The sequence below is a fragment of the Paenibacillus sp. MSJ-34 genome (assembly GCF_018918005.1).
Classification (GTDB): Bacteria; Bacillota; Bacilli; order Paenibacillales; family Paenibacillaceae; genus MSJ-34.
Map to the genome: position 1 here is coordinate 1 of NZ_JAHLPR010000045.1, position 57,671 is coordinate 57,671.

Sequence of the window (57,671 nt, forward strand, 5' to 3'; positions counted from 1 at the left end):
AACTTCATAGTAAGCGCCTCCTGATAGGTTTTTAGGGCTCTAGACCCGTCACACCCCTATCATACGAGGCGCTCCTGTTTTTTTCAAAGGCCATTTCTTAGCCTACACAGGAATGTTTAGCGTTAACAAGAAGCAGAGGTTCTCGCGGATCTCTCTGCGGCGCGTGCTTTGCTTTTGCTTACCAGTTGTTTCCCGAAACTCTTGTAATATGGAAGTTAGGACTCTTGCTCTCGCCGTATATGGCCGCAACGCCCGGGTTATTCACCAACACGTTCGTAAAGCTTGCTTCGCCGACAACCGGCCCTTGCCCCTGCTCCGCGCTTGCGACAAGCTTAATGCCATAGCGTGCAGGATTGTTAATGTTGACATTTTCGATTCGAATGTTCCGCATAGCGAGGTTTTCAGGCGATTTCGTTTGGAACATTAAGCCGAAGTATACAGGATGATTAATGTCGACATTTTTTAACGCGATATTCTTGAAGGCTCGATCTCCTCCAAAGAACCATACCGCTCCGAAATTTTGATAATCGTTAATCTTATCGTCTGCCCCTACGCTGGTCCAGAAATCCCCGCCGGTGCGATCCAAGGTGACACCGTCGATGACGGTATCCTGATCGCCAAAGCCCAACGTATTGTAGCCGAAGCTTAAGCTGCTTATCGTAAGTCCGGGATAAGTGAGCGTATCCGCTCCGTACAGATTTTGATACAAATTATCCGAACCGCCGTAAATGGCAAAGGCAGCGGCCCGCCTTACATTGGTTGCGGTAAGATTGGTATATTGATTGCCGACATTATAGGAGCCGCCGGAATCAATGGCGCTGAACAATGCAAAAGCGTCGTCTCCCGCCCCTCTGGAGTAATTGTTGTCAATGACGTTATAGGATGAGCCGTTGGTCATATTGATTCCGTCTGCAAAGGTGTTTTTAATGCGGTTATCCTTAAACGTATTGTAGGAGGAATTGACGCCCCAATACAAGCAGACAAAATGCTCGACCCATAGATTTTGGATCGTTACGTTCTGCATGGCGTTGCCATCGATGAATTTGCCCGGTCCGTCGACGCGGTATACGTAATTGCCCCATGCGGAAAGGTCTTTAATCGTGGAGCCGTTAGCTGTAGAGCCAATATTGAATCCGACATCGGTATTGGTTTGATTTTGCGGCGCTACCAGCTTGGTATGCCAAGGCCCGGCGCCGATAATTTCAGTGGCGCGCCCGTACAAATAGATTTTGCCATTGATCGTCCACTCTCCCGCGGGAATAAAGATTCCTTTTTTGTCGGGATCTTGCCTAAACTCGTTTAGCGCTTGCTCAATCGATTTGGAGGATGAAACCTCGACGTATTTACCGGGATCGGGATTGGAAGCGGGCGGAGCGACAAGTTCTGTCTCAATCATATCTATATAAATCCAAGGCACGTCTCCGGCATCTTTTTGAATTCTGATTTTCGTTCCCGCCTGATAGACCTGGTCAAGCATAAGCTGGGAATCCTCATAGAGCCAGTAAGCGGTTCGGCCTGCGCCAGGCTGATTATTATAACCCAACTCTCCCAGCGTGCTTGGCGTTGCGTATACGTAGGAGAATTTGGACGATACATTGAATTTTCCCTTGTTCACTCCATCCGCATAAATGCTAATGGTGCCGGTTGTATTTTCCGCGACTGCATTGCGGAGCACAAAGGCGTTTGCAGGCGCGGGAAGCGTAAATTCTACGTATTGGCCGGCATTATTCAAATAGACGGCGGAACGTCCGGAGGCTTCGCCGGCAAAGTCGCCAAGCTTGAAGTTTGGCGTCAGTCTTGTGCCGTTCGTTGTGTTGGAAGGATCCTCCGCTTCTATAATCGTAAACGGCATATTCGCGCCGCGTCCTGAATACAGGCTTGCCGAGCTTGAATTGTTGGCTTGCTTGATGGCTTCTTCATTGCTATCGGCGGCGACGGTTGCCGTTACCGTATAGCTGCCGTTGACCGCAGTCCAGGTACCCATCGTAATATTGGCTGACGCGCCGGCTGCTAGCTCGCCGTTATAGTTGCCGTTCCAGGTTTGAATGGTAGCGCCTGCGGCACTTTTGAGCACAAGCGTAATCGGATGGTCTCCGCCGCCGGAAGCAATATTGCCCTGATTCTTAAGGCTGACGGTGAAGGTTACCGTATGGCCGGCGCTTGGATTGCTTGGATTCCATGAGGGAGTTACAATCAAGTCCGAACTGGTTACGGGTGCGATTGTTAAAGGCGACGGACTCGTATAGCTGTTGTTGCTCTCGTTCCGTTCGATAATGGCGTTGCTCTCGTCTACCTTGGAGCTGACGGTATAGGATCCGGCATTTCTCTCACCGATATTCGCAGATACGGTTGTTGATGCGCCGGCAGTCAGTTCGTTTACCGGAGCGGAGCCGACAAACTCGGTTCCTAAATAGAAATTGACCGATGTTGCGGGTGAGTCGGCATCGCCGATATTTTGCACGGTGGCGTTAAGGGTAATGGCGCTCGTCTCGACCGGAGCGGTTGGGGTCCACGATAGATCGGTAACGGTCAAGTCCGGGTTTGGAGCGGGTGTGCCGTATACTTCAAACTCGGCAACTTGGCCGGCAGGCGCTCCGGAGTTCGTCGTAATATTCAGACGCACTTCCTTCGCTGTTGCTGTAACGGGAATCGTTACCGAGTTGCCTGTAGCCGGATCAAACGTATATGATTGGGCCGAAACAAGATTGTTGAAGGCGGCCGAGTTCTGATGATTGCCAAGCACTTGAATCGTTTGCGTGCGCGTACTCCATTCGTTGGCCGGGTTAAGCTTGACGACGATGGAACTTATATGATGGTCGGCGCCAAGATCGACAGTCAGTTGGCTCGGATTGCCGTTTCCTTCCCAATAAGTAGCGATATTGCCGTCATTGGCATTGGCTGCTACAAACGTATGGACGGAGGAGGAAGCGGTAATCGGTTTGTTCAAGGCGATATTCGTGCCGTCAGGAGGCTCTGGCGTTTCGCTTTCGCCGTAAATTTCCAATTCGGAAACCTGTCCTGCAGGCCACCCGGTGTTAGCGGTAAAATGAAGCCGCACATAACGGGTGCTCGTTGCATCAAAGTTGATCGTCACGGTATTGTTGTTGATCGAGGGATGAAAGGTATAGCTTGCCGAGTCCACAATATTGGCAAAGCTTGAGCCGTTCGTGCTGCCCTGTACAGTCAAAGTTTGTGTGCGCTCCTCCCAGCCGGCAGGCAGCTTAAGCACGATCCGATCAATGGTAGCGCTTGCGCCAAGATCCACTTGAAGCCATTGCGGGAAAGCGTTGTTTACACTCTCCCAATACGTACTTTGATTGCCGTCGGTCACATTGCCGGCAACATACACATCGGCGTATCCGGCAGCCGTTGCCGTCTTGCCTAGAGCCAGATTAGCCCTGTCTGCAGCGGATGATGGGGAAGGGTACAGCGTAATTTGCGACAACAATACAACAAGTACAATGAGCCTGATGAATAGTGGGGTTTGCTTTAACTTTTTTGTCAAAATAAACACCTCCTAATCAGATCAAATTTCAAAAGACGGTCGTCCTCTGTTTGCGAATAAAGCCCCTACAAACACCTCCTTATAAAAAAAATGGATACTTTTTCCTTTTTATCATAGTGCAGATGTCTTGCTTTCTGAAGTGGCAATCCTACGATGATTGTATGCATTTCTATGAAATAGTAAAAAGAGGAATAATATGGGTCTCTATTTGCTTTACCGATCGCATTTCGAAAACAGAAATCGCGATTGGAGCCCTGATCCTGTAATGATAAGACAAAAAATCACACACAATGAGCGGCCCACGGTATCGATCCGACGATTCTATTCGAAATTTCGTACATAAATCGCCGATTTGAGTCCTGATTCCATAAATGTGTACGAAAAATCACACACAAGGGGCTTCGCAGGCGTTGAATCCGACGATTCTATTCGAAATTTCATACCCAAATCGCGATTGGATGAAATGTCATTGCAAATTGGAGTCGAATCGATTATTATGGATATGGTAGGTCCATAATTAAATCGTGTTGGGAAGGGAGGGGGAAACATGCAGTTCTCCAAAAGTACGGATTACGCGCTGCACGCCTTGATTCATTTGGGTCACTCGGAGCGTGGCAACAACATCGGAATCAAGGAATTATCCGCGACGCTTGGCGTTTCGGAAAGCTATTTATCCAAAATCATGTCCAAGCTGAGGCAGGATGGCATCGTACGCGCCGTGCCGGGGGTGAACGGCGGTTACGAGCTTGCACGGCCGGCCGATCAGATTGCGTTTCTTGATGTGATTCAAGTGATTGAAGGAAGGCAGCAGTTGTTCGAATGCTCGAATACGAATTCGCAGCAGCATCGGTTGTTAGCGGAAGAGGGGGCTGCACAGCGGGATCACGAATGTTCAGGAAAGAGCGAATGCTTGGTTGAGAAGGTGATGAACGGTGCGGAACAGCATCTGTACCAATATTTGCGGGGACACACAATCCAGTCGGTACTGGATGAGGCTTTCAAGCGTTGCAATCATGAGGCCAACAAGAAGTGAACCGCTTCTTGCGCTTTAATTACGGATATTGTAGATCTATGGAGGTGCGATTGATAATGAACGATTTTTTCAACGCGGACATTTGGGAAAAAGCGTGGAAAGAAGATGCCGATACCGGCGTAAAAAAGATGAAAAAGGCCGGAATCGATCCGGCCAGAGCCTTTGACCATAAGGCCAAGACTTTCAACGAACAATCGTTTAACGAAGAGGGAAGAAAACGAACCAAACGAATCATGAACTGGATTGAAGGACAAGGAGTTCGATTCGAAAACGCTTCTGTTCTGGATATTGGCGCCGCTTCGGGAGTGTTCTCAGTGCCATTCGCGGAGCGAGGGGCCCGTGTAACCGCCGTAGAGACCTCTCCCCCGTTGGTCGAATTGTTGGAAGCAAACATCGCAAACTTCGCCGAAGGCCAGGTGAAGATTGTGCCCGAACCGTTCGAAGAGATTGACGTGCAGGCCAAAGGCTGGAGCCAGGCGTTCGATCTCGTCTTTGTCTCGATGTGCCCGGTCATTCACAATTGGGAAAGCGTGGAAAAGGTACTCCATTGCGCCCGGAAGTTTTGTTATATCAGTATGCCGGCGAGTCCTGCAGAGCACAGTCTGGTGAATGAAATCTGGCCGCTCGTCACCGGTCGGCCCTTCCATACGAAACAGATGGAAATCGGATATTTGCTGCATCTGCTGTATCTTAAAGGCTATGCATACGAGTCGCTTATTACGCGGGAAACGAAAACGACGGAAGTTTCTCGAGAAGAGGCGTTGCAGGAAGCGATGATCTGGCTTCGCCATCACGGTCTGCCTGCGGATGAGCGGAATCGTAAAACGGTAGCGGACTATTTGGAGCAAACGTATCCGTCCGGCAAAGTGGCCATCCGGCAGGGCGGACGCTTTGGCAAGGTGCTGATTCGATTGCAGGATCAGAACATGTACACGAGGGAGATTTGAGTCCGGCGCGGCGGGCCAGACATTAGGAAACGATCCGCAAATGGCGGGAGGCGAAGGGGAATTTCCTTATGGCTTCCCCGCCTCCCGATGTCTTATTATATTGCCGAACTCTCGTTGCGAAGAAACTGTTTTTCAAGATCGTCCGAATAGGAGGCGGTTACATTTTAGTAAGTAAGATTTTTCGATACATACCGTTAAGTAAGGCTGGCACATCTTCCTCCACTTGAACATGGTTCTCGTAGGGTTTTACGATCTGCTCAAAATGACGGCCAATGTCTGTTCCCATCATTGCTGCGATGGGACGAAGGATTTTCTTCATGGCAGGCAATTCCCGAGAGGGAGGAGCGAATTTATCGAAAATAAGGATATGTCCCCCACTTCGAGTAACCCGTAACATTCCCTGAAAGCATTGATCCGGATTGGGGACGACAGATAAGATCAGGTTCGCAATAACCATATCGAACGATTCCGGTGAAAAGGTCAAATCTTGCGCGTCCATCTCCATAAACTTAAAGTTAGGTACATCATACTTTTTCTTGGCTTTGTCCAGCATTTCGGGTGACAAGTCGATTGCCGTTACAGAGACATCGTTCCCCATAATGAACTGCAAGTCTGCACCTGTCCCTACGCCCACAAAAAGAATTTGGCTGTTAGCTTTAATGTCGAGGTCCTCAAAAATCTTTTTCCGAGCCTTTAGAAAAGGACCGGAATTAAAGAAATAATCGTAGAAGGGGGCCCATACCCGATAAATCACTTTATTCCAAGGGTTATTCATACGCGATCATTTTCCTTTCACTCTTTACAAACGAAGGATGTTCAAGGTATATACGTTTTTATCTTCAATATGTTCCGTTTTATTTTTCATTTGTTGCGTACTGTTTTTGCCTGTGGTAGTATTTGGATTAATTCTAATGAAAGTAGGCGATTTTCATGACAGTCAGCTCTTTCCAATCAAACGCTATATTAGAGGTACGGAAGGTATAATATCGATTATTAATCTTCCGTGTCTTATAAAACGGAGGAGAAAACGAATGTTCAGTTATTACAGTAATCTGTGTACGGAAGTATATAATCTTACCAAACCTGTCGGGCACTCGCTCGGAGGCGATATCGAGTATTATCTAGATAGACTTAAATCTTGCCGAGGTCGAATTCTGGAAGCGGCCGTAGGCTCCGGTCGTATGCTCATTCCGCTTCTCGAGTCAGGACTGCTTGTAGACGGGATTGATTATTCCCCTGAAATGTTGGCTTCTTGCCGTAAGCGCTGCGAAGAGCGAAACTTAAAGCCGGTATTGTATGAAGGAGAATTACAAAATTTTTCGTTGTCTCATCAATACGAGGCTATCATTATCCCGACCGGGTCTTTCTGCTTGATTGAGAATCGTAAAGACTCGATTAGCGCCCTGCAATGTTTTTATAAGCATCTGGTTCCTGGAGGACGGGTTATTATTGATCTTATTTTTCCCGAAAACTGGGAAGCAGGAAAGATCTCTACGTCAACCTATACGTTCCCTTCAGGGGATGTCATTACATTAGAAAACAAGCCGGTAGAATTTAATATGCTCCATCAATCTACGGTTTCCTACCTAAAATATGAGAAATGGCGCAACGGAAAACTCATTCAATCCGAGTTGCAGCGTTTTGCGCTGCGCTGGTACGGTATTGAGGAATTCAAGCTTGTATTGGAAAACATCGGATTCTCAGATATTGTATGCTCTGCCGACTATCTATACGGTAAACAACCGACAAACGGGAATCAGGTATTCACATTTGAAGCGGTTCGAAAGTAAAATTGCACATTCATGAGGGGCTGTCCAAAAAAGTCAGTGAAAACTGACTGCTGGACGCCCCGTTTTTGTTGAATATGAAAAATGTACACAAAAAAACCGTCTTTTCCTGTAAAATGAAAGTTACCACTCAATCATTCAAAAAAGGACGGTTTTTATGCGTAATCTGACGACTACTACTGAACAGTATACCATGCAATTGACACTTCCTCTAGGGGATGTGGAAGAAAAAACGGTTTCCAAACGAAATCTTGCTCCCACCTTTAAAGCCTACGATAACAAACAGATGCACATGATTTTGGATCTGGGGGCACTTATCCCCGACCATCATGTGGCCCGCGTCATTGATGAGATGATTGAAGCCATCCCCGACGAGTTGTTGTTCGCTCATTATGTGGGCGGGGGCCGAAGCCCTTACCATCCCAAAATGATGCTCAAAGTCATCCTGTACGGTTATTCGCAAAAGGTCTACTCTTGTCGCGGTATTGAAAAGCAGACAATTACATCACGATGGAGAACTACTTTTTAGACGGCACGAAGATCGAACCTGATGCGAACAAGTATTCTTTTGTGTGGGAAAATTGTACTTTTTGATATCAAAAGAAAAATAGATTCGTAAAGCCTGCAACTGCGCAGGCCTTTGGCCGTTATGATTGGCTGCTGCAGCAAGCCTGCGAACATGTCTCATTCTGTTGAGAAACTTGGGTCATTCAGCGCCTTTAATTGGGCGATCAGCTGTTCCGGCGATTGGTCGGCGCCGCCGGCGTTGATCCGGCGGCCAAAGCGGTCCGATCTGGTATTGATACCCGGCTGGATCGTAAATGCGAGTTCGATGTCCAACTTCTGCATAATCTTCAATGTGTGTTCTTGATCGTACTGCCCATAAGGGAAGGCAATAATTCCCATTTCATTAGACAACTCTTCTCGCAACCTCCGTTCCGCCGCCTCCAAATCGTTCGAGACGCGGCGGATATACTCCGTTGTCGTTTCCATTCGACCGTGGTCTTCCAGATAGAGCGGATGCGACAAAACGGCGCCTTTATGCCCGCTTGAATCGACGCGGCCGTAACGGTGAGAATCGAAGGTGTGGTTATAGAAGCTCATACCGGACTTTTGCATTTCCCTCATCTGCTCCCAGGTCAACTTCGGAATACCTTGGCGGTTCCGGTCATCAATCGACGATACGATAACGAAATTCGTGGCGGGATAATGGTACTTGCGCAAAATCGGATAAGCATGCGAATAGAAGCTTTCGTAACCGTCGTCGAACGTCAGAAGCACTGCATTATCGGGAACCGGTGCGCTTTCCATCATGTAACGGGCGTATTGCTCCATACTGATGACGTGGAATCCGTTCTCCTTCAGCAGATGCATTTGCTTCTGAAAGTCCCGAACCGCAAGGGAGGACAAACCGGGGGTAGTTTCCGTCTCTAGGTGATGATACATCAGAACCGCGACTTGGTCGGAATAATAAACGGGCTCTGACTGTGCGACCGAAGCTTCGCGTTTCGGAAAAGACGAGTCGCCCGCTAACAGAAAGAAAAGGATAATCAGAAACAGGATGGTAATCCACAACAGGGACAAGCTGCGAGTCATGGTGTCCTCCTCTGTGATATCGTTTGATATAGGAAGAATAGGGGAGACATCTTATCGATTCATCTCGGAATCGCTTAACAAAGCATTAACTTTTGCTTAAAATGAAATGATGGGACCCTTTGATAAGGAGCGAATAACCGCGTTAAGAAAAAGACTATAACATTAGTCTTTTTAGCAGCCGATATATATTGAAAGAGGGGGTCGCACACGGTTTCGCTTCGCCGCTGCCGGCGCAAAATTTCATATGAACGGAAAGGAGAATGGCAATGCCGGACAGGAAACTTCATATAACAACCTCGGAGCTTTCCGTTATGAAGGTGCTTTGGAAGGAGCAACGTTGTACCGCTTCGGTCATTGTGGAGCAAATTGAACGGCATAAGCGATGGCACTTCCGCACGATAAAATCTTTGCTTCGAAATTTGGTGAAAAGAGGGCTCGTCGGTTTTGAGGCAGACCGTCGAGACAGTCGGATTTATCATTACTTTCCACTGATAAGCGAGGAAGCGTATTTGGCGCAGGAACGGGAACATTTCCTGGAATTATATTATGACGGCAACATCGGAGCCATGCTAAACGGCTTCCTGAAGGATCGGCAAAACTCGCCGGAAGATCTGGAAGATATGCAGAAACTGCTACTGCAAGCCGCCGAACGGATTCGCTCCAAATGATCGCTTTGCAGATCGCTTTTGTCAAAGTGTTCGAGCTGTCAATGTCGGCCGCGGCGGTTGCGGCGATTGTTCTCTTATTCAGACGTGTCGTCCGGAGAAGGATTCACCCTTCATGGCTGATATGGCTTTGGATGATCTTGCTCGTCAAGCTGCTCTTTCCGTTGTCCGTTCCCGGCCTGGCAGGCATCGAGGACTGGACAGACCGTTACATTTATCAACAACGCTACGGTGTGGGTTGGGTGATGAATGCCGCCGCCGATTATTGGAACGAAGTCCGCTTTCAGGGACATTCGCGGCAGTCCGAAGCTTCCGCATTGCCAGGCTATGAGAACGGGAACGAAAAGCGAATCGGAGGTTTTCATTTCGATGAGGAAGCGAACTCGAACCGGCGTACGGGAGAAGCGCATACGCAGCTGTTGACGGCAATCTCTGCGGTTTGGCTGATCGGTTGTTTGGTCCGCGCAGGTGTAGGATGGCGGAATGCGAGGGGAATGAAGCTCCGCATTCGTCGTGCATTGCCTTGCCGGGACGCGGTCGCCATACGTCTGCTCCGGGAGTGCAAAACAGAAGTCGGCATTTCTTCTCCCGTCGAACTGCTGTTGGGGGGGACGGTTTTTCCGTTTCTTTACGGTCTGTTTAAGCCGCGGATCATCCTTCCATACGACTTTAAGGAACATTACACGGAGACGGAACTGCGCTTTATTTTACTGCATGAACTGCAGCATTGGAAGATGAAGGACGGCTGCCTTCAACTTGCGGCCAATCTGGTTCGACTCTTGCACTGGTTTAATCCGCTTGTCCATATGGCGTTCAATCGGCTTGGCGACGATGTGGAACTGCGCTGCGACAGGCGAGTGACGCGCACGCTGTCCGGTCCGGAGAAGGCCGCATATGGGCAGCTTCTGCTTAAACAGGGCGAGTTAAATTGTCGTCTGGCTCCGCGTCGACGGATCGGTTCCGCCGTTCATTGGTTGGAACGTCAATCTGTTCTGGCAGAGCGCGTTCGTGCCGTTGCTCTTTCGATTTGCGAGGTTAAGGCGACACGGCGCCAAAGAGCGGCGATCGGCATCCTGGCGTTCATCGTCGGGTTGTGCATGCTGCCCGGAGGAAGCGATTTCGCTCAGCGAACCGCAGCGGCGAACCCGCAACCGACCTTGTATGCCTTTTGGCTGGATGAATCGGTCAATCCGAGGAGCATGCGGACCGTTAGGGAGATGAGCGTATTAATGGCCGGACAGGCCGGTACAGCTAGCGATATTGTCTTGCTTCTTCGGCAACCGCAACAGAAGGACCGGCTTGCACAATGGCTTGCCTCGATACGAATGCTGCTTGTCGACGAACGTCATCCCGTCTCGATTGAAACCAGGCCGATTTTGCAAGGGATCGGGAGACGAGAGATGCGGCAAGGCAAAATTTTGGTGTTTCTCTATTACCCATACTACAATGGCAAATGGATGGGGATTAGCGGGGGGAAACGGAGTATCACCGATTTATCCACTTTGGAGCTCGTACAGCGAATCAATCTATATTAAGCGAGGAAGTGCCGGGAATAACGAGGCAACGTTACCGCATACTCGGTTTGCTTGTTAACGGCATAAAAGACTATAGTTATAGTCTGTTTGGGAAGGCTAACTCGTTACACTGAACGGAATGCGAGAAAAGCGAAGGGAAAGGAGGTGAAAGATATGATCGATTATAGCGTTTTGGATCCGGTCTGCCGATGCTCGATCAGACAAGCGGAGACAGGTGGGAAACAGAAAGAGTACCAAGCTCTTTCCTCTTTCCGCTCCTTTGCCGATTGGCTGGCGGTATCCGTCATGAGACAAGCCGTGAGCGACACGACGACGGGCGTCATGTCCAATGCAATACCCCATTCTGCTATAGATGCCGCTTTGTATCCATCGCCGTACATAGGTCAGTCCTTCGGCGCTCTCGCATCTCCATTGGCGTTTTCTGCGGCTGGGGGAAGCAGTCTGTTGAACGGTCCGCTACTTCTGTCAAGCTTCATGCGCGGCCCGAAGTTGTCCAATTATGCGATGCCGCTCGAAATGAACAGATTACTGGGCTACTCCAATTTTAATCGCTATATGTAATTTATTTGCATGCAATTTACCGAATGAATCACAAAAGTCCGCTCGGCAATTTCCTGACCCGGGCGGACTTTTGCGATTTCAGTCGTTGAAAGCGGGAGACGTCTCTGCAAAACAGACTAGATGTCCCGCTGCCTTACCTGTTCGATAATATAATCGGCGGTTCGAGCGGCAAGCGCCATGACCGTATTCGTTGGATTCCCTCCTCCGGAAGTCACAAAGAGGCTGGCGCTGCAAATAAACAAATTCCGCACATCATGCGTTTGCCCGTAACGATTCGCAACCGACATTTCGGGGTTATTCCCCATGCGGCATCCACCCATTAAATGGGCTGTATCGTCCGTGACAAATTCCGGAGATCCCCCGGCGGCACGGATAATATCCTTCATACGGCGTGGGCAATTAATTTATTGTCGTTGTCACCATACGAAAAAGCAACGTTTGGAACAGGCATGCCGTACTCATCCGTCTCGTCGGAAAGGGTGACGCAGTTATTCGGCTCAGGCAGAACTTCGCCAACGAGCGTAACTCTTCCGTAATAATTGTAGTCCAGCATCGTTTCGCGAAGCTGCTGTCCCCATAGCTTGGCCGTCTTTGAAATTCCTTTTGCCATAGCCACAGGCCGAGCCCCATGCGCATGCAACGTGTATCCCCGCGCAAAACCGCGGCTTGGATCGGTTTCATAGAAATCTTGCGTTGTGGCTAGAACGGGCGTACCTTTATACAGGCGAATTTCTTCCGGAAATTTTCCATAAACGTCGTTGCTGCTATGAACCATAATCGCCTTGCCTACCCAACCGCTGGAATTGGCAAGTCCGTTCGGGAACTGTGCGCTCGTCGAGTGAAAGAGCAAGCGGGGGTACAACGCTTCGAATGCCAAGTTTTTCGCAGCCTTTGCGAAAGATCTCGGCATTCCCGCTTAGAGGTTCGCGTTCCGGATACGGATACGGGCCATGAAAAGAACCCCAGGGAAAGTTCTTCGGTCCCGAGACGGCAATATCTCTTTCGATTTTATCGTAATAAGGCGCCAGGTCTTGGTAGGTTATCGGCCATTCTTCCCCGACGCCATCTTCCGTTTTCGTCCGAAAGTCGCTTTCGTGAAAACGCAAAAATACCCCGGTGAAATGGGTTGTCCCTCCGCTCACCCCTCTGCCCGAGTTGTTATGGCCAAGTTGCAACGGATTTGCGCCGATGGTAAAACGAGTGTCTTGCCATGCAAGACGGGTCGTGGATAATTCATCGCTGGCAAAATCGGTTTGCGGGTTCCAGAATGGCCCCGCTTCAATGACAACGACCTTTAGCCCGGCTTTACTAAGTTCATAGGCTAATACGCCTCCGGCCGCACCGGCCCCTACAATGCATACGTCAGCATCTTCTTTATATTTTCGCCGGCTCAAATTCTCGAATCGATGTTCCTTGATATGATCAACATGATGTACAACCGGATTGGGACTATTCATCTCGTCTTGCCATTTGTTACAAACTCCGCGAACCGGGTCGATACCGGTTTTGCTGGAAGTTCCTACAGATCGGGTTCCTTATCCGAACTATCCGAAATCATAATAAAGGAGAAGACAATTGATGACAACCATAACGCAAACCGGCTATCCGACGCCCTTTCCCCCCCAGCATCAGAGCCGGCAACCCGGTATAGAGTCGCAGATGCATCCAAGGCCCGCATTCGATAACCCGAATTATATCGGCAGCGGAAAACTGAAAGATAAAGTTGCGATTATTACGGGAGGGGATAGCGGACAGGGGCGGGCAATCGCCGTCGCCTTCGCAAAAGAAGGGGCGGATGTCGCCATCGTCTATCTAAACGAGCATAGCGACGCGGAAGAAACGAAGCGAATCGTGGAACAAAAGGGGCGCCGCTGCCTTTCCATCGCCGGAGACATCGGAGATGAATTATTTTGCGGGAATGTCGTGGAGCAAACCGTGAACGAATTCGGCAAGCTGAACATCCTGGTCAATAATGCGGCGGAACAGTCAGTCCAAAACTCGCTGGAAGATATTACGTCCGCGCAGATGGAGAAAACGTTTCGCACCAATTTCTTTTCTGTCTTCTATCTAACCAAGGCCGCATTGAAGCATTTGAGGCCAGGGGGCGCTATTATTAACGCTGCCTCTCTAACCGCTTATGAAGGGAATGAACAGTTGATCGATTATTCCGCCACGAAGGGAGCCATTGTCGCTTTTACGCGATCGCTATCCAAGTCATTGCACAGCCGGGGAATCCGAGTGAACGGCGTTTGCCCCGGTACGATTTGGACGCCGTTGATTTCGGCCTCGTTTCCTGCCGAACAAGTGGCCAACTGGGGGGCAAAGACGCCGATGAAACGGGCGGGGCAGCCCCAGGAAATCGCGCCGGCTTATGTTTTTTTGGCTTCGGATGATTCTTCCTATATGTCGGGGCAATTCTTGCATATTAACGGAGGCGTCGTCATCAACGGGTAAAATAGGGGTTAGGATAAAAGGAGTTCTTTACACTCAAAAAATTTTGTGCTATTATCAGGTTAAACGTTTTCGTTAAACGTTTTCGTTCGCTCCAAATGCTTTGGATTATTATCAAATAATATGTTATAGGAGTTAATCGGAATGAGTACGATAACGGATGTTGCCAAAAAAGCCGGTGTTTCGATCGCGACGGTCTCCCGTTACGTGAATGGGAAAGCGGATGGGAACATGAATGAAGAAACGAAAAGGAAAATTGACGAAGCAATCAGAGAGCTGAATTACGAGCCCAATAGCATCGCCAGAAGTTTAAAGAGTAAGGAAACAAAAACGATCGGGCTGGTTGTTCCTGACATTGTAAACCCTTTCTTCCCGCTGATGGTCAGAGGCGTTGAAGATTTTTTGAGAGAAAACGGTTACTCCGTATTTTTGTGCAATACGGATCAAAATTCGCAGGAAGAACTGGCTTACTTGAAGCTTTTGCAGGCCCGAAAAGTGGATGGAATCATACTTGTGGGCGTAGATCTGCCATCGGATGTTGTATTGGAATATATCGCTGATACACCGTTCGTATGTTTAGAAAGACATGAGAATACGGCGGAATTTGACGTGATCTATTCGGATAATTACCAGGGCGCATATGACGCGACGAAGTATTTGATCGACCTTGGCGCTAAGGAGATTGTACATATCGCGGGTCGTGAGAATTCGAAAGTCGCGAATTTACGGAAACAAGCGTTTATTCAATGTCTGGCTGACCATGAGATCACGAGCGACCCTTCCATTTTGAATGGGAGTTTTCGCTTGGAAGACGGTTACCGATTAACGATGGAACTTATCGAACAAAGAAAAAATATCCCGGATGCGATATTTTATGCGAATGATTTTATGGCATTTGGCGGAATTCGCGCCCTCGTTGAAAAGGAGGTGAGGATCCCGCAGGATATTTCAGTCATCGGTTACGATGATGTTATCGTTGCTTCTTTAATCACCCCGGCTCTAACGACGGTCAGGCAGCCTGTATATGAAATGGGGAAAAATGCGGCAGAGCTTTTGCTTAAACGTATCCAAGGGACAGTTGAACCCGGGAAGCAGCACGTTTTACTTAAACCTGAGTTAGTCATAAGGAATTCTACTTCGATGAAGGTGGTGCAATAAAGTATGGCCGTATTATTAGACGAAGACATGCAGTGTATGAAAAAGGATTGGGAGTACTTGGTATCTGTGGCCCCTAGGTTTATGGGAACAGCCGGGGAAAGGGACTCGATTCATTACATTGTAGATCAAATAAAGAAGGCGGATCTTACCCCGGTCTTGCAAACCTTTTCTTACGAAGGTTGGCAAATGAACGGACCTGCCGAATTGTTTGTTGAAACGCCGGAGCAATTGAAAATCGAAACCTCGGTTCTTCTGGGCAGCGGCACGACACAAAATGCTGCTGTGCAAGGGACTTTGCTATTTATTGGTGAAACGATTATTTGGAACATGTACGAATGGCTGCGCTTTGGCATCGTAGACGGAAACGGGGAATTAGTCGGGTATATATCGGGAAGGCCGGACGGGCAAGCGATTTCTCAAACGTTAGCAGAAGGCAACAGCGATCTTCCTCATTTTGCAATTGGGATGAAAGAGTCTCAACTTCTTCTCAACTATATAAAAGAGAAAAAGAATGTTACCGTTCGAGGAGCCCTGGATACAACAAAAACAGGGGAAAAGGAAGGAAACAACATTAGAGTTCTTTACAATACAAAAAATACTGCTGCGGGAAAAATTCTCATTTGCGCACATTACGATACGATGTTCAATACCCCAGGCGCTTACGATAATGCTAGCGGTGTTGCGGTTTTATTGAATCTCGCTGCTTTGTTGAAAAAATATAATATTCGGAAGAACGTCGAATTGGTATTCATGGGAGCAGAGGAATGGAATTTAGCCGGAAGCGATGCGTATGCACAGCATTTAGTAGCTACCGGGAAGGAAAAAATCGACTTTGTTATTAATATTGACGGGCTAGGCCGCGGAAATGTATTAGAAGCCTGGGTTGGACCGGAAAAAGTTGAGCGTGAACTGTTACATTTCTTTAATCAGGTATATAAGCGGGATATTTACGTTAAGACACCGCCGCCGCCGGGATCGGATCATACACCTTTCTATAACTTAGGAATTCCTGTGTGTATGTTCACAATAAACGATCAGGAAATTATACATTCTTCTAATGACATCCTTCATGAAAACACATTTACAAATATGAGGGAATTCATTCATATACTTGTGGAATTGTTAAAACACATGGGTGTTATTAGCGAAAGTTAAATCGGGAGAAAGGAGGGGCAGGAAGGAGCAAGGAGAGGCAAGGTGAAAGATTCAACTATACCTTTAAAAAGGAAAGGGAAGCATCATGAGAAAAATTGTTCATTTGCTATTGGTTGGACTGTTATCTTTATCTGTTATTGCATGTGCGAATCAAAACGAAGCGGGTTCGGGAAGTCCGAATGCCGCCAATCAGGGTGAAAAAAAGAAGACGCTTAAAATAGGGGTTTCCCTGATGACGTTGCAATATCCGTTCTTCCAGGATATTCGTAAAGGGATCGAGATGCAGGCTCTTGCGTCGGATGTTGAAATCGTTAACGTTAACGACGCTGGATTAAATCTTCAAACCCAAGTATCCGCGCTCGAAAATTTCGTCGCACAGGGTGTCGATGCCATTATCCTGAATGCAGTAGACCCTAAGGGGATCAGCCAAGGTTTACAGGCTGCCGAGGAACGAAACATACCGGTAATTACGATCGATATGAAGCCTTCCTCAGGCACATTTGCAACATATATCGGTTCGGATAACTCATTGGGCGGCGAATTAGCCGGCAAGGCTGCTATTGACTATTTATCGCAATTTAGCGGTACGAAAGAAGTCGTTATTATGAGCAACCCGCTCTCCAGTTCGTCTAAAGAAAGAGTCGACGGGTTTAAGAAAGCGGTTTCGACTGTGGCCGATATCAACATTGTTCAAGAATTCGGCGGTGCCACAAGGGAAGATTTCATGAGGGGCATGGAGGATATATTGACCGCACATCCGAATGTCAAACTTGTATATGCTTATAGCGGACAAGGCGGACTTGGCTCTTACGATGCGATTAAAGCGGCTAATAAATCCGATAGCGTTGCTGTGATTGGTTTCGATGCCACTGCTGAAGAACAGGAGCTAGTCTACAATGGGGTAAACTACATCGGAAGTGTGATTCAATTCCCTGAGAAACTTGGAAATATCGCTGTTCAGTCTGCGGTTGATATTGTGAATGGGGAACAGGTCCCTTCAGATATCCCCGTTGAAGTAGGGTTATTTACAAAAGACGGGATTAAAAAAGCACAAGATTTCGACAATTGAACATTGAAAATGGGAGTTTCATGTTCAATAAGGGACAAACTTTACATGGAAATGTTGTGACGATATCTGAAGGGAGAAAACAAACCAATACCTATGATAACACAATAAAATTCCATGTAAAGTCCCTTGATACGTCATTTGGAGGGATAGGTGTGAAAAAACAAGGCGTACTTCATAATGAGTTGGCTCAAGTCATTGCTCAAGCCGGCCATGAAGATTTAATCGTGATTGGCGATGCGGGTTTGCCGATTCCTAAGGGGGTCAAATGTATCGATTTAGCATTGGCCGAAGGGATTCCAAGCTTCATCGACACGTTGCGGATCATTCTTTCCGAATTAAAAGTGCAAGAGGCTATAATCGATATTGAAATGAATCAAGTTAGCCCGCATATACAGGATCAATTGAACCATGTCATTCAAGGGCAATTTGCGTTGAGAGCGATACCTCATAAAGAACTGCAAGAACTGGCCAAGAATGCAAAGGTTATCGTTAGAACAGGAGAATTTACACCTTACAGTAACATCATTCTCGTTGCGGGAGTTATGTTTTGACTTCATTCGAAAAGGTAGGAATTGCTATGTCTTCTACGAGTATATTGGAAATTAAAAACGTAAGCAAAACCTTTTCTGGAGTAAAGGCGCTTTCAGATATCTCCTTTGACGTACGCAAGGGGGAGATCCTGGGTTTAATCGGCGAGAATGGCGCCGGCAAATCAACCTTAATCAAAATTTTGGCCGGCGCGCACCAAAAAGATTCCGGCGAAATACTGCTAAACGGAGAACCTTTTGAAGTCAGGCATCCAATAGAAGCTCAAAATTTGGGACTATCCGTGATTTATCAAGAATTTAATTTAATTCCTAGCCTATCCGTGGTAGAGAATATTTATTTAGGAAAGCTCCCGCTAAAGAACGGTTTGGTAAATTGGAAAAAATTAAAGGAAGATGCCATACAAGTACTGGAGCAGCTTAACTTGGATATTAACGTGATGGAGAAGGTATCCAATCTGTCTGTCGCCAAGCAGCAAATGGTTGAAATCTCCAAAGCTCTGGCCACCAAAGCCAATGTGCTGATTATGGATGAACCTACGGCCACATTAACCGGAGAAGAAACCGAGATTTTGTTGCGTCAGGTGCGTGAGCTGAAAGCAAAAGGAATCACGATTATTTTCGTCAGTCATCGGTTGGAGGAATTATTTAGCGTTTGCGACAGGATCGCGGTATTACGGGACGGTACTTATGTTGGCACGAAAGATACCTGCGATCTTACCAAAGATTCTTTAATTGAAATGATGGTGGGACGACCGTTAGATCAGACTTTTCCGGAGAAAGAGGTTAAGGAATTTAAAGAAGAGGTCCTTGCCGTAAAGGGATTGTGTCGCGGAAAATACGTTAAGAATGTAAGCTTTACCCTTCATAAAGGCGAAATATTAGGTGTTGCCGGATTGGTGGGGGCAGGCAGAACGGAACTGGCGCGCTTAATTTTTGGCGCGGATCGTCCCGATGCCGGTGAAATCTTCCTAAGGTCTAAGGCGGTTACATTTAAATCGCCTCATCAAGCGATTAAGAACGGGATTGGACTTGTTCCGGAGGATAGGAAGAATCAAGGATTAGTTATCGAACTTAGCGTACGCGAAAACGCGATGATGGCAAACTTGGGAAACGCTATTGTCAATGGATTGGTTCATCCGAAGAAAGAAATTGAAATTACGGAAAAGTACATTCAAGAGCTTCAGATCAAAACATCGAATGTGAATCAAATCGTGAAGAGGCTTAGTGGAGGCAATCAGCAGAAGGTAGTGCTAGGCAAATGGATGAACGCCGACACCGATGTCCTCATATTTGACGAGCCGACGCGCGGGATCGACGTCGGAGCGAAGGCGGAAATTTATAAGTTAATTATTAGCATGGCAGGGCAAGGAAAATCAATTATTTTGATCTCATCCGAATTGTCCGAGATTATTGGGTTAAGCGATAATGTGTTGGTGATGTACGAAGGGGAAATAACGGGTACATTATCAAAACATGAGGTAACCCAGGAGCGAATTATGTACCATGCTACAGGAGGACGATAATGGTGGGTGTCGACGCGAAGATCAAGGCAGGATCCGAAGGAGTTTTTCTAAGCCAATTACGAAAAAACATGGGAATTGTCATTGTTTTTATCCTACTTTTCATTACGATGAGTTTATTATCGGATAGTTTTTTAACAGCTTACAACTTATTGAACGTTGCTAGACAAATTACGATTGTTGCGATTTTAGGCATAGGAATGACGTTCGTTATTTTATCCGGAGAAATCGACTTAAGTGTCGGTTCAATTGTTGCCCTGATCGGATGTCTGACCACCGGCTTCATGATCTCAGGCTTGCCGGTAACGGTTTCCATAATTATTGGCTTACTGCTCGGAGTAGCGCTTGGTTTTATTAACGGGTTCGTTACGACCTATGGAAGAATCCCTTCATTTATTGTAACTCTCGGTATGATGACGATTGCAAGAGGACTTTCCTTGGTGTATACCGACGGATATCCGATCAGCAATTTGCCGGAAAGCTTTTCTTTCATTGGAAGAGGCTATATCGGCCCGATTCCCTTTCCGGTTGTCGTGATGGCCGTTTGTTTTATTGTAGGATTTATCGTCTTGAAATACACTAGGTTTGGAAGAAATGTATATGCTCTTGGCGGAAATGAAGAGGCTGCGCGGCTTTCGGGCATCAAAACCAAATCTACGAAAGTTTCCGTATTTGTTATTAGCGGGCTTGCCGCTGCCATCGCGGGAATTATTCTGGCCTCAAGATTAAACTCCGGCCAACCAAGCGCCGGTACATCGATGGAGCTTGATGCGATTGCTGCCGTTGTCATTGGCGGGACAAGCTTCTCCGGAGGGAAAGGGAGTATTATCGGCACGCTGATCGGAGCCCTTATTACCGGGGTGATAAGCAACGGACTGAATTTACTTGGCGTCTCCTCCTATTGGCAAATGATTACGCTTGGTTTAATTATTGTCGGCGCCGTTTGGATTGATCAATTCCGAAAAGAATAAATAGATAACGAACATGTGGAGGGAATCACAATGAAAATATTAGTGGCTGGCGAATCTTGGGTGAAACATATTATTCATATTAAAGGTTTCGATACATTTACAAATTCGGAGTACGCGGAAGGAATTGAGTGGTTTCGCTCTGCTATGGAAGAAGCGGGGATTGAGATGGATTTTATTCCAAATCATGACGCCCCGGAAAAGTTCCCAACAACTTTAGAGGAGCTCAATCGCTATCATGTTGTCATATTAAGCGACATTGGCTCGAACACTTTACTTTTATCCAACAGCACATTCTCAAAGTCTGAATTGGCTGTGAACCGTCTTAACTTAATCAAGGAGTATGTAAGCCTTGGAGGGGGATTTGCGATGGTTGGGGGCTACATGTCCTTCCAAGGGATTGATGCAAAGGCCAAATACAAAGACACAGCCATAGAAGAAATATTGCCGGTTACCATGCATCCGTTTGACGATCGCTTTGAAGCTCCGGAAGGACTGCATATCCATATTGTTTCCCCCGAACATCCGATATTGGAAGGGATTCATGGAGCATGGCCGCATTTCTTGGGATATAATCGCATTCAAGCTAAGGATTCGGGAACGGTTCTAGCGGAACATAACGGAAACGCATTTCTTGCGGTAGGAGAGTTTGGAACAGGCAGAACGCTAGCATTTGCAAGTGATTTTGCACCGCACTGGGGTCCGAAAGAGTTTGTCGAATGGCAGCATTATAACCGTTTATGGACCAATAGCGTGAAATGGCTGGCGGCCAAGGAATCGTGAAACCAAATAGGCCGATGAAAAAATTGCTTGTAGTAGGAAGCTATAACGTTGATCTCATTTCTATGACGGACCGCCTTCCGGCTCCGGGTGAAACCGTTTTGGGTTCCTCCTTCTTCACATGTCCGGGCGGAAAAGGGGCCAATCAAGCCGTAGCGGCGGCCAAAATGGGGCAAGATACGACTTTTTTGGCCAAAGTAGGCGCTGACTCTTTTGGAGCGGAAGCTGTTCAGTTTCTCAAAAAACAACATATCAACGCAAATTTGGTTCAACAAGAACAGGGATGCAAAACAGGTACAGCTCAGATTATTGTAAACAGCCAAGGGGAAAATATCATCGTTGTCTCGCCTGGAGCGAATAATTTATTTTCATCCAACGATATTGTGAGCAATGAAGCCGTCATCTCTGAGGTCGACGCCATTTTGGTACAGTTTGAAATACCGAAAGAAACGATAGAAACAGCGATACAACTAGCGAAAAAGCATAACAAAACAGTTATCGTTAATCCGGCGCCTGTATTAGATATGGACAAATCCGCTTTGAGGGGAATCGATTACTTAACACCTAACGAGCATGAGTTGAAATTACTTTCGAAATGTGCAAGTCTAGCTTCCATCCAAGAAATAAAAGAAGCCGGAATGAAAGTAATCAGGGAATACAGTGTCAAGAACCTGATTGTCACGTTAGGCAGCAAAGGAGTTTTATACCAAAACGAGGAAAAGTCGGTTCTGTATCCTTCTTTTAAGGTGAATGCAATTGACACGTCCGGAGCCGGCGATTGTTTCAATGGCGCGTTCTCTTATTTCCTGCTTCAAGGTTTATCTATGGATGACGTCGTTTTTTATGCCTCTGCCGCTGCCGCGCTCTCGGTAACGAGATTAGGGACGTCAAGCTCATACCCCGATTTAGAGGAAGTCATGACTTTCGCTTCGGAACATCAGATCGAAGAATCGAGACTCCTGTAAGCGGACATACTGATTTTGATCCATGCATGAATAGATACCCCTGCAGCTTGTTGCAGGGGTATTCTGATGCGCCAACTAAGTTTGGAACTGGCCATGAAGTTACTTCTGCATAATCTGAATAAGGTTGCCGCATGTATCGTCGAAGATAGCTATTGTGACTTCGCCCATTTTGGTCGGCTCCATAGTAAACTTCACGCCGTTTTCCACTAATCGTTTATACTCTTGATTAATATCTGCGACGCCAAACATGGTTGCTGGGATGCCATCGGCAAATATCTTCTTTTGATACTCTTTGGCGGCAGGATGGTCATTGGGTTCGAGAAAAAGTTCGGTACCGTCCTGATCGTCGGGAGAAACAAGCGTTATCCACCGAAATTCTCCGGCGGGAACGTCCTCCTTTTTTACAAACCCCAGCTTTTCCGAATAAAACTCCAGTGCCTTGTCTTGATCTTGAACTAATATACTGGTAACAAAGATTTTCATACTGTTTTTTCCTCCTTTGATATTTGCGGCGTTGGTGCTCTGCTAACAATCCGGCTCCAATCAGAAGAACCCATACATTCGTCTGAAGTTTTTACTTCAAATTACTCCCCCCATCCTTTCAGCAAAGCGGCCGAGTCGAGTTGCCAAGAGCATTGAATATAGCGTCTTTGTCTCAATTCATAAATTAAGTATATGCGCTGATGAACGGAAAATCCGTCCCAGCTTCTAAGATTACCTCTGGAGATTTGGCTAAAGTATGGGGTTTGGAAGACGTTCGGATCGGAGATATCATCGGTGAGCAGTCAAGTCTGATCAAGCATTTCGGCTTTGCCGTTCCCCAGACGGAGACACGGATTGAAGCGGCATTAAAGGAAAATTACGATGTGGATGTCCGCTTTACGGAGACGGGAACCATCTGCATGGAGAAACCGGAAGGAACGGGTCAGGCGGTGGAGTTCAAATGGGAGGCGGGTACGGCTGTTTATGAGCCTATTTACAGATTCGAATTGACGGTGCCCGAAGCGATGATGAGCAAAGCGGTATTCAAATTATCCGCCATCCGGGCAGCGGAGCTTGCATTCCTTCACACAGGGCGAAGGTTTTATATGGTTGAACCGGCCGGATTCGTTAGGGTGAATGACGGCGTGCCGACAAGAGCTCGAACAGATTATAATCCGTTACGCTTATTGAGGCCATGTAGCTATCTTGGCTGCAGTGGAGTGTGATGACGGAAAAAAGATTCATAACTACGGTAGCAGGAAACAATTTGGGAAGCTAATATTCATAAACTTACCAGTATTACCGATTATTATAGCATATGAATATCGGAGGTATGCTCGATGAATATTACGTTACCTGCTATGTATAATGTTTCTTTAGTAACACGTTCGCAATAACAAAAAAACAAGACAACGGTCGGTGCTCCTGAGAATGCTTTCGACAAGGCTTTGACTTCCGCCACTGAAAAAGAGACACAAGCCATTTCGGAAAAATACGGCCTTTCGGTTGGGATCGAGAACGTTCCCAAGCATGAAAAAGAGATCGTCAGACGCGGAACAAGCGGAAGTTTGCAGGATGTGGTCATCGCACCTGGTATCTTGCAAAGAATGAAGACGGATATTGCCCTGAGAGAGAAAGTCTATGGGTATATGAACTATTACACCAATGAGGATCGAAGAGCGTTCATGCAAATGGAACAAATGTATGGTGTAAACGTAGTTGGTCGCAGTTTGATTATACATGAAGACGGTACCTACACCATCTGGTCGGCCAGCGTAACCTCTCCATAGGAAGTAGAGAAGGGCAAAAAAATCGAGGCCGAGAAGCAAAAAGAAAAAGCGGAACAAGAACGTAGAACATCTCGGAATGCTCTGGAAGATTCACCTGCGTTTCCACTTCATTTTACAGGCTTATTGCCTGCTCAAACCCTCAGTTCTTTGAATTCTTCATCCATGGGCATCATGTCGACTCGGGATTGGGGACGACAAAATTTGCTATTAAAAATGAATAAGCTGATGTCTACCGTGGATGAAGTGTAAGAACGGGCGATGTACATACATAAGAAAATCCAACTTCCTAGCGTTAAGGAAATTGGATTTTTTCGCAAGTGCTACTTTTCGTGGCTTCAAAAACGGTCTCATGTCCTCTTGTTTGCTCTTGGCCAATAATGACGCGGTACCATTTGAACCATTGTTTGAAAAACCGTCCCCCATTGTTTTTCATTGAGTGTTCCGATAGGCTGTTCATGGTTCATTTTTAGATTCCTTCTCAAATGCTTCATTTGGGGCGGAGTAAAGATCCCTCGTAAAGCCAAATCGATAGGGGCTTGCGGTTCTTTTAGCGCGTATTCGGCAAGCCCTGCAAAAGCAATGCAATCTTTGGACGCTATAACCGCTTCTTTTTTGCGTGTGATCGTCACCATGGCCGAGTCCACCTTGGGAGGAGGGGAGAAATGATCTCGGGAAATGGTTTTCACCAAGCGAATGTCGAACCGCATTCTCCAAACTAAAACATAAGCATTTTTAATGAAGTTTTGCGTGAATCGTCTGGCCGCTCCTTTTTCCATGACGATGACGCCTCTTTGAAAGCTGCTTGAAGGATGGTTCAGAAGCTTCTTCATAATTGGCGTTGTGATGGCGTACGGAATATTGGAGACAACAACAAACTTTTCTTTGGGCAAACGGATTTTCATCATGTCTTGATGAATAATGATTGTATTTGGATGTTGCGCGGTTTTCCGTTTGAGTATGTCGACAAATTTGGCATCGTATTCCACCGCTAATACCTTTCCGGCTCTTTGATTCAACACAGTTGTCAAGGCGCCCTTTCCAGCTCCCAACTCTAAAACGGTATCTTCGATGCTTATATTCGCTCGATCGACAATTTCATGAATCAACTTCTTGTTATGCATCAAATGCTGGCCGGAAAAATTGGGAGGCTCCCCGCGGCTTAACTTTTTCCCGCTGTACTTATGAATTTTTTTGGTCATATTATCTCCGCCTTTCGCAATTAAAAAAATCACAGGCGATCTGCCTGCGATTCAGAGTAAAGGGAAGAAGACCCATCTTTAATTAAGGGGTTTGCCAAGGTAGCCGTCACCTAATAAACCTTCCTTTTGTCTTGCAAAAGAAGGTAAACAATCCATAAAAAAAGAAAGGCAGAACGATCCGCCTTTCTACACATTACATATTTGCTATGCGAACATGAAGATTATTAAAAAAGGACAGACTGATCCCGTTTACTCCGCCTACGCAAGCAGAGCCTTTGAACGTATTCAATTACCGGTTCAAAGTAGGGAAACGCAGTCTCATTGAATGTGTCACTTTTTAATAATCCTCCTTGAATTTTAAAAAATATAACTATCAATATAAATGGTTTTGCGGAAAAAGTCAACGATTCCATCTTCGATTCAGCTTCGGCGTACGAACACAGCATCTGAATGGCGCTAACGAACTTGAGAAACGCTATAGCCGTAAAATCGATGCCATTTCAAATTCAACGAAACTCCAAGACGTTATTAGAGCGAAATACCGCCGCATTACCTACTATTTTGATGAATAACAATTTCTAGTTTCGTAAGAAAATATAGAAGCTCCATTTCCTTCGAATAACGATGCTAGGTTTCGTAAGCTGTATTTGCGGTATCGCTTGTTCCCGCTCGCTACTTCCCAATATTCCAGTTCCGCCAACTTATGCGGCCCGCCGGGCATATTGGTCCGATATTCGCAGGTAATCTGTTAATTACAAGCGTCAAACAGTGATTTTTTGCATTTCAATCGCTCCTTTTTCATTGATATGGCCTTTTGTTACCCATTTTTCCCAATTCTATACTAAAGCGATAGATTTTAAATGATAGATATGATAGAATATGAGCAACAAAGCGAATTCACGATAATGGCAAACCTGTTGAAAGGCAGGGACGCAAAGCTACAGGGCCTTCTCTTATGATAAGATGGCAGCCAGTTACCGAAGGGACAAGCTTTTTTTGTTTTTCTTCCCCAAAATAAAGCTTTACACGATAATGGCAAACCTGTCGAAAGGCAGGGACGCAAAGCTATAGGGCCTTCTTAACTATAAGATGGCAGCCTGGCCGCCGAAGGGAGTTTTATAGAGTGTGCAAGTTCGTACTGTTTCTATCAGCAGTTTTTATTTTTTGTTCCATGTTGCAAGCAATGCCGGTTCACGCCGAAGAAGGAAGCGCCTGGTTGAATAAAGCCAATGTGAAGGATGGAATTGTAAGCGTTGCATATGATGTGAAAACGGGTGTGAAAACCAAACTCCAGATTGCCAAAGGCGAGGAGAAGTACACCTATACTTTGAAGCCCGGCAAGGTAGACGCCTTTCCTCTTCAATCGGGCAACGGCGAGTACACCGTTAGCGTATTGGAGCATGTCAGCGACAATAAATATCGAGTGATGAAGAAGGATACGATCAAGCTTGAACTGGCCGATAACGCGAAAGTATATCTGAATTCCATTCAGAATGTAAGTTGGAAAGAGGCGAATCAAGCCGTTCGCAAGGCGAAGGAGTTAACCGAAGATCTGACCGCGGATACGGATAAAGTGAAGGCGATCTACAATTATATTATCAACCATATTAAATACGATGATAGTTTGGCAGTTTCCGGGGAGTATGTGCCTCAGATCGATCCGATCTTGACGTCGAACAAAGCGATTTGTTACGGATACGCTTCCTTATTTGCCGCAATGTTGAGAAGCGTCGATATTCCGACGCAATTGGTTATGGGCAAGAGCGAGTATGTCGATACGTACCATGCCTGGAACAAAGTGTATTTGGACCATCAATGGGTGACTATCGATACAACGGTGGATGCGGGTTGGAATGGCAGCAGCACCGCTTTCGACATGATCAAAGACGCATCCAAATATACTGCGACGAAACATTATTAAGATAGGCATGGAAGCCTTGAGTGTGCACTCGGGGCTTCTTTTTTACGTTGATTCATTTCTTTTGTGAAATGTACTTATCCAAGAAAAACGAAGGTATGCTTTATCCTTGACGTAATGAAACATAATAGTTATTATAGAGTTTTTAAGTCCGTGTTTGAATCAGAAAATGTCGGATCTTGTGCGGAAACTCAATATAGTTATATGACACTTCTTTTTTTATTCAATTAAAGATAACTAATACCTTTAAAATCTATAATACCGAATCGACGACATATCGCATGAACCATGTTTAGAATTTGTTAAGAGGCGGGGTTTACAATGGGTATGGGTCCATCAATCATGGAGGGAGTTGGTCGTGGAAAGGTTTGGAACAGCCGGACTGACGCTTCAAGGATATTTAAAATAAGATTAGGAGAAATGTTATCAAAATGGGAAAAAAGGCAAGTGTAGTTATCATTGGTTTGTTGCTTATTTTACAAAGTATGTTTGTCGGAGGTGTTGTGCAAGCGGATGAATCGGCAACACCCGAAAGTTTGTTGCTCGTCGAGGCCGGGGAAAATGAAACCGGTACGGTAACGGACGCCGTATACAATCCATCGCCGGAGGAATCGGGCAGCATTTTAACGAAAGTGACCCTTACGGACGAGCAGGGAAATGTTGTTGATACGGTTCTGAATCCGGACAGCCGCTTGGAAATCGGCTCGGCGGTCAACTTATATTACGAATGGGAATTGCCGGATCCACACGGCTACAAAGCGGGAGACAAATTCACGTTCCAATTGCCGCGTCAATTTGAAATTTTCACGGATATCGATGCGCCTCTGACCACGGCCGACGGCGGAACGGTGGGCAACTTTACGGTAGATCGCAGCGGACAGGTAGTGATGACTTTCAACGATTACGTGGAGAATCATTCCCGCGTGAGCGGTACGTTGCAAATCCGCACGGAATTCACCAAAGAGGTTGTCAATGGCAATACGGAAGTTACCATCGTATTCCCGGTGAAGGGCGGGGAGCAAACCGTTACGGTGCAAATCAAGCCCGAGTCCGGAACCGCGTTGGAGAAACGCGGCGATTTGGTCGAGAGCGGCGACATTCAGTGGACGATTGATATCAATAAACAATTAGAAGCGATCAAACATGCGGTTGTGACGGACCCGACACCGGATGGATTGGAATTGATCGCGGATTCCATTAAAGTGTACCGCCTTCAAGTGAACGGCGACGGTTCGACGGCGACGGGAGCCGAGCTCGATCCGCAAGCGTATGCGATCGAAATCGATTCTTCGGGCGCGGGTTTCAAGCTTTCTTTCCGCGACGAAACGATTAATAAAGCTTATCGTGTGCAATATGCGACGCGCGTTGTGGGAGAAGAGACCAAGTTTGCCAACACGGCTACGCTGTCGGGAGAGGACTTGAAAGACGTCTCCGCGACAGCTACCGTTACCGTGAAACGCGGAGAATTATTGGCCAAGAAAGCGGCGAAATACGATCCTGCGACACAAACGATTGCCTGGGAAATAAGATACAACTTCGGCAACAAAAAAATTGATAAAGAAGACGCGTGGTTGCAAGACCGGTTCGACGGCAGGCTGCAATGGATCGACGGTTCGTTCAAGATCTATAAGGGACAAACGAAAGAAGAACTGGACAATGATGCGTACGAATTGAATGTATTGGGAAAACCGGATCAAGATGGGAAGTTGGGTTTCGATCTGCAGTTCAACTCCGACATCGATTCGGCGTACACCATCGTGTATGAAACCAAAGTTACGGATCGGGTAGACGAGAATAAGACAGTCAAGAATCTGGTAACGACGGAAGGCGGCAGCAAGGAGGCCGGCCAACCTCTTGAGCGCGTCATTCTGAACAAATTCAATACGAATGAAAAATACGAACACAAAACCGATTATAACGCAAAAACGACAACATGGACGATTCGGGTCAATTTGGACAAATACCCGATGGACAATGTCGTCGTGAAGGACGTATTTCCGAACGGCGGGCTCGAATTTTTGCCGGAGACGTTGAGAATTGTAACGGCTGACGGGAAAGACGTTTCCGACAATGATTACACGGTTGTCTCCGAGGATCCGCGCGCAGGTTTCGAAGTTCATTTTAACGGGATCATCACGGATACTTATCTGATCGTGTATGAAACCAAGTTTAATAACGAATGGAAACCGGACAAAACGAAGGCTCCATTTTTGAACAGAGCGATTCTTACTTGGACGGAAAACGGCGAATCCAAAGGGCCGATCGAGAGCGACGCCGAATTTTGGCCTGACACTCTGACGCAACATAACGGCGCCAAAGACGGATCTTACGATGCCGTCGAGAAGAAGATTACATGGAACATCAAGGTCAACTACAACAAAAATACAATCAACCCGGCCAAAGTTATTGACCGGTTGGCCAAAGGGCAAACCTACGTTGAGGGATCCCTCAAAGTGCATGAAATGACTTTGCTGGGCTGGTGGAACGGCGTACAAAAAGGAAAAGAGGTTCCCGCCGACCGCTATACCGCAACGTTGCCCGACAGTCGGAACGATAATACGTTGAGCGTAGAGTTTAAGGATGGCATCGATTCTCCGTATTGGATCACGTTTGAAACATCGCTTCAGGGAGAATTGGTTCCGGCTGCAGTAAACAATAAGGCTGTCCTTCAGAGCGGAAACGAAACGGCCGCCGAGTGGGACGCGAAAGTGCGGATTCCCCACGGCGGCGAATATGTGACCAAGAACGGTAAGCAGAACGGAAACAAAATCGATTGGACCATTCGCATCAACGAAGGGCAATCGCATGTTTCCAATGCCAAAATCGTCGATAAGCCGAGCGATAACCAAATTTTAATCGAGGATTCCTTCCGTTTGTACGCCACAACGGTAAACGAGAAGGGCGACATCGCCAAGGCCGAAGAGTTAATCCGAGACACGGATTATACGCTGAAGATTACAAGAGAGGATAACGACGAAGAAAGATTTGAGTTGGCCTTCTTGAAGGATATCGATTCGGCTTACATTTTGGAGTACCAGTCCTTTATTAACGCTCCGGACAAATCCAAGGTCAGCAATACGGTTTCCTTCGAAGGGGAACAAATCACGACCGAAACAAGAGAAACGACGGAGGAAATTATCGTCCGCACATCTTCCGGCTCGGGTTCAGGCGGCGGCGTTACGGGAAGCTTGGAAGTAACGAAGACGGATAAAGCGGATTCGTCCAAAACGTTGGCGGGAGCCAAATTCGCTTTATATGATGCAAAAGGCGAACGGACGCCTATCGTTCGAACGACGAATGAAGAAGGAAAGATCCTGTTCTCCAAGTTGTTGTACGGCGAGTATATTTTGGAGGAGTTGGCCGCTCCGGACGGTTACGTCATCGACGATGCCAAGATCAACATCACCATTGATTCGAGCATTGCGCAAGACGCATTCGTCAAGAAAATTACGGTAACGAACAGCAAAAAGAGAACGCCGGTCGATCCTGGCAATCCTTCGAATCCGGGAAATCCAGGCAACCCGCAAGAACCTGGCGGATCTACAACGCCGCCGGGAACGAGCACGCCGGCCGATCCGGATCCGGTGAATCCTCCGGCAGAGACGGAAGAGATTGACGACGAAGAAACGCCGCTCGGAGGAGTAGACCCGGAAGAGCCGCCGGCAGATCGGCCGGAAGACCCGTTGGTCGAAGTAGACGATGAGAACATACCGCGCGGCGGTGTCGACGAAACTCCCAAGGGCGACAAGCCAGGGCCTCTGCTCCCGAAAACGGGAGAGGACAGTCATTGGCCTTTCTATGCGACAGGTCTGGCATTGATCGTTCTGGGCGGTTTCATGGGACGAAAACGTACGAAACAGCAATAAAGGTTGAATTTCCCCTTTCCCGGCGGAAGCCGGGGGAGGGGGTTTTTTTTATGATCTCTCCCCTGTGGCCAATGATTTGAGAAACCCGAGCGCGGCTTGTTCTATGATTGGGAACGAAAGTGCCTCTGCCCCGTAAAACCGCACCAATCGCAGACAATAAGGAATTTTCGCTCCCTTATAAGGCACTTTGATAGTCGATCCGCATCACAACGATTTTCGCAGACACGCCATTTTCAACCACCTGCGAAAAGACATCTTTTTCTCGCTTCGGTGGGGGGACGGCACGAAAATTTCCGGATGATCGCGGGCTTTTTTTCCTAACCGTTCGCGATGACGGACACAGGATCCCTTATTTTTGCCCAAATACCCCTTTTTCGGCATGTTGCGGACACAGGATCTGTTATCTGTGACAAAACGCCCGATTTGGACCCGTTTCGGGGCAATTAGCGGAAGGTGTGTCCGTCAATCACCGCAATAACGCTCATTTAGCCAATATAAGGGAACTAGGGTCCGCCGGAAGTGCAAGACGACGCAGCTTTTTCGCAGAAACCATTCGCGATACGAACAGAGAATAATCAGCTCAATTCAGTAAGATCGCACATAAACTCGTTAGACCTGGACATTCGTGTAATGCTTTCTTTTGGCTAATCTGAATGGGTAGACATAACGGCGTTTTGCTTTGATTGGAACAGAACACCAATACAAGAGGGAGAGATCGGATATGCCGAAGATTGCGGACAAATATTTAGCAGTTGATCCATGGAAGATTATAGAGGAGGGATTCGATCCGGAACGAAACCGGGTGTCGGAATCTATTTTCTCGTTAGGCAATGAATATATGGGGGTTCGCGGCTATGTCGAGGAAGGCTATAGCGGGGATACATTATTAGGAAGCTATTTCAACGGGTTATTCGAGGAGAGCGAAGTTGGAGCGCATTATAAGGGGATCATCCGGTCGCTGCGTTTCATGGTTAACGGAGTAGACTGGCTGTATACGCGCATTACAATCGACGATGAAACCTTTGATATGGGAACCGCCGCGTTCTCCGATTTCCGCAGGGAGCTGGATTTCAAGCGGGGAATCTATTCGCGGCAACTCGTCTGGCATCTGCGGAACGGGAAGAGCGTACAGCTTACATTCGAACGGCTGATCAGTATGCGAGTATCGAATTTGGGCTGCCAACGGATCGTGCTGAAGCCGTTGAACTTCTCCGGTGCGGCTCGCATTATCGCCGGATTGGATTTCTCGACCATCCATGAGGATCGGAATTTCAGGTACTGGGAGAGCGTGAAGCAAGGCAGTAAGCAGGGAATTTCCGCCATGCTCGGACAAACGGCCAACACCCGCAACCGCCTGTTCTCAAGCTATAGGCTGGATTTGCCGAAGACAGCCGAGAGCGTGCCGGTAAGCGAATATAATTTCACGGGCCATGATATTTTGTTGGAGCTAAAGAAAGGCGAACCGGCTGTTCTCGATAAGCTGGTGATCAATGTTGCGAATAAAGAGCCGGAGCGGAGCCACGAGGACGTCTGGGACGAAGGGATGAAGCTGGCCGAGCGGTATGCCGGGGTGAATTACGAGTCTGCGGCAGAGGAGCAGGAGCGGTATTGGGCGCAAGTGTGGGAGCATTCCGACATCGTCATCGACGGGGATCCGGACAATCAGCAAGGGATTCGCTTTTGTATCTTCCAATTGTATCAAACCTATCATGGCGATAATCCGGGCTTCAACATCGGAGCGAAGGGGCTGACCGGGGAAGCCTACCGCGGTCTGGCCTTCTGGGATACGGAATCGTATTGCCTGCCTTTCTATATTTTCAACAATCCGAAGGCGGCGCGCAGCTTGCTGGAATTCCGCTACAAGACGCTGCCGCATGCGTTGGAACGGGCGAAGGAGCTTGACTGCGAGGGGGCGTTCTATCCGATCGCGACGATCGACGGAACGGAGAGCTGCGATCTGTGGCAGCATTCCAATTTGCAGCTTCATGTAGGTACGGCAGTGGCATACGGGCTCCGCCATTATGTGAATATGACGGGTGACAAGGCGTTTCTATATGAGAAGGGGCTGGAAATGCTCATTCAGATTAGCCGTTTCTATGCGTCCCGGGGACAGTGGGGCCAGAAGAGCGGGAAGTATGGCTATTTCGGAGTCATGGGGCCGGATGAGTTCCAGCTCATGGTGAACAACAATTGCTACATCAATCTGATGGCGAAGAAGATGTTCGAGTTTACGCTTCAGACCATTGCCGAGATGGAGGAAGCGGATCGGCCCGCCTTTGCCGGTCTGTCGGACCGTCTCGGATTGACGGTACAGGAACGGCTGGATTGGAAGAACAAGGCCGACAACATGAAGATTCCGTATGATGAGGAGACGGGAATTTATGAGGAGCATGACGGGTTTTTCGATATGCCGCATCTCGACATTCATTCGATTCCGGTTACGGAATTTCCGCTCTATTCGCATTGGTCGTATGATCGGCTCTATCGCTATGACATGATCAAGCAGCCGGACGTGCTAATGTTTATGTTCCTGTACAGCGGGGAGTTCTCTCTTGAAGCCAAGCGGGCCAATTACGATTATTACGAGGCGAGGTGTATCCACGAATCGTCCTTATCGCCGTCGATTCACTCTATTCTGGCCGCAGAGATCGGCAGGCAGGAGGAGGCCTACAAGTTCTTCGAGTTTGCGACAAGGCTTGATCTGGACAATTACAACCGCAATACGAGAGAGGGGCTGCATACGACTTCGATTGCGGCTGCCTGGATGAATATCGTGTACGGATTCGGCGGTATGCGCTCCGACGGGGATAAGCTGCTCTTCAACCCGAGCATTCCGGAGCGGTGGAATCAATATTCCTTCCCGATCACGTACGGGGGCACGCAACTTGCGGTTGAAGTGGACCGGCAGCAGGTGAAAATTAGCGTGCGCAGCGGCGATCCCGTCGAGATCAACGTTTATGGCCAGGATTATATTGTGGGTCCGGCAGGCATCGAGCTGAGTCTGGAGAAGGTGGGGTAAGCGATGAACTGGATTATTCGGGAGAACGGCTTCGATAAGGAACGGATAGCGGCGAACGGCAATAAATTTATGATCGGCAACGGTTATATGGGGTACCGCGGGACGCTGGATGAGTTCGCTCGCTCGGAGTTGACGGCAACGATTCCGGCCGGTCTATATGACAAAGTAGGCGATCAATGGCGCGAGCCGATCAATGCTCCTAACGGGCTGTCGACCAGAATCGTATGCGACGGCAAGCCGCTAAGCGTACTTGAGCTTGAGCCGCTTGCGCATGAGCAGGAGCTGGATATACGCCATGGCGTACATCGCCGCAAGACGGTCTATCCGGCAGCGGACGGCCGGACCGTTACGGTCGAATCCGAACGCTTCTGCAGCATGGAACGCCTTCACCTGCTCGCAAACCGCGTGTCGGTCACTTGCAGCAAGCCGAGCGAGCTCATCATCACAACCGGAATTGACGGTCAGGTATGGGATATTAACGGCCCTCATTTGGAGCGGATGGAAAGTGCGGAGCAAGAAGATACGCTGACTTTGACCGGATGGACGCATGAGCTGAACATGCCGGTGTCGGTTGGCCATACGCTTGCCTGTTTGTTCGGGGAGCGTCGCAGCCTCGCCCTCGATCATTTTCTTGGCAGGGAGATTCGTCTGGCGGCACAAGCCGGAGAGACTTATACTTTCGTTACCTATGTTTCCGTATTTACCGGGTTGGATGGGGAAGCGGATTGCGCCGCCGCAGCGGCAGAGGCCAGCCGGGAGGCCGCTGCGGCAGGGTACGAAAGTCTGCTTGCAGAGCATGCAGCCCGGTGGGAGCGGAAATGGAAGCTCTCCGATGTGCGAATCGAAGGGGACGACGAAGCGCAGCTCGCTTTGCGTTATAGCCTCTATCAGTTGCATATTATCGCTCCCGGCCATTCGGAGAAGCTGTCTATTCCGGCGCGGGGCTTATCGGGTCAAGTATATAAAGGGGCTGTTTTCTGGGATACCGAAATGTTCATGCTGCCTTTCTTCTTGTACACCCAGCCGAGCATCGCCCGCAATCTGATGATGTACCGCGTCCATACGCTGGATGGAGCGCGCAGGAAGGCGGCGGAATACGGCTATGCCGGAGCTTTCTATGCTTGGGAGAGCCAGGAGACCGGCGATGATGCCTGTACGTTGTTCAATGTGAACGATGTATTCACCGGACGTCCGATGCGTACCTATTTCCGCGATAAACAGGTGCATATTAGCGCGGATGTAGCTTATGGCATATGGCAGTATTTCATCTTTACCGGAGATGACAGCATCCTGCTGGACGGAGGGGCGGAAGCGGTTCTGGAGTGCGCCCGCTTCTTCTATTCATACGCTTACTATAACCCTTATCGATCGCGATACGAAATTTTGGATGTTACCGGGCCGGACGAATATCACGAGCGGGTCAACAATAACGCGTTTACGAATGCGATGGCGAAACGCTGCCTGAATATCGCGCTGGAGGTCCTGGCTTATCTGCAGGACAAATATCCGGGCCTTGCCAAGTCTCTTACGGCAGGCGGCAGGATCGCGACGGAGCAGCTTCGCGACATGCATGATCGTTTATATATTCCGCAGCCTGCGGAAGGGAGCGGAGTGATCGAGCAGTTCGACCGGTATTTTGCCTTGGAGGACGTTACGCTTGCGCAATTGAAGTCCAGAATATTGAACCGGCACGAGTATCTGGGCGGGGGGAACGGACTGGCTACGACGACGCAAATTTTGAAGCAGGCGGACGTTGTCCTCATGCTGCATCTGTTCAAGGATGAGTATAGCAGGGGGATGAAACGGAGCAACTGGGAGTATTACGAACCCCGTACCGAACACGGCTCAAGCCTTAGCTATTGCATTTACGCCCTTGTCGCTGCGGATATCGGCTTATCGGACTGGGCCTACCCTTACTTCAAACGCACGGCAACGATCGATTTGACCGGCGATTCCAAACAGTACGTCGGCGATTTGTATATCGGAGGAACGCATCCTGCGGCGAACGGAGGCGCATGGATGGCTGCCGTGCTAGGTTTCGCCGGTTTGCGCTTCGACGGGCAGGCCGTTACGATTGCACCGTCATTGCCGGCGGCGTGGAGGGCGGTAAGCTTCCCGCTTCAGCTTAGGGGAGCCGGTTTCATCGTTACGATCGAAACGGGTCAAGTGAGGGTGGAAGCTTCGGAAGATAACCAGGCGGCGATGGAATTCCGCATTGAACGCCGGAACGATGCGGGGGATAGGGAGAGCGCCATGGTGGCACCCGGGCAGCATATGTCTTTTTCCTACAAATGATGCGTTAACAAGTGGACGCAAAGGACCGTAGTCATTGATGATTTCTTGATAGAGGAGAGAACGGCATGTTGGAAACGATGAAAGGCGCTATCTTTGATTTGGACGGAGTGATCGTGGATACGGCGAAATACCATTATCTGGCCTGGCGCTCGCTGGCTAACCGGCTTGGCTTTGAATTTACCGAAAGGGACAACGAGCGGCTCAAAGGGGTTAGCCGGATGGAGTCGCTGCAAATTTTGCTTGAGGTGGGCGGCGTGGAAGCGGATGAGGCCGAGCGTCAGCAAATGGCCGATATGAAGAATAAGGAATATGTCGGGTATATTTCCCGGTTGGAGCCTTCGGAAATATTGCCGGGCGCGAAGGAGTATTTGCAGCAGCTGCGCAGGCAGGGCGTGAAGATTGCGCTCGGCTCCGCCAGCAAGAATGCGGCTTTCATTCTTGAGCGGCTGGGCATCGCGACGTTGTTCGACGCGGTGATAGACGGCACGAAGGTGTCCAAGGCGAAGCCGGACCCGGAGGTGTTCCTGGCGGCCAGCGCGGCGCTTGGACTGGCTCCGGCCGACTGCGTCGTGTTCGAGGACGCGGCGGCGGGAGTTGAAGCCGGTAAAGCGGCAGGCTGCGGCGCGATCGGCATCGGCAGCCCCGATATTTTATCGGCGGCGGATTGGGTGATCGGCGGCCTCGATGAGTTGGTCCGTGAATAGCAGGTATAGGCACAGAGCGGATTGATAAGATTGAGAAATATGTCAAATTCATATGAGTGATTAAAGATAAGCAGCTTCGGACATAAATGCCGGAGCTGCTTTTGACCGATACTTTCGGATTACGTTATTTATAGGCAAAAAGAATCATTTTTCCGGGAAATGCTTGTACGCCGTGTGTTGTTATAATACGATCAGACCAAGTCGATTGTTCGTTAAAACGAACGAAAAGATCTAAAAAACGAACAAGATCAAATCACAACGATAACGGAGGGAAGTGCAATGAAATTATCGAAGGCGATGATGGTATCGGTTCTGTTGGGGAGCGTCTGCTTGCTGGGCATCGGCTGTACGGATCAGAAACAGGGCGCGGCCGGAACGTTGGGACAAGCCGAAAAGACCGGTGGCGAAATCCGCATTCCACACAATGAGCATTTGCATCTGTCCACCGACAAAAAGTGGATCAACCGGGAGGGGCATCAATCCGACCTGATCAGGCTGCAATGGACGGCGGATCGAGCCAAGCCGGCGATCGTCTGGGCCGACGAGAACGACCATGATAAAACGGCGATTATTTCCCATGACAAGGCCAACAATCCGGAGCAGCACGACCATAAACATCTCTCGTTCGAGACGACAATGTCGCCAAACGGACAATATGCGAACCAGCTCTTCACCCGGTTTGAAATTCCCTATGACACCGACGTGAGCGAGATCCGCACCCATTCGTCAAACTTCAATGTGATGAGCGGCATTTTGCGGGTAGCGGGGGAAACAGGGACGAACCGTGACCTTCAGTTCAGCGTAGCCGGCAAGGATAATGAGACGAAGCCGAGATGGGCCGTCCGGGCGAACAGCTCGAAGGAAGCGGGGAGCAATACGGGGGCCGACCTGCAGTTCGTCCGTTACGGCGATGACGGCAACCCGGTCGAGTCCGTGATCACCCTGCAGCGTGGCGAGGGCAATGTCGGGATAGGTGTGAATGACCCTGACACCAAGCTTGACGTAAACGGAGACAAGCTGCGCATCCGCGACAAACATACGCCCGCTTCGTCGACCGAACCCTGCAGTCAGGGGCAGATGGCTTGGGACGACCAATATGTATATGTTTGCGTTGCGCAAAACAGTTGGAAAAGGACGGCTCTATCGACCTGGTAGCATTAGCTCATAAAAAGAAAAAAATAAGTCATCCGTCGTGCGTCCCACTATGTGGGGCTTTTTGTCGTTTTTAAAGGCATACTTATCGGGAGAATGATTCACCTCGAAGATCGTCTGCTCTAGTGCAGATGATCTTCTTGCTTCTTCAAAGGTCGATGCATGTTGAAACGAAAACAAACTTTTTAGATGCCTCGCACGTCTTGCAGAATGTAAGGCTAGCAAGCAAGGAGGAATTTAGAATGGATGCCAAGTTAGAGAGATTACTCATTCGTTTTATTATGCAAAACAAGGAGAATGTGTATCGATTAGCTTTCAGTTATGTAAAAAATGAAAAAAATGCATTGAATATTGTTCAAGAGTCTATCCATAAGGCTTTGGCATCGTTAATCACCTTAAACCCGGAAGGTTCGATGAAAGGGTGGTTTTACAGGATCGTGGTCAATACATCCCTCGATTTCCTGAGAAAACAAAACCCGCCGTTCGCACAACAAACGCTGGATGATATAGATGAGGAGGGCGGAAGGTATGCCTAAACCGTTGAACGGCAATGGCCGCTATATGCCCGGACTCGACGGATTGAGGGCGCTCGCCGTGTTTGCCGTGATCGCCTATCACCTCAATGTCGGCTGGGCACCCGGGGGATTGCTAGGTGTCGGCGTGTTTTTCGTTTTGTCCGGGTATCTTATCACGGATATCCTCGTTAATCAATGGAAAACAAACGGGCAGATTGATTGGAAAGACTTCTGGATAAGAAGGATACGGCGGCTAATGCCGGCGCTGCTCGTCATGATGGCGGCCGTCATGATATGGATCGCGTTATTTGATCGTTCTCAACTTTTGGTTTTGCGCGGGGAGGTGTTGTCGGCGCTGCTGTACGTCAACAACTGGTGGCGCATCTACCACGAGGTTTCGTATTTTTCGAGCTTCGGTCCGCCTTCCCCGTTCGGCCATTTATGGTCGCTCGCGGTGGAAGAGCAGTTCTACCTGCTCTGGCCGCTGTTTCTGGTTATCGGATTTCGCCTCGCGCCGAGGCGATGGCAGCTTCTCGGGCTGACTCTCGCACTTGCGCTTGTTTCGGCGCTAGCGATGGCGCTGATGTACGAGCCGGGTACGGATCCGAGTCGGGTATACTACGGTACGGACACGAGAGCGTTCGCTCTGCTGATCGGCGCCGCGCTCGCCATGGTTTGGCCGAGCCGCAAGCTTTCCGTTAAGGCTGGGCCCCAAGCGCGCCTAGTCCTGGATTGCATTGGGGGGGCCGCTCTGGCGGCGATTGTGATCATGATCGGGCTGACCGATCAGTACGACAGCTTTCTTTACCGAGGCGGATTTGTGTTGCTGGCTGTCGCCACAGCCTTGACGGTGGCGGTGCTCGCCCATCCGGTCAGCCGGCTGGGCAAAGCATTGGGCTGTAAACCGCTGCGGTGGCTTGGCGTTCGTTCTTACGGCATCTATCTGTGGCATTACCCGGTTATCGTCCTGACATCTCCCGTCAATCCGAACGAACAACCCGGTCTTGTTCTTCCATTCGTCCAACTGGCGGCAAGTATCGTACTGGCGGCATTGTCCTACAAATTCGTGGAAGAGCCTATTCGAAGCGGAAAGTGGAAACTAAGGAAAAGGCAGTTTCGGCATGGTGTGAAATCTCAATTTTTCCTTTACAAAAGATTTTCTGTGTTACTTTCGGTCGGTTGGATCTTTTTCATTTGCATATCATGTGTGCAAGGAGCTAACGATCATCCAGAGGTTGTTACCGAAACGAATGCCTCGATCAAACCGGAAGCATCAGACAAAACCACCGAACCAATCCCGGAGTCGTCGTCTGTCGATAACAATTTGGCGGCGGATTCATACGAAGGGATTACGGCTATAGGCGATTCGGTTATACTCGGTGTGAAGCCCCAACTGAAAGAGTTTCTACCCGGCATCGTTATTGACGGTAAAGTGGGTCGGCAAATGTCCGATGCGCTTGAAGATACAAAGCAACTCGAATCGGATCGGAAATTGGGAAAGGTGGTTATCATTGAACTTGGAACGAATGGACCGTTCTCGTCCAAAACATTGAACGCTCTTCTGGACAGCCTGGGGGACGAAAGACAGATCATGCTGGTCAACACTCGTGTGCCGCGAAAGTGGCAAGATACTGTGAACGAAATGCTGGCACAAGCGGCCGAAGAGCGTGCCAACGTCACGCTGATTGACTGGTATTCCTACAGTGCGGATAAAGCGGATTGGTTTGCCAGGGACGGTGTCCATCTGAAAACGGAGGGAGCCGAGGCCTACGTTTCGCTGATTGCTGACTCAATCGAGAGCATCTCAATGAATACATCCGAACAAAGACCGGAAAACAAACTTTTTAGTTGTCTCGCACGTCTTGCATAATGTAAGGCTAGCAAAATAGGAGATGGAGGATTAGAAAATGAAAAATCAACACGTAAAGAAAGTTTCTGTTTTGGCATTGGCAGGTTTCATCTGTGCGGCAGGAGTCGTAATGCCTCAAGTTAGTTTAGCGAAACAGACAACTTCATCTACAAAAGTGGTAACGAAACAAACTCCAAAAACATTGCCGGAAGTGAAAATTGGTCAGAAATTGATCGTACCCGAGCTTGAATTGAAGGAAAATACGTATGTGCTTGATTACAAAAAATCCGATGTTAACGGCGATTCAGTGAAAGACAACGTAATATTGGCAGGCACGAAAGAAATGATTGATGGAAAACTGGATGCGTATGCCAGCGATTTGTCCATCATCGTGCAGGATGGGAAAACCCGGAAGTACGTACAATATGATTGGAAGACCAAAGGGATAGATGGAACATGGAATGGAGCATTCGGGAGAGAGCCCAATTTGATTATTGGCGACTATACGGGTAACAAGGTGGACGATATGATTGTAACAGCCCCTCAAGGAGGAAACGGCGGATACGTGAATCATCTTGTCGTGGCTTGGGAAGAGAATAAACTCAAAGCTGTTTTTGACGATCATCAGGAATTCAGCGCCAATCCTGGGGCAAACTTCAGCTTTACGCCGCCCGCGTCCTGGAGCGGACATTATAAGATGAAGCAATTTGGAGGCGCGGATGCGGATAAAATGATGCCGTCGGCCAAGCATGTCGTGCAATTCGATTATATGACAAAGGGCGGTAAAGATACTGAAACGCTGCTGATGATCTCCGTTTTTGCCAAAAACGATTGGACTCGTCTTTCCAGTGAAGAAGGGACGCCTGCGGGGAGCGTCATTGCGGAAGCGAACGGCTTGGTATATGTATATACAACGCCGCAGTCCAATCCGTTTGATCCCCAGTCGGAAGACGGTAAATGGTTTGATCAACTATATAGCGATTTGGACATGAAAAAGTCTTTCGCACTGCTAAAATAAAGTAAGTTTTTTTCGGTTAACCGACAAAATTTGATACGCGTATTAAAGGGAGTTTTTTAAATGGATTCCACGTTAGAGAAATTACTCGTTTGTTTTATAACGGAAAACAAGGAGAATGTGTATCGATTGGCCTTCAGTTATGTGAAAAATGCGGAAAATGCTTTGGATATTGTTCAGGAATCTATCCATAAGGCTCTGGCATCGTCAACAACCTTAAAATCGGAAGGTTCGATGAAAAGCTGGTTTTACAAGATCGTGGTGAATACATCGCTCGATTTCCTAAGAAAACAGAAGAGGGTTCAGCTTGTAGACGATAAGACATTGGAATTGCATAGTCCGGCAAGGGAAGATGCCTACCCGGACATTGATCTCGAGAAGGCTATGGATGAATTGCCCCATCCTTATCGGACTGTGATTGTTCTTCGATATTTTGAAGATTTAAAAATTGAAGAAATTGCGGAAGTGATGAATGAAAACGTCAGTACTGTAAAAACGCGATTGTATCAAGCGCTTCGCAAACTTCGCATTCAAATGAACAGCGAAATGTTGGAGGAGGTAAAGTAAGATGAGCGAACAACTGGAACAATTGAAAAGAAAATACAAGAATACGCCTATTCCCGATGAATTGGATTTCGTCGTGAAGAAAGCCCTGCAGCAAAGAAAGAAAAGACGTGTGAGCATGATGAAACCTCTTGTTGGGGTCGGAGCGGCGGCTGTGATCTTGATAGCAGGAATTAATGCCAGTCCCGCTCTTGCAAATGCCTTATCGGAAGTGCCGTTGGTCGGCTCGCTTGTTAAGGTGCTCACTTTTACAGAATTTCAAGTAGATGAGGAGACCGCCAAAGCCGATATTAAAGTGCCTGCCGTTACGAACATGGAAAATAAAACGTTAGAAGCCGCCTTAAACAACAAATATCTGGAAGAAAGCAAAAAACTGTATAACGATTTCACGGCTGAGATGGAGGAGTTAAAGAATAACGGCGGAGGTCATGTAGGTGTAGAAAGCGATTATGTAATCAAAACCGACAATGATCAGATCCTCGTCGTAGGAAGATATGTCGTCAATACGGTTGGTTCATCCTCGACAATATTTTCATACGACACGGTAGACAAGAAAAATCAACTTTTGATCACCTTGCCGAGTTTATTTAAAGACGATAGCTATATCAGCTTAATTACCGAAAATATTAAGGAACAGATGAGAGAGCAGATGAAGGCGGACCCCGAAAAGGTTTATTGGGTAGAAGGTCCAATGAGTTTTGAAACCATTGCAAAAGATCAAAGTTTTTACATTAACGATCAAGGCAAACTGGTCATCTCCTTTGATAAATACGAAGTCGCCCCAGGGTATATGGGCGTGTTGGAATTTGTCATACCGACCGATGCGATTGCCGATGCATTAGTAAGCAATGAGTATATCAAATAAAAAATATCGATATTGTATAGCGAACGACCGTTCCTTTTCTTGGGGACGGTCGTTTTGCGGCGGCTTTGCCGCATTTGTAATGCTCCGTTCATCGTCCGTTCATATTCCTGTCCTACAATCATGGCAGACTCAGAACAGGAGGTTATAAGTCGGAATGGATCGTTTTTTTCACCGTTGGGCCCGGATGGTCAGCAGCCCAAGAGGCGCCAAAATCGTTATCGCTTGTTGGCTGATCGTTATTCTCGCTCTAAGCGCTCTCGCTCCGGGGTCAAAGCCTTATGCGGTCAGCAGCGGGGAAGGAAGCGTGCGCGACAATACCCCATCAGCCGCTGCGCAAGCGATTATGGACGAGTATTTTCCGTCCAATGACGGATTGGTGGCTCTGCTCGTATTTCATAGTCAAGAGAAGATGCCGACCGAAGATCGTGACAAGATCAAGCAGATTAGCGAGTGGCTGGCTTCGGAAGACAAGCCGCGGCATGTCGCGAGCGCCCTGCCGTTTCACCGGTTTCCCGAAGCCGTTCAAGACAAGATGTTCTCGGAAGACCAGTCAACTCTGCTGCTGAATGTGGCTTTGGAAAAAGATCTGGAATCCAGTCAAATCTACGATACTTTGAAGGAAATCAGAAGCCACGTTGAGCAAATTAAGGGGACAGGTCTGCAATTTGAAATTACAGGCCCGGCCGGAATTGCGTCCGATACGATTACCCTCTTTAAAAATGCGGATTTCGTATTGATGCTGGCCACGATCGGGCTGATTCTCGTTATCCTGATCTTGATTTACCGTTCCCCGCTTCTTGCGTTGCTCCCGTTACTCATTGCGGTCATGGTCTATCAGGTCGTGGATCGTGTGTTGGGAATCGCAGCCATGAACGGATGGTTTGTCATTGACAAACAAGCATTGTCCATCATGATGATTCTGCTCTTCGCCGTCTTGACCGATTATTGCTTATTCGTGATTTCCCGATACCGGGAGGAACTCAAGAAAATCGGTTCCAAGTATGATGCCATGAAGGTCGCTATGGCTCAGGTGGCGGAGCCGATTCTGTTCAGCGGAGCTACGGTTTTTATAGCCATGCTCACATTGTTTACTGCGGTCTTCAAGCCTTATCATCATTTTGCCCCGGTTTTTTCGGTCGCGGTGTTCGTCATGCTGATTGGAGGTTTAACGCTGATCCCCGCCTTATTTGCTCTGATCGGGAGAAAAGTGTTCTGGCCTTTCGTTCCCAAACTGCAGGATGAGGCGGTCAAGCCGAAAGGCTTCTGGACCGGCATGGGTGCATTTGTCACTAAAAAACCGGCGGCGACAGCAATCGTATTGCTGCTGCTGCTCGGCGCATCTTCCTTCAACATCGGCAATATGAGCTATTCGTTTAATTTGATGAAATCCTTCCCCGAAGATATTTCTTCACGGCAAGGCTTTGAAATATTGGAGGACCGTTTTCCTCCGGGGAAACTCGCACCGATTTCCGTCGTGCTGCATTCGGACAAGGAGATAGAACTGACGGAGTCCTTTGTCAACAAACTGGCGGCTCTCACAGAATCGCTTCAAAGCGAGGATGGTATTTATGAGATCAAACCGGAGATAACATCTGATTTGGCCAAACCGGATGCGTCTCTGCCCAGAAACTTTATGGCGGAATCCCGAACGGCCGTCAAACTGCAAGTAACCTTGAAGGATAATCCTTACGACCCGGCCGCTTTGGATTTGATAGAAGGGCTTAGGGGGAAGAGCGCCGCATTATTGAAAGACAGCGGACTGGACCCGTCTCGTTATTCCCTGTACTATGCGGGGCAGACTGCGGAGCAAGCGGACGTACGCACGATGAATCAGCGCGATATTCTGGTCGCCTTCTCGCTGATTACCCTGTTTATTGCGATCATGCTCGCCTTGCAGACGAGATCGATTTTACTGGCAGTTTATATGATGGCAACCATCCTGTTATCCTATACGGCGACGATGGGGCTGGGCTGGATAATCTTTCACAACGTTCTCGGGTACGAGGCGGTCAGCTACCGTCTGCCGGTCTATACTTTTGTGTTCCTTATTGCTTTAGGCGTTGACTACAACATTATGCTCGTGTCCCGGATCAAGGAGGAAGCGAGAAAATACGAATGGAGAGAGGCCGTCCGCAGGGGAGTCTCGAGAACCGGAAGCGTCATTTCTTCGGCGGGGATTATTCTGGCTGCCACCTTCTGCGTTCTGATTACACAGCCGCTTCAGGAGCTGTTCTTGTTCGGAATGACCATGACGCTGGGGATTTTGACGGATACGTTTCTCGTTCGCGGGATGCTGCTTCCTTCCATACTAAGCCTGTCTGGCGGTAAAGGGAAAAATGTTCAGGAAACCAAAGTAAATACAACTATTGGAGAGTAATTTCACAGGAGTAAAGGAAGGAGGTAACAAAATGTTCGGATTTTGGTTGTTTCTGCATCTGGCCGGTTTGTTCCTGTGGCTAGGTGCGCTCTTGGCGAAAACGGTCGTGCTCGGCATGTTGCAAAAGCAGTTAGGCTCGGAGACGGGCAACACGTTGGCCCAAAGGGTTATCCGCACCTTCAGTCTGTTCGCTCATCCAGGCGCCGTTCTGGTTCTAATCAGCGGAGTATTCCTTATTATACAGATGGGCTTGGGAAAGGGTAAGCCTGTTTGGCTGGAAGTCATGGAAAAGGGCGGGGGGATGATCATCATTCTCGCTCTGATCATTACCGGAATATGGGGAAGCAAGGTGAGAAGACGCCTTCGTGACGGTTCAGCGCAAGCCGTCAAGCTAAACGGTTATTTGACGGTTCTGGCCGGCTTTATGGTGCTGATATTAGGGGTCGTGCTGGTTGTCAGTCTGAGAATATAAAGCTTCGGAATCGATGAGACGGTTGCTCCTGTCAAGGGCAGCCTTTTTTTACGGCTTCATCGCTATCGTTCGTGGCTAATTTTCCAAACCGAACATTTTTGTAATACTCCATTCATTTTCCGTTCATTATCCTTTCGTTAAAAATATGGTATACTGTTTATAGGATAAACAATTTTTTTCGTTGGAGGACTGGGGGGAGCAATCGTGGCGAAAGACGATGAAATAGATGAAATAGAAGAAATAGCGAAAAACTTGCCCAAAGGCGCGGCGATCAGCTGGGGGTTGGTAAAACCGCCGCAGCGGGGACCGAAGCGGGAGATGAGCATTTCCCAAATTGTCGGGAAAGCGGTAGAAATTGCGGATCAAGACGGTCTCTCCGCTGTGTCCATGAGCCGGGTCGCAGCGGAATTAGGATATACCGCGATGTCGCTGTACAGGTACATTCCAAGCAAAGAGGATCTGCTTCTTCTCATGCAAGAGGCTGTTAGCGACATCCCTTTTCCGCCTGAGGAAGACGAAAAGGATTGGCGCGCGAACATGCGCGATTATACGAGAGCATGCATTAAAATTTTCACGGACCACCCTTGGTTTGCTGAAATTCCGATCACCGGTATTCCGATTGGACCGAATAATTTGAAGTTTGTTGATTGGATGCTTCGGGCGATGAAGAATTTTCCGTTCAACGAGCACGAGAAAATGGCCATCGTTCTTTTGATCAGCGGTTATGCGCGTTCGATGGGGATTCTGCACCGCGATATGAATCGCGCATTTCAGGCCGGATGCACTCCCGAACAGTTCAGCGGCGTCAATTATAGCGCGGCGCTCAAGAAGCTCGTTCGTGCGGATCAATATCCGTATTTGCATCCTATTGTCATGTCGGGCGTATATGCCGGCGAACATGAAAACGAAGATGCCGCATTGAACGATTTGGATTTCGGGTTGGAACGGATTCTTGACGGCATCGAGTATTATCTTCATTCAAAGTTGCAAGTGGAATCGCAAGGCAATCAGGGAAAATAATAGCGCGGAACAAAACAACGGCTGCAGCAATCGCTGCAGCCGTTGTTCGTGCTAGCGCCGTCCCGCTCTCCGGCGGAATGTCAAAACGCTCCATAACATCGCAACGAGCAGAATAAGAGCGCACCAGCCGACGGCCAACCAAATATTTTGTTGATCCGGCGCGCCCATCAGCAGTCCGCGGATCGCCTCAATGACCGGTGTGATCGGCTGATTGTCCGCCACGCCGCGCAGCCATGCCGGCATCGTATCCGTCGGAACGAAGGCGCTCGACAGATAGGGGAGGAACAGCAGGATAAAGCCGTATCCGCTGGCGGCCGACGGGCTGCTGGCGACAAGTCCGATGGCGGCGAACAGCCATGTAAAGGTTAGGATGAACAAGGCGATAATCCCGATCGCCAAGATCCATCCGACTGCGCCGGCAGAGGGGCGAAAGCCGATGAGCAAGGCCACTCCAATGACGATGCCCGTCGCAAGCATATTCCTGGCCAAGCTTGCGACGACATGGCCGGTAATGACGCTCATGCTCCGGATCGGCATCGTACGAAACCGGTCGATGATGCCGTTCGTCATGTCCGTCGCTACGTCGGAGGCGGTGCTGGACGATCCGAATCCGGCGCACAGCAATATAATGCCCGGCACGACATAGTTCACGTATTGCCCGCTGGAATCGAGCGCTCCGCCGAATACATAGGTAAACAAAAACATAAGCATAACAGGGAGCATGATCGCCATAATGAGGGCGTCTATATTACGCAAGCTATGGCGAATGCTTCGTCCGATGAAGACGGCGTTCGTTACGCCGAAAGATGCCGATTTCGTGATATGGGTCGGTGTTGTCATCCGATTGCCTCCTCCGTTTCTTTCGTTGTCAATGCGATAAACACATCATCCATATTGGGTCTGGTGAGATGGACGCGTGTTCCTTGCGGTACCTGATGGGCCGCGTTTTGCAGCGCTTTGCTGACATCATGAATGCTGCCGCTGGTTGGAATTTTACGGATGACTTCGTCATTTGCATTATATAGTTCCAGCACGGCGCCGCCAACGCGCGATTTCAGTTCTTCCGCGGACCCTTGCGCCGCAACGCGCCCTTCGGCGATGACCGCAATCGTATCGGCGAGTTGATCGGCTTCTTCCAAATATTGCGTCGTGAGAAAAATGGTAATGCCCCGTTCCTTCAATGCCAGAATAACGTCCCAAAGGGCGCGGCGGCTGTGCGTGTCGAGGCCTGTCGTCGGCTCATCCAGAAACAGCACCGGCCGGTCGACGACCAGGCTGACGGCGATATCCAGGCGGCGGCGCATCCCTCCCGAATACGTCTTGACCAACTTTCGGGCCGCTGCCTCAAGGTCGAAACGCTTCAACAGTTCGACCGTCCGGATCCGCGATTCCGCGGAGGAAAGTCCGGACAATCTGCAAATCATGCGCAAATTCTCCTCGGCGGTCAACACTTCGTCGACGGCGGCGAATTGCCCCGTAAGGCTGATCGAACGCTTCACCTCGTTTTTTTGCGTTGCGACATCATACCCGGCTACGCGAACCGAACCTTCGTCGGACGCGACAAGCGTGGATAAAATATTGATTAATGTCGTTTTGCCGGCGCCGTTGGGGCCTAGCAGCGCGAAAACCGATCCGGCGGGCACGTGAAGGTCGATGCCGTCTAAGACGAGTTGCTTTCCGAACGATTTGCGCAAACCTGAAATTTCAATAGCGAACCTATCCATCGTTATTCCCCTTTCCATTGTATATTGAATAAACTGTTTTATACATAAACAGTATATACTATAAACAGTAATTGCACAACAACAAAAATTTTAGATGTCGTTTTCGTCAAAGAAAGATGCAGCGCTCAAAATGATTTGGTTTATGACATCAAATGTCATATAATAAGTAGAAATGGGGCAACGGGCGAGAGCCTGGAGGGGGAAAGAAGTTGAGAGCGGATCGATTAATATCCATCATCTTATTGTTGCAAAACAATGGCCGGTTGACTTCGCGGGAACTGTCGGAGAAGCTGGAAGTGTCCGAACGGACGATTCATCGCGATATGGAGGCTTTGAGCGCGGCCGGAATTCCGGTGTTCGCCGAACGAGGGTCGCAGGGCGGATGGGCGCTTGCGGAAGGATACCGGACGAACTTGACCGGATTGAAAGCGGAAGAAATGCAATCGCTGCTGTTGGCGCATTCTTCCTCGCTGTTGCGCGATCTGGGATTGGACAACGTATTTCACGATGCGTTTCAGAAGCTGGTAGCCGCCTTTCCCGCGCGTCTCCGCGAAGATGCCGCCATGGTGCGCGAGCGCATTCATATTGACGGAGCGGGGTGGCATCAATCGGCCGAGTCGCTTCCCGCTTTGCCGATCGTGCAAGACGCCGTTTGGCAGCAAAAGAAGCTGCATATGCAGTATTCCCGGGAGGAAGAGGTAACGGAGCGGATTGTCGAACCGTTGGGCCTGGTCGCCAAAGGCGTCATTTGGTATCTCGTCGCCGCGACGGAAGGAGACATTCGGACGTATCGAATTTCGCGCATCGCCAATCCCCGAATCTTGGAAGAGTCGTTTCAACGCCCGGATTCGTTCGATTTGGCCACATATTGGGAACAATCCACGAAACAATTCAAGGAGCAACTGCCCCGCTATCCGGCGCGGCTTCGTTTTCATGAAAGGGCGTTGCCACGGATGAGCCAGCAGCGTTACGTGAAGCTTGTTCGCACCGAACCTGCGGTGAACGGCTGGATCGAGGCGGACGTCGAATTTAATACGCTTTCGTCCGCCTGCGAAATTTTGCTTAGTTACGGACTGCTTGCGGAGGCGCTTGCGCCGCCCGAATTGCGCGAGAGCGTCATCGGGCAAGCGAAGTCGATCGTCACGATGTATGGGGGGGCTTTGAAGTAACCTATCAATTGATCTTGTCACCACAGTTTGACGATTTCCTCCATCATCTTGCAAAACCGAACTTGATATTAGCGGAAAATACGACAAAATCAATCGGCATAAAGTTAAAAACCAACATTGGACAGCACATTATCAGCATGTTGAAGCCTTTGACAAAACGTCCTGTCGCAGATCATACACAAGGGTAAGTAACACTGCTTTCTTGCCACGGTTAAGTTAGTGTACCGAATGGTCTACATAGAGGACGTGAACTCGTGTCGAGGATATGAGAGGCTCGAAATAAAGTTCGATTTTCAGACTTAGTACCGATAAAAAAGTTGCGCTAAGCGAAGAAGCTGTGATTCTGAAAGCGGTATGTATACAATTAGAGCGGAAGTAGATAATTTCCGCTTAATTAGACAAAATAAGATTTTCGAACTTGAAAAAATGTCATTATATGGTATAATTATAATATATTTAGAACAAAAATAATATAATTGCAGAGAAAATAATGAATAATTGAATACTTTATTAAAAGGGAATAATGTAAATTGATGTTTGTTAGCTGGCCAGCTTTCAATAAAATTAATTTAACGGAGGGAGTATAATGTATAAATTTATTACCTCTGCTGTTACATCAATGTTGTTGATATCTTTGTTCCTTATTAATCCTGTTTCTGTCTCCGCGCATCATTGGAAATATGATAAAAGTTGGAGTGCAGTAAATAGCACATGGTGGAATGGGTGTACTGGGCTAGGATCATTAAGTCATAACAAAAATATATGGTTAGACTATGTAGGTGGCGATTTCGGTTATATATTTATACACGACCATGAGGTTTGGGCAAATACTACGTATGAAGTAGCATACGATTATGATGTGACAATTATGAGAGCGCTTCATTATTATGATGAATCTAATAATCGAATTGGAGGAGTAGGGGATCAGGAGTGGTCATATGCTATGGAACACACTGTATTAATGAGTCCAAATTGGACATATACTTATGGCCATAGTGATAATCAGGTATGGGGAGAATTAAATGAAGATGTGAGACTTGAATATGATACCGCTGCAAGGATTTCGACTAATTGTGAAGGGTTTAATACTGTATTTCTAGGGAGCTTTGCTACGCAATCGGATATTATTAGAAATTCTTCATCTTTAACTTCTTATTCAACCGAGAAGCTGCAAATACAAAGTGAATCTATAAAAGCAGGTATTGATTTAAAAAATAAAATAATGGCTTCATCTCAAGAGAAAGAAATTGTTATAAATTATATTGATAATAATATTGCTGGTAATACTGCTGGAAATGATGTGTTAACTGTCAATGATGAAAGAATAGACAAATGGATAGAAAGGCTCGCCATAGATGCTATCATTTTTAATAAAATAGATGTAGATTATAGCGATATAATTAAAAACGCTGCATTTAATACTCTTCGTCAAGATGCTGTCTTACTACTTGCGAATAATTATAATGTTGGAATAAATGATAGTGAATTAAAAGATTATATTGAAAATGAAAAGACACGAATTTTAAGTACTGACTCAGGTAGGGAAGTTGTAAAGGAAGTAATCGAAGGGCTAGGATTACACAGTGTTGAAGGTCTCTTTTATGAATACGACCTTGATCATCATATCAATAACTATATTTGGACAAAGATTAAACCAATCTATGAAATCAATAATCCAATGCAAGAAAATGAAGATTCATTAGCTTATAATAGACGATTACTTAGTATATATCATAATGATATAAGAGAAATAATGAATTCGTATTCGATTAGAGTGAGTTAATGATGATAACGAATAAATGGTTGGAGATCCAACCATTTATTCGTTATGTGCACCTAGTCTTAATATGTGGGCTATTCTTAGATTAGTACTTCCATGTGTATATATTTGACGTTTTATGGAAACGGAAAACTCGATTAAATTATGATGATGGTATTTTACTCGTCAATTTAATTGCTTTAAATTATAATTATTTTTTTGAACATAGTGAAGTGCTAAATGTATTCAGCGGTTAAGGCGGTTATATCAATAAAAATACCTCCAATAAAGAGAGATGAATCTTATGCTTAGGAAACTTTTTATCTTGTTATCATTCGTAATTTTAATTGGATGTTCAAATCAACGTAATGTAGACCATTATAGTGATTCAATTATTATGGACAAAGAGAATAGTAGAATCATCTTAGTTCAGGCAAAACAGATGCGGAAATATTTATTGACTATTGAGTATGCCTTTACAAACTACTCAAATAACACAGTGGGACCGCTCTATTTTGAATTTATTTTCCATGATAAATTGTTAGTTGATTATCTTGGTAAGGAGAATTACTCCCCTGATAAAAGACTTAATACTCCAAACACACTTCATCCAAATGAAACTTTTAAGAGTAGTGTTACGCTGGAATTGTCCATAAATAACGAAGAGGCATTTAAAGTTATTCAAGAGCTCCTTGAAGAAAATAAAAATACGGTTGAGATTCGCTTGATCCGCGTTGATGATGAGAGAGTACTAGCAAGTGACTCGATTATGCAATTTAGTACTAAGATTGAACAATGAGAATTGAAAGAGTCACAGTATCACTCGTTCCAAAAAGCGCATGGTATGGGCTTGTCTGAAGGGGCAGCTTTATCATCTATATAATCTGCTGCCCCTCCGTCAGACGTTTCTCATTTTCATCATAATGTTTATATGATACAAGAAGTCCTGCGAATTCGGCAGCATGAGGCTGTGGAAGAACTGCCGATGGGTAAACAAATGCAGATGGATTTTGGGGAAACGAAGCGAAGCTGAGGCATCCAGAAGGCCATTTGTTGAAATATTTGGAAATACCTAAGCGCTGAAAGTTTGTTTAGCGAAAACTGCTCAAAAGTACTTGACGGTTACACCAGTCTAAAATGGCGACCAGATACATTCAACCGTTTTGTAGCAGGATATAGGTGATGTCGATTCCCAGACTTGGTTCACATGGTCGATGGTCAGGTCTCGCAACAAATAGGGAGATGATTCGGTATTGCAAATTCGGCTTGCTTAAGTTCGGGCCAGGGTAGAAAGCTGCCAGTCCCATTTATTGCAATGCCCTCTGCTCCTTCCGCTTTATATTTGTTCTTTAGCCGGATGACTTGCCGAATGGAAATCCCCAGCGCAATAGTCCTTCGTTGTTTGTCATATGCCCATCGATGATTTTCCACACCAGTACCTTCTTCAATTCTTCTCTGCTCAATGTAATTGTCTCCTATCCCATAGTGACATTATCTCAGAACAGTTATGGGATGACGTAATCACAGAACAACAACAAAATCGAATGCCGGCACTTGTGAGGCGGGCTCTTTTCGAGTATAATGCAGCCAAGCCTGCATGTTCTCCAACCGTGATATCATCCCCCTTTTTTTATCTTTTTCATGTGCTGATCTACCGGTCTCCGCACGTACGGGCAGAGTGAAGTGTCCTGCGCTGTCCATTTCCCTTACCGAATGATTGCAACGAATCCAAATGAAAAGAAAAAACGGAAAACGCATTCTTTTTGTTTTCGCTATGTTTCTTGTTTGAACATGCGTTTTTCATCTGTGTTTTAGGTTGTTATTCATAACAATCAAAAGGGAAAGGCAAAATAAAGCAAACATGCACGAGGAGAAAACAACAGGATGATGAAGAAAAACAGACTGGCCGTAGAAAGGCAAAAAGAAATCTACGACTTGATCGTGCAATCGGGTACCGTCTATGTTGCGAATTTAAGCCGCAAGTTCAATGTGACGAAGGAAACGATTCGCAGAGACCTGGAAGCGCTGGAGAAAGAGAAGCTGATCCAGCGGACGCACGGCGGGGCCGTACTGAATCAACATACGCCGCTTCATCGGCAAATTTCCAATCTGGACGTGAAAATTTCGATCGCGAAGGAGGCTCTGCAGTTCATTGAAGAGAACGATATTATCGGGCTCGATAGCAGCGATTATTCGCTGCAGCTTGCCAAAGAACTGGACGACCGCGAAATTACCGTCATTACCAACTCGATCCCGATTACGCTGGAGCTTATCAATAAGCCGAATATTCGTTTAATTACGATCGGGGGATACGTCAATCACAAGCTTTCCTCTTTCGTCGGGGCGATGGCCGAGAAATCGGTCGACAACTATCGGTTGGGCAAATATTTTCTATCCTGCAGCGGTTTCGATCTGGAATTCGGCGTTTTCGAGAACGACGAGATGGAAGGGCAAGTGAAGCAGCAGTTCATTAAAAACGCGGACGAAGTCATTCTGATGGTGGATCATAACCAGTTCGGCAAACGGTCGTTAACGAGTTTGGTAGGGCTGAAGCAATTAGATAAATTGATTATCGACCAGGGACTGTCCGTCAACAATTTGACTTTGTTAAAAAATAAAGGCTTGAACGTATTTTTGGCGCATTAGCGAAACAAAAAACCATTTTTGTTTCGCTTTTTTTATTTGAAACATTTTTGACTTGGTTTTCTATCGTTTTAAATGCGGAGGATGTCTTGAAACAAAAATATGAAAGTGATTACATTGGACATGTGACAAGGAGACATCGCCATGAAAAAAATATGCATAGTGGGTAGCTTGAACACCGACATTATCATTACAACGCAGAAGTACCCGAATCGCGGCGAGAACATATCAGGCGAAAAGGGAATGGTTCTTTCGGGCGGCAAAGGGGGAAATGCCGCAACAGCCGTAGCAAAGCTGGGGAAGGAGCCCGTTCTGATCAGCTCGGTCGGCGCGGATTATTTCGGCGATAACTTGCTTGCGGACTTGCGGAACAATCGCATCGATATTACTTCCGTCAAGCGAACGCCGCTGGCCGGCACCGGTCTAACGACCATTATTATTGACGCGATCGCGGAAAGAACGATGGTCAACGCTCCCGGCGCCAACGCGTTATTGTCCGCGGCCGATATCGACCGGACGGCGGAGCGCATCGAGGAATGCGGCGTACTGCTCGCACAGCTGGAGGTTGCGGAGGAAGCCGTCATTCAGGCGATGAAGTACGCCAAGGAATACGGGCTGCTCGTCATTGTCGACCCGGCTCCGGTGGAAGGAATTACGATGCGTGCGATCCGGTACGCCGACATCCTCATTCCGAACGAGCAGGAAACGAAATATTTGACGGGGATCGATGTGAACGGCGTGGACGATGCGGTCGAAGCGTGCCGGTATTTTGAAACAATCGGCATTCATAATTCGATTATTAAGATGGGGCATCGCGGCGCGCTCGTGTACGCTTCGGGACATTGGGAGTTTATCGAAGCGATCCCGGTCGAAGCCGTCGACACGGTTGTAGGGGACACATTCTCGGGAGCGCTCGCCTGCTCGCTGTCCGAGGGGAAAAATCTGTTTCAGGCGGCGCGGTTCGCCAGCGTTGTAAGCGCATTAAAAGTAACGCGTTTAGGGCCGCAAATCGGGATACCGACGATTGAAGAAGTCGAGAAATTTATCGACGAGCGGAATTTGCAACGCTTTTTAATGACATAATTCGTTATTTTATTAAATATTTAACATTTTATATTTCATAGTTTGCGAGTTTCTAGGGGGGGTTCCGGTTGAGTAACCTGTTGCTCGAAATGAAAAACATAAGCAAAACGTACCCCGGAGTGAAAGCGCTCGATCAAGTCCGGCTCGAAGTTCGGCCTGGCGAAGTTCATGCGCTGATCGGGGAAAACGGAGCGGGAAAATCGACATTAATTAAAATATTGGCCGGCGTAGAAATGCCCGACCCGGGCGGATCGTTCGTCTTTGAAGAGGAACAAGCCAATATTAGCAAGCCGATCGACGCGACATTGCGAGGCATTTCGATTATTTATCAAGACTTGAGCCTGTTTCCGAACTTAAGCGTCGCGGAAAATATTTGCGCAGGCCGGGATGCCGGCAAAGGCAGCGTCAAGCTCGTCAAATGGGGAGAAATGCGCCGGATTGCGAAGCAAACGCTGCAGGAGCTCGGTTTTGAAATCGATGTCAATACGACGTTGGAGAAGCTGAGCATCGCCAAGCAGCAATTGGTTGCGATCGCACGCGCCATCGCCTTCGACGCCAAGCTCATTATCATGGACGAACCTACGTCGTCGCTATCGTCGGGGGAAGTCGAACTGCTGTATAAGGTCATCGCCGATTTGAAAGCGAAAGGAATCGCGATTCTTTTCGTCAGCCATAAGATGGAAGAACTGTTCACCGTATCCGACCGGATCACGGTATTGCGCGACGGCAAATATATCGGCGTATACGACAAGGAAGAGATGAACGAAGAGAAACTGATTCAACTCATGGTCGGCCGGAAGCTGGAAGAAGTCGAGCGCGACGAGCATCAGCAGGGCGAGCCGGTACTGCAAGTGAAATCGCTGTCTAAGCGGGGCAATTTCAAAGACGTTTCCTTCACGCTGCATAAAGGGGAAATCGTCGGCATTACGGGCTTGGTCGGTTCGGGACGGACGGAACTGGCGCATGCGTTATTCGGCTTGCATCGTCCCGATTCGGGCACGATGGAGTTGGAAGGACATCCTTTGCGTCTGCCCTCCACGGAAGCGGCGGTCAAGAATGGCATCGCTTACGTGCCGGAGAGCAGGCAACGCGAAGGGCTCGTGCTGCAGCAGTCGATCGTCCGCAATACGACGCTCGCCATCATTAAGAAGCTTACCAACGCGCTAGGCAGCATCCAGGCGAAGAAGGAACTCGAGCTGACGAAGGAATACATTGCATCGCTCGATATTCGCCCGAATCTGCCGCATATGGACACCGGCAATATGTCGGGCGGCAATCAGCAGAAGGTTGTTATCGCCAAATGGCTGGCGACCCATCCGAAAATATTGATCGTGGACGAGCCTACCAACGGCATCGATATCGGCGCGAAACGGGAGATTCATAGGCTGCTGCGCAAACTGGCGCGGGAAGGCATGGCCATCATTATGATTTCGTCCGACTTGGGCGAAGTGCTGGCTGTCAGCGACCGGATCCTGGTTATGCGCAAAGGGACGATCGCCGGGGAGCTCGGCATTCAAGAAGCGACGCAAGAGAAAATTATGAATCTTGCCTTGCTCGGGTCGCAACAAATGAAATCAAAGCCGCAAAGCGGGGTGAAAGCGCATGGCTAACTTGTTCAAATCGAAAGAGCTCGGAATCGGCATGATCGTGCTGCTGCTGGTCGTCGCGCTGTCGATCGCGAATCCGGTCTTTCTAACGGGCGAGAACATCATGGATATTTTGAAGGCGAATTCCGTCCTGGGCATTCTGGCCGTCGGCATGACGCTGATCATTATTACCGGCGGAATTGACGTATCGGTTGCGGCGGTTACGGCCGCGGTCACGGTGGTAATCGGGAAAGTCGCCGTCGCGATGCAGGCAAGCTCCTTCAGTCTGATCGCCATCTTCGTCGTCGCGCCGATCGCCGGCGCGCTGATGGGACTGATCAACGGCCTGCTCGTTTCCAAGACGAAAATACCGCCGATCGTCGCCACGCTCGGCACGATGAGCATTATTTCCGGGGCGACGCTCTTTATTACGAACGGTGCGTATATGAACAGCAGCGCGCTGCCGGCAAGCTTCATCAGCTTCGCGAACTTGAAAATCGCCGGCGTATCGATTTTGATCGTTATTTTTCTCGCTACGGTGATATTTACCTGGTTCGTGCTGAAATATTTATCGATCGGACGCTCGGTTCTCTCGATCGGGGGCAATCCGGTTTCGGCGGTTCGCGTCGGCATGAACGTCAGCAATGTGCAAATTTTCGTGTATACCTATATGGGCTTTCTGGCCGGCATCGCCGCGATCGTGCAAACCGCATATACGAAAGGCGTCGATCCGAACGGATTCAACGGCTTCGAGCTGACGGTCATTGCGGCCGTCGTCCTGGGCGGAGCGAATATTCTGGGGGGATCGGGCTCGATGCTCGGCACGTTCCTCGGCGTGCTTCTGCTCGGCATCATGCAAAAC

General features: G+C 48.0%; 47 protein-coding genes, 1 pseudogene and 2 riboswitches (1 of these 50 running past the window's edge). Of the genes and pseudogenes, 39 read left to right on the forward strand and 9 right to left on the reverse strand.

Annotation, left to right across the window (positions count from 1 at the left end; all coding sequences use genetic code 11):
- Positions 1 to 178: 178 nt before the first annotated feature.
- Positions 179 to 3,472, reverse strand: coding sequence for a galactose-binding domain-containing protein (locus KQI79_RS21135; protein ID WP_483311404.1), 3,294 nt, complete (start codon positions 3,470 to 3,472; stop codon positions 179 to 181).
- 580 nt (positions 3,473 to 4,052) lie between these two features.
- On the opposite strand from KQI79_RS21135, the gene KQI79_RS21140 reads away from it, so the two are divergent.
- Positions 4,053 to 4,538, forward strand: coding sequence for an RrF2 family transcriptional regulator (locus KQI79_RS21140; RefSeq protein ID WP_216540294.1), 486 nt, complete (start codon positions 4,053 to 4,055; stop codon positions 4,536 to 4,538).
- A gap of 56 nt (positions 4,539 to 4,594) precedes the next feature.
- On the forward strand, positions 4,595 to 5,485 hold the full coding sequence (locus KQI79_RS21145) for a class I SAM-dependent methyltransferase (RefSeq protein ID WP_216540295.1): 891 nt from the start codon (positions 4,595 to 4,597) through the stop codon (positions 5,483 to 5,485).
- Positions 5,486 to 5,642: 157 nt separating this feature from the next.
- Here KQI79_RS21145 and KQI79_RS21150 read toward each other — a convergent pair whose 3' ends face one another.
- Positions 5,643 to 6,260, reverse strand: a complete 618-nt coding sequence (locus KQI79_RS21150) for a class I SAM-dependent methyltransferase (protein WP_216540296.1) — start codon at positions 6,258 to 6,260, stop codon at positions 5,643 to 5,645.
- Between the two features lie 256 nt (positions 6,261 to 6,516).
- Here KQI79_RS21150 and KQI79_RS21155 point away from each other — a divergent pair, with 256 nt between their 5' ends.
- Entirely contained in the window at positions 6,517 to 7,275 is a 759-nt protein-coding gene (locus tag KQI79_RS21155; protein ID WP_216540297.1) for a class I SAM-dependent methyltransferase, read from the forward strand.
- A gap of 154 nt (positions 7,276 to 7,429) precedes the next feature.
- Positions 7,430 to 7,801: a transposase gene (locus KQI79_RS21160; RefSeq protein ID WP_216540298.1), complete on the forward strand. Its 372-nt coding sequence runs from the start codon at positions 7,430 to 7,432 to the stop codon at positions 7,799 to 7,801.
- Positions 7,802 to 7,956: 155 nt separating this feature from the next.
- Here KQI79_RS21160 and KQI79_RS21165 read toward each other — a convergent pair whose 3' ends face one another.
- Positions 7,957 to 8,868: a polysaccharide deacetylase family protein gene (locus KQI79_RS21165; RefSeq protein WP_216540299.1), complete on the reverse strand. Its 912-nt coding sequence runs from the start codon at positions 8,866 to 8,868 to the stop codon at positions 7,957 to 7,959.
- A 266-nt stretch (positions 8,869 to 9,134) separates the two neighbouring features.
- On the opposite strand from KQI79_RS21165, the gene KQI79_RS21170 reads away from it, so the two are divergent.
- The 3 genes from KQI79_RS21170 (at position 9,135) to KQI79_RS21180 (ending at position 11,629) form a co-directional block, all read left to right on the forward strand.
- The gene (locus tag KQI79_RS21170) at positions 9,135 to 9,536 is read left to right on the forward strand and encodes a BlaI/MecI/CopY family transcriptional regulator (protein WP_216540300.1); all 402 of its coding nucleotides are present in this window, start codon (positions 9,135 to 9,137) and stop codon (positions 9,534 to 9,536) included.
- A complete protein-coding gene (locus KQI79_RS21175; RefSeq protein ID WP_216540301.1) occupies positions 9,533 to 11,068 on the forward strand; it encodes a M56 family metallopeptidase in 1,536 nt (511 codons plus the stop codon). The genes KQI79_RS21170 and KQI79_RS21175 overlap by 4 nt, the downstream gene beginning before the upstream one ends.
- Before the next feature lie 153 nt (positions 11,069 to 11,221).
- Complete coding sequence (locus tag KQI79_RS21180) at positions 11,222 to 11,629, forward strand: hypothetical protein (RefSeq protein ID WP_216540302.1); 408 nt, start codon at positions 11,222 to 11,224, stop codon at positions 11,627 to 11,629.
- A 116-nt stretch (positions 11,630 to 11,745) separates the two neighbouring features.
- On the opposite strand, the pseudogene KQI79_RS21185 reads toward KQI79_RS21180, so the two are convergent.
- A pseudogene (locus tag KQI79_RS21185) lies at positions 11,746 to 13,086 on the reverse strand (FAD-dependent oxidoreductase).
- 121 nt (positions 13,087 to 13,207) lie between these two features.
- On the opposite strand from KQI79_RS21185, the gene KQI79_RS21190 reads away from it, so the two are divergent.
- The 9 genes from KQI79_RS21190 to rbsK all read left to right on the forward strand — a co-directional run bounded on the left by KQI79_RS21190 (position 13,208) and on the right by rbsK (position 22,243).
- Complete coding sequence (locus KQI79_RS21190; protein WP_216540303.1) at positions 13,208 to 14,083, forward strand: SDR family oxidoreductase; 876 nt, start codon at positions 13,208 to 13,210, stop codon at positions 14,081 to 14,083.
- A 141-nt stretch (positions 14,084 to 14,224) separates the two neighbouring features.
- A complete protein-coding gene (locus KQI79_RS21195) occupies positions 14,225 to 15,238 on the forward strand; it encodes a LacI family DNA-binding transcriptional regulator (RefSeq protein WP_216540304.1) in 1,014 nt (337 codons plus the stop codon).
- 3 nt (positions 15,239 to 15,241) lie between these two features.
- Positions 15,242 to 16,393, forward strand: a complete 1,152-nt coding sequence (locus KQI79_RS21200; RefSeq protein ID WP_216540305.1) for a M28 family metallopeptidase — start codon at positions 15,242 to 15,244, stop codon at positions 16,391 to 16,393.
- Between the two features lie 85 nt (positions 16,394 to 16,478).
- The gene (locus tag KQI79_RS21205) at positions 16,479 to 17,462 is read left to right on the forward strand and encodes a substrate-binding domain-containing protein (RefSeq protein ID WP_216540306.1); all 984 of its coding nucleotides are present in this window, start codon (positions 16,479 to 16,481) and stop codon (positions 17,460 to 17,462) included.
- A 152-nt stretch (positions 17,463 to 17,614) separates the two neighbouring features.
- Entirely contained in the window at positions 17,615 to 18,013 is a 399-nt protein-coding gene (gene rbsD, locus KQI79_RS21210; protein WP_216540307.1) for a D-ribose pyranase, read from the forward strand.
- The gene (locus KQI79_RS21215; protein WP_367398221.1) at positions 18,010 to 19,533 is read left to right on the forward strand and encodes a sugar ABC transporter ATP-binding protein; all 1,524 of its coding nucleotides are present in this window, start codon (positions 18,010 to 18,012) and stop codon (positions 19,531 to 19,533) included. The genes rbsD and KQI79_RS21215 overlap by 4 nt, the downstream gene beginning before the upstream one ends.
- A complete protein-coding gene (locus tag KQI79_RS21220) occupies positions 19,533 to 20,501 on the forward strand; it encodes an ABC transporter permease (protein WP_216540308.1) in 969 nt (322 codons plus the stop codon). Before KQI79_RS21215 ends, KQI79_RS21220 begins: the two co-directional genes overlap by 1 nt.
- 30 nt (positions 20,502 to 20,531) lie before the next feature.
- On the forward strand, positions 20,532 to 21,281 hold the full coding sequence (locus KQI79_RS21225) for a glutamine amidotransferase (RefSeq protein WP_216540309.1): 750 nt from the start codon (positions 20,532 to 20,534) through the stop codon (positions 21,279 to 21,281).
- Positions 21,278 to 22,243, forward strand: a complete 966-nt coding sequence (gene rbsK, locus KQI79_RS21230) for a ribokinase (protein ID WP_216540310.1) — start codon at positions 21,278 to 21,280, stop codon at positions 22,241 to 22,243. The genes KQI79_RS21225 and rbsK overlap by 4 nt, the downstream gene beginning before the upstream one ends.
- A 99-nt stretch (positions 22,244 to 22,342) precedes the next feature.
- On the opposite strand, the gene KQI79_RS21235 is transcribed toward rbsK, so the two are convergent.
- Complete coding sequence (locus KQI79_RS21235; RefSeq protein WP_216540311.1) at positions 22,343 to 22,726, reverse strand: VOC family protein; 384 nt, start codon at positions 22,724 to 22,726, stop codon at positions 22,343 to 22,345.
- 245 nt (positions 22,727 to 22,971) lie between these two features.
- Between KQI79_RS21235 and KQI79_RS21240 the strand changes: the two genes are divergently transcribed.
- Positions 22,972 to 23,451 (forward strand): hypothetical protein, encoded by a 480-nt coding sequence (locus KQI79_RS21240; RefSeq protein ID WP_253298312.1) that lies wholly within the window; start codon positions 22,972 to 22,974, stop codon positions 23,449 to 23,451.
- Positions 23,452 to 23,673: 222 nt separating this feature from the next.
- Entirely contained in the window at positions 23,674 to 24,015 is a 342-nt protein-coding gene (locus KQI79_RS21245) for a hypothetical protein (protein ID WP_216540313.1), read from the forward strand.
- A 347-nt stretch (positions 24,016 to 24,362) separates the two neighbouring features.
- On the opposite strand, the gene erm is transcribed toward KQI79_RS21245, so the two are convergent.
- Complete coding sequence (erm, locus tag KQI79_RS21250; RefSeq protein WP_216540314.1) at positions 24,363 to 25,214, reverse strand: 23S ribosomal RNA methyltransferase Erm; 852 nt, start codon at positions 25,212 to 25,214, stop codon at positions 24,363 to 24,365.
- Between the two features lie 289 nt (positions 25,215 to 25,503).
- Positions 25,504 to 25,548 carry an erythromycin resistance leader peptide gene (locus tag KQI79_RS28350; RefSeq protein ID WP_156177705.1) on the reverse strand — a complete coding sequence of 15 codons (45 nt, stop codon included), beginning with the start codon at positions 25,546 to 25,548 and terminating at the stop codon, positions 25,504 to 25,506.
- A 563-nt stretch (positions 25,549 to 26,111) separates the two neighbouring features.
- A riboswitch (cyclic di-GMP riboswitch) is annotated at positions 26,112 to 26,196 on the forward strand.
- A 42-nt stretch (positions 26,197 to 26,238) separates the two neighbouring features.
- Positions 26,239 to 26,323: riboswitch (cyclic di-GMP riboswitch) on the forward strand.
- A 107-nt stretch (positions 26,324 to 26,430) separates the two neighbouring features.
- Here KQI79_RS28350 and KQI79_RS21260 point away from each other — a divergent pair.
- The 14 genes from KQI79_RS21260 to KQI79_RS21330 all read left to right on the forward strand — a co-directional run bounded on the left by KQI79_RS21260 (position 26,431) and on the right by KQI79_RS21330 (position 46,845).
- Complete coding sequence (locus tag KQI79_RS21260) at positions 26,431 to 27,135, forward strand: transglutaminase-like domain-containing protein (protein WP_253298313.1); 705 nt, start codon at positions 26,431 to 26,433, stop codon at positions 27,133 to 27,135.
- A 500-nt stretch (positions 27,136 to 27,635) separates the two neighbouring features.
- Positions 27,636 to 30,998 (forward strand): collagen binding domain-containing protein, encoded by a 3,363-nt coding sequence (locus tag KQI79_RS21265; RefSeq protein ID WP_367398222.1) that lies wholly within the window; start codon positions 27,636 to 27,638, stop codon positions 30,996 to 30,998.
- 721 nt (positions 30,999 to 31,719) lie between these two features.
- The gene (locus KQI79_RS21270; RefSeq protein WP_216540317.1) at positions 31,720 to 34,017 is read left to right on the forward strand and encodes a glycoside hydrolase family 65 protein; all 2,298 of its coding nucleotides are present in this window, start codon (positions 31,720 to 31,722) and stop codon (positions 34,015 to 34,017) included.
- 3 nt (positions 34,018 to 34,020) lie between these two features.
- Positions 34,021 to 36,312: a glycoside hydrolase family 65 protein gene (locus KQI79_RS21275; RefSeq protein ID WP_216540318.1), complete on the forward strand. Its 2,292-nt coding sequence runs from the start codon at positions 34,021 to 34,023 to the stop codon at positions 36,310 to 36,312.
- 65 nt (positions 36,313 to 36,377) lie between these two features.
- The gene (pgmB, locus tag KQI79_RS21280; RefSeq protein ID WP_216540319.1) at positions 36,378 to 37,016 is read left to right on the forward strand and encodes a beta-phosphoglucomutase; all 639 of its coding nucleotides are present in this window, start codon (positions 36,378 to 36,380) and stop codon (positions 37,014 to 37,016) included.
- A 279-nt stretch (positions 37,017 to 37,295) separates the two neighbouring features.
- Positions 37,296 to 38,171, forward strand: coding sequence for a hypothetical protein (locus KQI79_RS21285; protein ID WP_216540320.1), 876 nt, complete (start codon positions 37,296 to 37,298; stop codon positions 38,169 to 38,171).
- Positions 38,172 to 38,410: 239 nt separating this feature from the next.
- Entirely contained in the window at positions 38,411 to 38,704 is a 294-nt protein-coding gene (locus tag KQI79_RS21290) for an RNA polymerase sigma factor (RefSeq protein WP_216540321.1), read from the forward strand.
- Positions 38,697 to 40,553, forward strand: coding sequence for an acyltransferase family protein (locus tag KQI79_RS21295; RefSeq protein WP_216540322.1), 1,857 nt, complete (start codon positions 38,697 to 38,699; stop codon positions 40,551 to 40,553). Before KQI79_RS21290 ends, KQI79_RS21295 begins: the two co-directional genes overlap by 8 nt.
- Positions 40,554 to 40,590: 37 nt before the next feature.
- Complete coding sequence (locus KQI79_RS27760; RefSeq protein ID WP_253298314.1) at positions 40,591 to 41,550, forward strand: hypothetical protein; 960 nt, start codon at positions 40,591 to 40,593, stop codon at positions 41,548 to 41,550.
- Positions 41,551 to 41,610: 60 nt separating this feature from the next.
- A complete protein-coding gene (locus tag KQI79_RS21310) occupies positions 41,611 to 42,114 on the forward strand; it encodes an RNA polymerase sigma factor SigV (protein WP_216540323.1) in 504 nt (167 codons plus the stop codon).
- Position 42,115: 1 nt separating this feature from the next.
- A complete protein-coding gene (rsiV, locus tag KQI79_RS21315) occupies positions 42,116 to 42,976 on the forward strand; it encodes an anti-sigma-V factor RsiV (protein ID WP_216540324.1) in 861 nt (286 codons plus the stop codon).
- A gap of 154 nt (positions 42,977 to 43,130) precedes the next feature.
- The gene (locus tag KQI79_RS21320; RefSeq protein WP_216540325.1) at positions 43,131 to 45,353 is read left to right on the forward strand and encodes an MMPL family transporter; all 2,223 of its coding nucleotides are present in this window, start codon (positions 43,131 to 43,133) and stop codon (positions 45,351 to 45,353) included.
- A gap of 31 nt (positions 45,354 to 45,384) precedes the next feature.
- Complete coding sequence (locus KQI79_RS21325) at positions 45,385 to 45,825, forward strand: hypothetical protein (protein WP_216540326.1); 441 nt, start codon at positions 45,385 to 45,387, stop codon at positions 45,823 to 45,825.
- A gap of 204 nt (positions 45,826 to 46,029) precedes the next feature.
- Entirely contained in the window at positions 46,030 to 46,845 is an 816-nt protein-coding gene (locus KQI79_RS21330; protein ID WP_367398223.1) for a TetR/AcrR family transcriptional regulator, read from the forward strand.
- 51 nt (positions 46,846 to 46,896) lie between these two features.
- On the opposite strand, the gene KQI79_RS21335 is transcribed toward KQI79_RS21330, so the two are convergent.
- Positions 46,897 to 47,685, reverse strand: coding sequence for an ABC transporter permease (locus KQI79_RS21335; RefSeq protein ID WP_216540327.1), 789 nt, complete (start codon positions 47,683 to 47,685; stop codon positions 46,897 to 46,899).
- Complete coding sequence (locus KQI79_RS21340) at positions 47,682 to 48,569, reverse strand: ATP-binding cassette domain-containing protein (protein ID WP_216540328.1); 888 nt, start codon at positions 48,567 to 48,569, stop codon at positions 47,682 to 47,684. The genes KQI79_RS21335 and KQI79_RS21340 overlap by 4 nt, the downstream gene beginning before the upstream one ends.
- A 209-nt stretch (positions 48,570 to 48,778) precedes the next feature.
- On the opposite strand from KQI79_RS21340, the gene KQI79_RS21345 reads away from it, so the two are divergent.
- The 7 genes from KQI79_RS21345 to KQI79_RS21375 form a co-directional block, all read left to right on the forward strand.
- Positions 48,779 to 49,738 (forward strand): helix-turn-helix transcriptional regulator, encoded by a 960-nt coding sequence (locus KQI79_RS21345; protein ID WP_216540329.1) that lies wholly within the window; start codon positions 48,779 to 48,781, stop codon positions 49,736 to 49,738.
- Positions 49,739 to 50,324: 586 nt separating this feature from the next.
- On the forward strand, positions 50,325 to 51,521 hold the full coding sequence (locus KQI79_RS21350; protein WP_216540330.1) for a hypothetical protein: 1,197 nt from the start codon (positions 50,325 to 50,327) through the stop codon (positions 51,519 to 51,521).
- A 301-nt stretch (positions 51,522 to 51,822) separates the two neighbouring features.
- Positions 51,823 to 52,296: a hypothetical protein gene (locus KQI79_RS21355; RefSeq protein WP_216540331.1), complete on the forward strand. Its 474-nt coding sequence runs from the start codon at positions 51,823 to 51,825 to the stop codon at positions 52,294 to 52,296.
- 1,085 nt (positions 52,297 to 53,381) lie between these two features.
- Positions 53,382 to 54,143 carry a DeoR/GlpR family DNA-binding transcription regulator gene (locus KQI79_RS21360; RefSeq protein ID WP_216540332.1) on the forward strand — a complete coding sequence of 254 codons (762 nt, stop codon included), beginning with the start codon at positions 53,382 to 53,384 and terminating at the stop codon, positions 54,141 to 54,143.
- A gap of 141 nt (positions 54,144 to 54,284) precedes the next feature.
- Positions 54,285 to 55,223, forward strand: a complete 939-nt coding sequence (locus KQI79_RS21365; protein ID WP_216540333.1) for a ribokinase — start codon at positions 54,285 to 54,287, stop codon at positions 55,221 to 55,223.
- Between the two features lie 68 nt (positions 55,224 to 55,291).
- Positions 55,292 to 56,833, forward strand: a complete 1,542-nt coding sequence (locus KQI79_RS21370; protein WP_216540334.1) for a sugar ABC transporter ATP-binding protein — start codon at positions 55,292 to 55,294, stop codon at positions 56,831 to 56,833.
- Positions 56,826 to 57,671: the 5' portion of an ABC transporter permease gene (locus KQI79_RS21375; RefSeq protein ID WP_216540335.1), read on the forward strand. The gene runs 138 nt beyond the window's last position; 846 of the gene's 984 nt are visible here — the first part of the coding sequence; its start codon is at positions 56,826 to 56,828; its stop codon lies off the right edge, out of view. The genes KQI79_RS21370 and KQI79_RS21375 overlap by 8 nt, the downstream gene beginning before the upstream one ends.

Coding starts and splice junctions, on each gene's coding strand:
- KQI79_RS21140 (WP_216540294.1), top strand. CDS start 4,053: ATGCAGTTCTCCAAAAGTACGGATTACGCGCTGCACGCCTTGATTCAT.
- KQI79_RS21145 (WP_216540295.1), top strand. CDS start 4,595: ATGAACGATTTTTTCAACGCGGACATTTGGGAAAAAGCGTGGAAAGAA.
- KQI79_RS21150 (WP_216540296.1), bottom strand. CDS start 6,260: ATGAATAACCCTTGGAATAAAGTGATTTATCGGGTATGGGCCCCCTTC.
- KQI79_RS21155 (WP_216540297.1), top strand. CDS start 6,517: ATGTTCAGTTATTACAGTAATCTGTGTACGGAAGTATATAATCTTACC.
- KQI79_RS21160 (WP_216540298.1), top strand. CDS start 7,430: ATGCGTAATCTGACGACTACTACTGAACAGTATACCATGCAATTGACA.
- KQI79_RS21165 (WP_216540299.1), bottom strand. CDS start 8,868: ATGACTCGCAGCTTGTCCCTGTTGTGGATTACCATCCTGTTTCTGATT.
- KQI79_RS21170 (WP_216540300.1), top strand. CDS start 9,135: ATGCCGGACAGGAAACTTCATATAACAACCTCGGAGCTTTCCGTTATG.
- KQI79_RS21175 (WP_216540301.1), top strand. CDS start 9,533: ATGATCGCTTTGCAGATCGCTTTTGTCAAAGTGTTCGAGCTGTCAATG.
- KQI79_RS21180 (WP_216540302.1), top strand. CDS start 11,222: ATGATCGATTATAGCGTTTTGGATCCGGTCTGCCGATGCTCGATCAGA.
- KQI79_RS21190 (WP_216540303.1), top strand. CDS start 13,208: ATGACAACCATAACGCAAACCGGCTATCCGACGCCCTTTCCCCCCCAG.
- KQI79_RS21195 (WP_216540304.1), top strand. CDS start 14,225: ATGAGTACGATAACGGATGTTGCCAAAAAAGCCGGTGTTTCGATCGCG.
- KQI79_RS21200 (WP_216540305.1), top strand. CDS start 15,242: ATGGCCGTATTATTAGACGAAGACATGCAGTGTATGAAAAAGGATTGG.
- KQI79_RS21205 (WP_216540306.1), top strand. CDS start 16,479: ATGAGAAAAATTGTTCATTTGCTATTGGTTGGACTGTTATCTTTATCT.
- KQI79_RS21220 (WP_216540308.1), top strand. CDS start 19,533: ATGGTGGGTGTCGACGCGAAGATCAAGGCAGGATCCGAAGGAGTTTTT.
- KQI79_RS21225 (WP_216540309.1), top strand. CDS start 20,532: ATGAAAATATTAGTGGCTGGCGAATCTTGGGTGAAACATATTATTCAT.
- KQI79_RS21235 (WP_216540311.1), bottom strand. CDS start 22,726: ATGAAAATCTTTGTTACCAGTATATTAGTTCAAGATCAAGACAAGGCA.
- erm (WP_216540314.1), bottom strand. CDS start 25,214: ATGACCAAAAAAATTCATAAGTACAGCGGGAAAAAGTTAAGCCGCGGG.
- KQI79_RS21270 (WP_216540317.1), top strand. CDS start 31,720: ATGCCGAAGATTGCGGACAAATATTTAGCAGTTGATCCATGGAAGATT.
- KQI79_RS21275 (WP_216540318.1), top strand. CDS start 34,021: ATGAACTGGATTATTCGGGAGAACGGCTTCGATAAGGAACGGATAGCG.
- pgmB (WP_216540319.1), top strand. CDS start 36,378: ATGTTGGAAACGATGAAAGGCGCTATCTTTGATTTGGACGGAGTGATC.
- KQI79_RS21285 (WP_216540320.1), top strand. CDS start 37,296: ATGAAATTATCGAAGGCGATGATGGTATCGGTTCTGTTGGGGAGCGTC.
- KQI79_RS21290 (WP_216540321.1), top strand. CDS start 38,411: ATGGATGCCAAGTTAGAGAGATTACTCATTCGTTTTATTATGCAAAAC.
- KQI79_RS21295 (WP_216540322.1), top strand. CDS start 38,697: ATGCCTAAACCGTTGAACGGCAATGGCCGCTATATGCCCGGACTCGAC.
- KQI79_RS27760 (WP_253298314.1), top strand. CDS start 40,591: ATGAAAAATCAACACGTAAAGAAAGTTTCTGTTTTGGCATTGGCAGGT.
- KQI79_RS21310 (WP_216540323.1), top strand. CDS start 41,611: ATGGATTCCACGTTAGAGAAATTACTCGTTTGTTTTATAACGGAAAAC.
- rsiV (WP_216540324.1), top strand. CDS start 42,116: ATGAGCGAACAACTGGAACAATTGAAAAGAAAATACAAGAATACGCCT.
- KQI79_RS21320 (WP_216540325.1), top strand. CDS start 43,131: ATGGATCGTTTTTTTCACCGTTGGGCCCGGATGGTCAGCAGCCCAAGA.
- KQI79_RS21325 (WP_216540326.1), top strand. CDS start 45,385: ATGTTCGGATTTTGGTTGTTTCTGCATCTGGCCGGTTTGTTCCTGTGG.
- KQI79_RS21335 (WP_216540327.1), bottom strand. CDS start 47,685: ATGACAACACCGACCCATATCACGAAATCGGCATCTTTCGGCGTAACG.
- KQI79_RS21340 (WP_216540328.1), bottom strand. CDS start 48,569: ATGGATAGGTTCGCTATTGAAATTTCAGGTTTGCGCAAATCGTTCGGA.
- KQI79_RS21350 (WP_216540330.1), top strand. CDS start 50,325: ATGTATAAATTTATTACCTCTGCTGTTACATCAATGTTGTTGATATCT.
- KQI79_RS21360 (WP_216540332.1), top strand. CDS start 53,382: ATGATGAAGAAAAACAGACTGGCCGTAGAAAGGCAAAAAGAAATCTAC.
- KQI79_RS21365 (WP_216540333.1), top strand. CDS start 54,285: ATGAAAAAAATATGCATAGTGGGTAGCTTGAACACCGACATTATCATT.